The sequence below is a fragment of the Streptomyces sp. NPDC058308 genome (assembly GCF_042880275.1).
Classification (GTDB): Bacteria; Actinomycetota; Actinomycetes; order Streptomycetales; family Streptomycetaceae; genus Streptomyces.
Map to the genome: position 1 here is coordinate 1 of NZ_JBHVZA010000037.1, position 56549 is coordinate 56549.

The following is a 56549-nucleotide window of genomic DNA, read 5'->3' on the forward strand; positions in this document are numbered from 1 at the left end:
TTTTGTCCGGCCCGGGCCGGTTGGTGGTCGGCCCCCCCCCCCCCCCCCCCACGCCCCCGCCCCCCACCACCGCCTAAGCCCCCGCATGGGCCGGCACCGAAACCCGTCCCCCCGGATGCCGATGGCGCCACACCCAGAACACCGTGCTCGACAGCAGCGCCCACCCCGCAAGGACCAGAAACGGAAACGCGTGCTGGTGGCCGCCGAAGTACACCGCCGTGTGCTGCGCGTTGACAGACGCCCCCGGCGGCAGCCACTGCCCGATGTGACCGAGCACGGACGGCAGCAGCGGCCACGACACCGCTCCCCCGGACGACGGATTGCCGAGGAGCACCATCAGCCCCCACGTCGGGATCATCGCCCACCGCCCGAACAGCGTGTTGAACATCGTGAAGACCATCCCCGACGTGAACATCGTGAGCGCCAGGATCAGCCAGGACTCCACGAAGGGCAGGTCGAGCGCCCCGAGCCACCAGTCCACGACCGCCGCGATGACGAACGCGCCGAGCAGCGCGTACAGCACGGTGAACCCGATCCGTTCCGCCGGATTCAGCCCGCGCGCGTGCACGCTCAGCTGGATCGCCCCGACGAAGCCGATGATCACGGCCGCCAGCGAGATGTAGAAGATGGCGAGCCCGCGCGGGTCCCCTTCCTGCAGCGGCTTGACGTCCTTCACCGTCACCGGCACCCCGACCGCCTTGCCCACCTTCGGCGCGGTCTCCGCGAGCACCTGCGCGACGGAGGCCCCGGATGCCCCGGAGAGGTCGAGCGTCACTTTGCCCTCACCCCCGCCGGACGGCGTCACGTCGAGGATCGCGAAGACCTTCTGTTCCTCCATGTCCTGCCGGGCCGCCGCCCGGCTGTCGTACCGGTGGACCTCCAGCGAGGCGTTCAGCGCTTTCTCCATGCCGTCGAGGAAGGCCTTGCCGCGTGCCGTGTCCGGGGCGTCGACGACCGCGGTGGGGATGCGGTGCGGGGTGGGCTTCGCCATGGAGTACGTGTACGAACCCGCGAAGAGCCCGGCGGCCGCCGCCAGGATGAACACGAGCACGAGCGCGGGCAGGAAAGGCGACTGCTTGAACGCGCCCCACCGCTCGCTCCGGGTAGGCACACGCCCGTGCGCACCATGCGCACCATGGGCATCCGCACCACCCGCAGCATGCGCCCCACCCTCCCCCAGCTGGTGCTGCTCCACTCGCGACTCCGGCTCCGGTCCCGGTTCCTGATCAGGCATACGAATACGCTAAACCACGTAAAAGTATCCGACCCACTCAGATCACTCCGCAGTCGACGAAACGGACTTACTCCGCCGCCGCCACCCCCGCCGCCACCCCCGCACAGCCAGCACCGCCCCCACCAGCACCACGACACCGATCAACAGCACGGCATCCGGCACGGCACGGCCCAAGCCGCCCGCCCACTGCTCCACCGCGAACGAGTCGTCCACGTCCAGGAGGCCGGGCAGCGCCGTCGTCCCGTCGTAGACGAGGAACAGCGCCCCGAGGGCGATGAAGAAGAGACCCGACAGCAGCGACGTCGTGTGCAGCTCGACCCGCCCGAGCCGGAACGTCCGCCCCCGCAGCCACCCGCGCCGCCCCAGCTCGAACCGCTCCCAGAGCAGCGCGAGCAGGAAGAGCGGCACGGCCATCCCCAGGGCGTAGACGGCGAGCAGCAGACCTCCGTAGACGGGGCTGCCGCTGACCGCGGCCACCGTCAGGACGCTGCCGAGGATCGGCCCCGCACAGAACCCGGCGAGTCCGTACACCGCCCCCAGCGCGTACACGGAGAACGCCGTGGTCGGCCGGATCCGCCCCGACAGCTCCGCCATCTTCCGCGAGGCGAACCCCATGCCGAGGATCTGCAGCACCCCGAGCCCGACGATCAGCCACCCGGCGACGAGGACCAGCTGGTCGCGGTGGCCGAAGAAGAACCGTCCCGCGTAGGACCCGGCGGCGCCGAGCGGCACGAGCGTGGTCGCGAGCCCGGCGTAGAAGATCCCGGTCCGCGCGACGAGGCGGGAGGCCGAGTCGATGGAGTAGGCGAAGAAGGCCGGCAGCAGCAGTGCGCTACACGGGCTGACGAGGGCGAGCAGACCGCCGAGGAACGCGGCGAAGTACCCGACGTCGGCGGTCACTCGGAACCACCCTCGTCGCGGCCCGCCTTCGGCCCCGCGGACTTCCCCGCCGCGCCGGACTGCCCCGCCGCGCCGGGCTTCCCCGCCGTGCCGGGCTTCGCGTTCGCGGCCGCCGCTTCGATCGCCTGGTGGAAGACCTCGTCCGGCTGGGCGCCGGAGACGGGCCGCCCGTTGATCAGGAAGGACGGCGTCGACGCGGCCCCGAGGCCGTACGCCTCCTCCTGGTCCTTGCGCACGGCGGACCCCGCGGCGTCGCTGTCCGCGTCCTTCATGAACCGGTCGACGTCCTTGACCCCGGCCTTGCGTGCGATCTCCTTCAGCCGGTCGTCGCCGAAGCCCTTCTCCTTGGACCCCTCGGCGTACGCGGCCTCGTGGAACTGCCAGAAGCGGTCCTGGCGCCCGGCCGCCCACGCGCCGCGCGCGGCCCGCTCGGAGTCCTTGCCGAAGATCGGGAAGTTGCGCCATTCGATGCGCAGGGTGCCCTCGTCGACGTACTTCTTCACGAGGCCCGGCTCGGTGTCGCGGGCGAACTTCCCGCAGAAGCCGCACTTGAAGTCGGCGTACTCGACCATCACGACGGGCGCGTCGGCGCGGCCCTGTGCGAGCGGGTCCCCGGCGTCGCGCCGCGCGAGCTTCTCCAACTCGGGGTAGACGCCGTTCTGCGCGTCGGCGGAGGGCGCGGCGCCCGCGGCCGCCTCCTTCACGGTGCTGCCGGAGTCCTCGGGCTTGGTCGCCGTGTACGAGGCGACGCCGAGCAGCAGCGCGGCGACGGCGACGCCCGCGCCGATGGCGATGTTGCGGCTCTTCTTGCTGTCGGTCTTGCCGTTCTTGGGCATCAGAGCGATCTCTCTTGTCCTGTTGTACGTCGATGAAGGGGCCCCTGGGACAGGGGCCTCCTACACGCGCAGGATGGAGAGATCGACCGGGGACGGCGGCACCAGCTCCGGCGGGCCGCGCACGGGGGTCAGGTCGAGGAACGCCTGGTCGGCGCCCCAGGAGCCGACGCCGCCGTGCGCCTCGTACAGCGCGGGCAGCAGCTCGTACGCGGAGCTGGAGCGCGGCGGCGACGCGGGGTGTTCCCCGCCGTCCTGGCGTGTGCCCTTGCCGCAGCCGGGCCGGTCGTGGCCCACGCCCGAATGCGCGACGGGAGCCACCGCGGAAGGTGCGGCGACCACCGCGGGCGCGGAAGGCACGGCGACCACCGCGGGCGCGGACCGCCCGGCCACCGCCGGCGCGCAGAACATCCCGAGCACCACGAGCAGCACGAGCAGCACCCCCACCAGGGGGCACCACGGCATGCGGGCACGGGACAACATGCCCGGAATCGTACGTGCCGGGCCCCGCCCCGCGGGAAATCGGTTCGCCACTGCCGAGTCGCGGGTGAGATCCTGGAACTCGTATGTCTACGCAGCCCGCCCTCGCCCTCGACACCCTCGCCCCCCGCCTCTCCGAGCTCTCGCTGCGCGACGAGCACCGGATAGGCCGGCGGCTGGAGGGTGCCCGCCGGATCCGTAAGCCCGAGGCCCGCGCCGCCGTCCTCGCCGAGATCGCGGCGGACGTGGAGAAGGCCGAGGCGCGGATGGCCGAGCGCGGCTCCCGGCTGCCCGTGATCACGTATCCGGAGCAACTGCCGGTCAGCCAGAAGAAGGACGAGATCGCCGAGGCGATCCGCGACCACCAGGTCGTGATCGTCGCGGGCGAGACGGGCTCGGGCAAGACCACGCAGATCCCCAAGATCTGCATGGAGCTCGGCCGGGGCCTGCGCGGCATGATCGGACACACGCAGCCCCGCCGCATCGCGGCCCGCACGGTGGCCGAGCGCGTCGCCGAGGAGCTGGACACGCCGCTCGGCGAGGCCGTCGGCTGGAAGGTCCGCTTCACCGACCAGGTCGGCGCCGACACGTACGTGAAGCTGATGACGGACGGCATCCTGCTCGCCGAGATCCAGACGGACCGCGAGCTGCGCGCGTACGACACGATCATCATCGACGAGGCCCACGAGCGCTCGCTCAACATCGACTTCCTGCTCGGCTACCTCGCCCAGCTGCTGCCCAGGCGCCCGGACCTGAAGGTCGTGATCACATCCGCGACCATCGACCCCGAGCGTTTCTCGCGGCACTTCGGGGACGCGCCGATCGTCGAGGTCAGCGGCCGTACGTTCCCCGTCGAGGTCCGCTACCGCCCGCTCCTCGAAGACGACTCGGAGGACTCCGACCGCGACCAGATCACCGCGATCACGGACGCCGTCGAGGAGCTCCAGGCCGAGGGCGCCGGCGGCGACATCCTCGTATTCCTCTCCGGAGAGCGCGAGATCCGGGACACGGCGGACGCGCTGAACAAGAAGAACTACCGGTCCACCGAGGTCCTCCCCCTCTACGCCCGGCTCTCGCACGCCGAGCAGCACCGCGTCTTCCAGCAGCACACGGGCAGACGCATCGTCCTCGCGACGAACGTCGCCGAGACCTCGCTGACCGTCCCCGGCATCAAGTACGTGATCGACCCGGGCACGGCCCGCATCTCCCGCTACAGCCACCGCACGAAGGTGCAGCGGCTGCCCATCGAGGCGATCAGCCAGGCCAGCGCCAACCAGCGCAAGGGCCGCTGCGGCCGTACGTCGGACGGCATCTGCATCCGGCTGTACAGCGAGGAGGACTTCGTCTCGCGTCCCGAGTTCACGGACGCGGAGATCCTCCGTACGAACCTCGCCTCGGTCATCCTGCAGATGACCGCGGCCGGCCTCGGCGACATCGAGAAGTTCCCCTTCATCGACCCGCCGGACCACCGCAACATCCGCGACGGCGTCCAGCTCCTCCAGGAACTGGGCGCGCTGGACCCGGGCCAGAAGGACCCCAAGAAGCGGCTCACCGAGCAGGGGCGCAAGCTCAGCCAGCTCCCCGTCGACCCGCGGCTGGCCCGCATGGTCCTGGAGGCCGACAAGAACGGCTGCGTGCGCGAGGTCATGGTGATCGCCGCGGCGCTCTCCATCCAGGACCCGCGCGAGCGCCCGGCCGAGAAGCAGGCGCAGGCCGACCAGCAGCACGCGCGCTTCAAGGACGAGACGAGCGACTTCCTCGCGTACCTGAACCTCTGGCGGTACGTCCGGGAGCAGCAGAAGGAGCGCGGCTCGTCCTCCTTCCGCCGCATGTGCAAGGCGGAGTACCTGAACTTCCTGCGGATCCGCGAGTGGCAGGACATCTACTCGCAGCTGCGCACGGTCGCCAAGCAGATGGGCATCCATCTCAACGAAGACGATGCCCCCGAGCAGCACATCCACATCTCCCTCCTCGCCGGCCTGCTGTCCCACATCGGGATGAAGGACGTGAAGGAGTCGAAGGAGAGCAAGGAGAAGGACCCCAAGCAGCGCGGCGGCGGGCGGAACGAGTACATCGGCGCCCGCAACGCGAAGTTCGCGGTCTTCCCCGGCTCCGCGCTCTTCAAGAAGCCCCCGCGCTTCATCATGTCGGCCGAGCTCGTCGAGACCTCCCGCCTCTGGGCCCGGGTCAACGCGCGCATCGAGCCCGAGTGGGTCGAGCCGCTCGCCCAGCACCTCCTCAAGCGCACGTACAGCGAGCCGCACTGGGAGAAGGACCAGGCGGCGGTGGTGGCGATAGAGAAGGTGACGCTGTACGGCGTCCCGATCGTGACCGACCGCAAGGTGAACTACGGCCGCATCGACCCCGAGGTCTCCCGCGACCTGTTCATCCGCAACGCGCTCGTCGAGGGTGACTGGCGCACGCACCACAAGTTCTTCGCCGCCAACCGCAGACTCCTCACCGAGGTCGAGGAGCTGGAGCACCGCGCGCGGCGCCGCGACATCCTCGTCGACGACGAGACGCTCTTCGACTTCTACGACCAGCGGGTGCCCGCGGACGTCGTGTCGGGCGCGCACTTCGACTCCTGGTGGAAGAAGAAGCAGCGCGAGGAGCCCGAACTGCTCGACTTCGAGCGGTCGATGCTGATCAACGAGAAGGCGCAGGGCGTCTCCAAGGACGACTATCCCGACTCGTGGCGCCAGGGGCAGCTCACGTTCCGGGTGACGTACCAGTTCGAGCCGGGCGCGGACGCGGACGGCGTGACGGTGCACATCCCGCTGCAGGTCCTGAACCAGGTCACGGACGAGGGCTTCGACTGGCAGATCCCCGGCCTGCGCGAGGAGGTCGTGGTCGAACTGATCCGCTCCCTGCCGAAGCCGATCCGCCGCAACTACGTCCCCGCGCCCAACTTCGCGAAGGCGTTCCTGGAGCGTGCGGTGCCGCTGCAGGAGCCGCTGCACGTCACGCTGGCGCGCGAGCTGCAGCGGATGGTGGGCGTGCCCGTCTCACCGGACGACTTCGACCTCACTCGCGTACCGGATCACCTGAAGATCACCTTCCGGATCACCGACGAGCGGCGCAAGAAGCTCGCCGAGGACAAGGACCTGGAGACGCTGAAGGTCAGGCTGAAGCCGAAGGCCCGCAAGGCGCTCTCGCAGGCGGCCGCGGCGACGGCGGAGCGGACGGGCTCCTCGGCGGTCGAGCGGACCGGGCTGACGGACTGGACGCTCGGCACGCTCTCGCGCGTCTTCGAGACCCGCAGGGCCGGCCAGCCCGTGAAGGCGTATCCGGCGCTCGTGGACGACGGCGACACCGTCTCCGTACGCCTCTTCGACACCGAGGCGGAGCAGCAGCAGGCGATGTGGCGCGGCACCCGGCGCCTCATCCTGCGCAACATCCCGGTGAATCCCGCCAAGTTCGCCTCCGACCGGCTCAGCAACCAGCAGAAGCTCGCCCTGTCGGCCAACCCGCACGGCTCCATGCAGGCGCTCTTCGACGACTGCGCGATGGCCGCGGCGGACCGGCTGATCGCGGACTTCGGCGGGCCGGTCTGGGACGAGGAGTCGTACCGCAAGCTCTTCGACAAGGTGCGCGCCGAGATCGTCGACACGACGGTGCGCGCGGTCGGCCAGGTGCAGCAGGTCCTCGCCGCCTGGCACGCCTGCGAGCGCCGCCTGAAGTCGACGAAGAGTGCGGTGCTCCTCGCGAACCTCTCGGACGTGCGGGAGCAGCTGAACTCCCTCATCAAGCCGGGCTTCGTGACGGAGACGGGGCTGCGGCGGCTGCCGGACCTCATGCGGTACATGGTGGCGGCGGACCGGCGCCTGCAGCAGATGCCGACCAGCGTCCAGCGGGACACCAGCCGCATGGAGAAGGTCCACGAGATGCGCGACGAGTATCTGTGGCTGCTCGAACAGATGCCGCAGGGCAGGCCCGTCCCGCAGGAGGTCCTCGACATCCGCTGGATGATCGAGGAGCTCCGCGTCAGCTACTTCGCGCACGCGCTGGGCACGGCGTACCCCGTCTCGGACAAGCGCATCGTGAAGGCGATCGACGCGGCCGTGCCGTGACGGGCCGGGTGCGCAGAGTGAGTTCGACCGCCGGGCCTGCACTGCTGTAGAGTCCTGTCTCGCAGCGCAACGCACCAACAAGCGCCGCGAACAAGGTCCTGTGGAGCAGTTTGGAGTGCTCGCCACCCTGTCAAGGTGGAGGCCGCGGGTTCAAATCCCGTCAGGACCGCAGCAAAGAGAACGGGCCGCATCCCTCGTGGATGCGGCCCGTTCTTGCGTTCCGGCTCGGGCGCCCGGCGCCCACAACGGTGCAAATCCCCCGCGTACGCGGCCCGTTGTCGTGCCCGCATCTTGACGGGGTCACATTCCACCGGTACCCCGGACAGCAGGGAGCCGGCGGGAGGCCCCTCAGGAGGTGACGCATGTCCGCTTCTTCTCCGCCCGCGCGACACGAGACGCGCGCCCTGCTGCGCGCGCATCTCGCGGCGGCCACCAGCTATCGCCATCTGACCCGGCACTGCCCGATCTGCCACCGGCTCCTGAGGCTCGCCCTGGAGCCCTCTCAGCCCGCCCAGGACGAACGCCGGGCGCCCGAGGCCGTCTTCTGCGCGGAGGACGCCGCAGAGGGCGAATCCGGGGCCGCACCCGGGGCCGCATCCGGGGACGAGGGCAGCGAGGACGAAAGTCCCCCCGGCGCATGACCAATGCTGCCTCGCGAGCCGCCCCGCCAGTGGGAGGCTGAGAGTCGAAGGCCTTCGGATACCGCCGCGCCCCCTCTAGCGCAGGGGTGTCGCGCGCAACAAGCTTCACGACGTGTGACGGGTGTCACCGAACAAGTTTCAAGAACCCCGGAACTTACACCCTCCCTACAACAGGCCAATTTAATATGTGCAATTGCACTACCTCCCGGACTGCGCCCCGGCTCATCCGCCGGGGCTCCCCCGAGACTCCCCAGCACCCCTCGGGCGACTCCCCAGAGATCAACAAGGGCCCTCACGGACCCGCCCACCAGCACGTCCTCGGCGCACAAAAAAGATCGCGCTGGACCCGGCGGAGTCCAGCGCGATCGAAACGACGCACCCAGGTGTCTCAGGCGTGGCTCCCGTTGGGGCGGGAGCCTTGTCGCGTGTAGCCATATGTCGGACGTACGGCCAGGTTGGGGGACCCGGCAGCAGTGGTGCTCTTCGCCCGAGTTGTGCGAGTTACTGCTGGTAAAGCGGTGCTTCAGGCCTCGCTGCGCTGCTGCGGAATACCCGCGAGCAGTGCGCGGACCTCAGCCTCGCGGTAACGGCGGTGTCCGCCGAGCGTGCGAATCGACGTGAGCTTGCCAGCCTTCGCCCAGCGCGTGACCGTCTTGGGGTCGACGCGGAACATCGTGGCGACCTCAGCCGGGGTCAGCAGCGGCTCGGCATCAGGGGTGCGAGCGGTCATGAGCGGCCTCCTCGGGAGAACCGAACCTTCTCGGTTCATTCCTCTAAATTCTGCACCTTGACCCGCGTTGCCCGAAATGGCGGACGCGAGTCGAGTCGGTTATAGGACGAACGGCTTGTCCTCGGCACTACAACTACACCATCCGTCCAGCCGCGTCGGCCAAACCGATGGAATTGCCCTCCCAGGTGTTCATCACCGACGGAAGCCGATGGACCATGCCATAGCGGACAGTCACGCCACAGTGACGATCAGTCACAGAGCGATCAGGAGTCAACAGACCCCCCATAGAGTGCAATGCTGAGCATTCCGCCCGTACTTGGGCGGAAGGAGCCCTCCCCGGACTCCTTGTCCTATTTTGGCATGAGGAGGGGTGATGGGCGCAAGGGCCCATTAAGTGCGGTCCATCACGCTTGAGTCAAAGGCCCGGATCGGGACCTACGTCCCGGCGCACGGCACTCACGGCACCCACGGACCTCAGTTCGCGAACTGGAGGTCCCGGACGGCCCGCCAGCGCCCCACGAGCCTTGCATACGCCTCGCCGGCCGCCTCCCCGTCGCCGTTGCCCAGCGCCTCGATGCCCTCCGCCACGTCCGCCGCCGAGTGGTCCTCGTCGAGCTCGTCCGCGGCGACCACGTGCACGAGCCCGCCGTAGTCGAGCTCGACCAGGGAACGGGGGTGGAATTCCTCCAGCCACCGGCCGACGTCCACGAGCCCGTCGATGAGCGGCCCCTCGTCCAGCGTGTCCCGCAGCGTCTTGAGGCCGCGGGCGACCCGGCGCCGGGCCTGCACCATCGGAGTGCGGTAGCGAAGGCCGGGCGCACTCCCGCCGTCCTTCTCGCCCTGTCCGTCCTTCTCGCCCTGTCCGTCCTTCTCGCCCTGTCCGTCCTTCTCGCCCTGTCCGTCCTTCTCGCCCTTCTCGCCCTGTTCGTAGCTCCGCTCCTCGTCGGAGACGAGCACGAACCAGTGCAGCGGCACCTGCCAGGTGGACGTACGGATCCAGGGGCGCGCGTCGGGGTTGCGGGCCAGCCACTGTTCGTAGTCCGCGGCCGTCTGGCGACGCAGCACCGGCGGGAGCACCGCGTCCAGGACCGGCCCGGGCAGCTGTCCGGTCAGCTCCCCCATGGCCTGCCAGCCGCGCAGCCGGGTCCGCCAGGGGCAGACGCAGAGCACCCCGTCGACCTCGGCCACGAACGCGTCGTCGCTCTCGTGCACCGGCACGGGCACCGGTGGCGTGGGCAGCAGGTCGGCGAGGGAGCGGCGGAGTTCGTCCTGGCAGGAGGGGAGGTCCGGGCGGCGGGCGTAGCGGGCCCAGTGGCCGCGCTCCGGTTCGGGGAAGGCGGCCAGTGGCTCGTACACACGCAGGTAGGCCGCATACGGGACCGACACCGATGACACCTTGGGCACGGCTGCTCTCTCCCCCACGTACCGGCTGGAAAACTCCGCACAGCCTGCCATGGCCGAACTCCGCCGCGCCCTCGCCCGCCCCGGCGCTACTCCGGGAGGGGGTGATCCTCGACACCGGGAGGTCAAGCACGGTGGACAGCCTTTAGTCTCATGCCCAACGGGCCCCGCCACCCGTACGGAAGCCCGCCCAACCGCCGCCACTTGACCGGGAGTCACCACAGTGACCGAAGCAGACAACGGCGTCCTGCACACCCTGTTCCACTCGGAGCAGGGGGGCCACGAGCAAGTAGTGCTCTGCCAGGACCGTGCCAGCGGCCTCAAGGCCGTCATCGCCATCCACAGCACCGCCCTGGGTCCCGCCCTCGGCGGCACCCGCTTCTACCCGTACGCGACCGAGGAAGAGGCAGTCGCCGACGTCCTGAACCTGTCGCGCGGGATGTCGTACAAGAACGCCATGGCCGGCCTCGACCACGGCGGCGGCAAGGCCGTGATCATCGGGGACCCCGAGCGGATCAAGAGCGAGGAGCTGCTGCTCGCCTTCGGCCGGTGCGTCGCCTCGCTCGGCGGCCGCTACGTGACGGCCTGCGACGTCGGCACGTACGTCGCGGACATGGACGTGGTGGCCCGCGAGTGCCGCTGGACCACCGGGCGCTCCCCCGAGAACGGCGGCGCGGGGGACTCCTCCGTGCTCACCGCCTTCGGCGTCTTCCAGGGCATGCGCGCCAGCGCCCAGCACCTGTGGGGCGACCCGACGCTGCGCGGCCGCAAGGTCGGCGTCGCGGGCGTGGGCAAGGTCGGCCACCACCTCGTGGAGCACCTGCTGCGGGACGGCGCCGAGGTCGTGATCACGGACGTCCGCGAGGAGTCGGTGGACCGGATCGTCCACAAGCACCCCTCGGTGACGGCGGTGGCGGACACCGAGGCGCTGATCCGGACCGAGGGCCTGGACATCTACGCGCCCTGCGCGCTCGGCGGCGCGCTCGACGACGACTCCGTGCGCGTGCTCACCGCGAAGGTGGTGTGCGGCGCCGCCAACAACCAGCTGGCGCACCCGGGCGTGGAGAAGGACCTGGCCGACCGGTCGATCCTGTACGCGCCGGACTACGTGGTGAACGCCGGCGGCGTGATCCAGGTCGCCGACGAGCTGCACGGCTTCGACTTCGACCGGTGCAAGGCGAAGGCGTCGAAGATCTTCGACACCACGCTCGCCATATTCGCTCGCGCAAAGGAGGACGGCATTCCGCCGGCTGCGGCGGCCGACAGGATCGCCGAGCAGCGGATGGCCGACGCGCGCTGAAACCGTCCGGAACCTGACATTCCAGTCGGTCGCGACGCTGTGGCAGGGCCCCGTCGACGTACGCGAGAGACAAGACTCACCCCCGTCGGCGGGTCGCCCGGCAAGAAGAGGTTAAAATCGCAGTTGACCAGCGAGGACGGGGCTCCTCGCGGGTTCTGCGCCGAGGCGCGTCCTGCGGGCGACGTACCGTATGGCCGCAGGAGCAGGTACCGTGGATGCCCTACGGACCGGTCTCTCCACGGAGAGTCCGTTCCAGATCATGAACGCGTGTCAAGACTCTGGGGCCGTCGAGCCCCGTATCCGAGGGGGTCGAGCCATGGGGCGCGGCCGGGCAAAGGCCAAGCAGACGAAGGTCGCCCGCCAGCTGAAGTACAGCAGCGGCGGGACTGATCTGTCGCGTCTGGCCAATGAGCTGGGCGCTTCGACTTCGCAACAGCCGCCGAATGGCGAGCCGTTCGAGGACGACGACGAGGAAGACGACCCGTACGCCCAGTACGCGGATCTGTATAACGACGACGAGGACGAGGACGACGAGTCCGGTCCGACGTCGCAGCGCCGCGGCGCTTGACCTCGTTGCATACGCAGCATTTGTTGATTCTGTTGCCTACGCAGTAGCAGTATTCGCAGTTCTCATAGCAACTGCACTTCACCCGGTCCGGGGTGGTCACCACACCGGACCGGGTTTTGTGCTGCCTGCTTGCCTACTTGGCGGCGCATTTAATGTGAATACGAACCGATCAGGGCCGCGCCCGTCGCGTGGTCGCCGCGGTCGGTGATCTCGCCCGCGACCCAGGCGTCGACGCCGCGGTCCGCGAGGGTGGTGAGTGCCGCGTCCGCCGACTCCTCGGGGACGATCGCGATCATGCCGACGCCCATGTTCAGCGTCTTCTCCAGCTCCAGGCGCTCCACCTGACCCGCCTTGCCGACCACGTCGAAGATCGCGCCCGGCGTCCAGGTCTCGCGGTCGACGATCGCGTGCAGGTCGTCCGGGATGACCCGGGCGAGGTTCGCCGCGAGGCCGCCGCCGGTGATGTGGCTGAAGGCGTGGACGTCCGTGGTGCGGGTGAGCGCCAGGCAGTCCAGGGAGTAGATCTTGGTGGGCTCCAGGAGCTCCTCGCCGAGCGTGCGGCCGAACTCCTCGACCTGCCGGTCCAGGGCCCAGCCCGCGCGGTCGAAGACCACATGACGGACGAGCGAGTACCCGTTCGAGTGAAGACCCGAGGACGCCATGGCGATCACCGCGTCACCCTTACGGATGCGATCGGGGCCGAGAAGCCGGTCCGCCTCGACCGCGCCCGTGCCGGCGCCCGCGACGTCGAAGTCGTCCGGGCCGAGCAGGCCCGGGTGCTCCGCGGTCTCGCCGCCGACGAGGGAGCAGCCGGCGAGGACGCAGCCCTCGGCGATGCCCTTCACGATGGCGGCGACGCGCTCCGGGTGGACCTTGCCGACGCAGATGTAGTCGGTCATGAAGAGCGGCTCGGCGCCGCAGACGACGATGTCGTCCATGACCATCGCGACGAGGTCGTGGCCGATGGTGTCGTAGACGCCCATCTGACGGGCGACGTCGACCTTCGTGCCGACGCCGTCGGTCGCGGAGGCGAGCAGGGGGCGCTCGAAACGCTTGAGGGCGGAGGCGTCGAAGAGCCCGGCGAAGCCGCCGAGGCCGCCGAGGCCCGCGACCTCGGGACGCTGGGTCTTCTTGACCCACTCCTTCATCAGCTCGACGGCGCGGTCGCCCGCCTCGATGTCGACGCCCGCGCTTGCGTAGCTGGCACCAGTGGTCTCAGACATGACGGTGAGAACTTTCGTGTCGTACTGCGTGGGGTCTTACGGGCGACGGATCGCGTCGGCCGCTGCCGTGGACGCCGGTCCTGCGGCCAGCTCCGTCTCCAGGAGCTGCTTGCCGAGCAGTTCGGGGTCGGGCAGATCCATCGGGTACACGCCGTCGAAGCAGGCGCGGCAGAGGTTCGGCTTGTCGATGGTCGTGGCCTCGATCATGCCGTCGATGGAGATGTACGAGAGGGAGTCGGCGCCCATGGAGGTGGCGATCTCGTCGATCGTCATTCCGTTGGCGATGAGCTCCGCGCGGGTCGCGAAGTCGATGCCGAAGAAGCAGGGCCACTTCACGGGCGGGGACGAGATCCGGATGTGGATCTCGGCCGCGCCGGCCTCGCGGAGCATCTTGACCAGGGCGCGCTGGGTGTTGCCGCGGACGATCGAGTCGTCGACGACCACCAGGCGCTTGCCCTTGATGACTTCCTTGAGGGGGTTCAGCTTGAGGCGGATGCCGAGCTGGCGGATCGTCTGCGAGGGCTGGATGAAGGTCCGGCCGACATAGGCGTTCTTGACCAGGCCCGCGCCGAAGGGGATGCCGGAGGCTTCCGCGTACCCGATCGCGGCGGGGGTGCCGGATTCGGGCGTCGCTATGACGAGGTCGGCCTCGACGGGAGCTTCCGCGGCGAGCTTGCGGCCCATCTCGACGCGCGAGAGGTAGACGTTCCGACCCGCGATGTCCGTGTCGGGGCGCGCCAGGTACACGTACTCGAAGACACAGCCCTTGGGCTTCGCTTCCGCGAATCGGGACGTTCGCAGTCCGTTCTCGTCGATCGCGATGAACTCGCCGGGCTCGACCTCGCGGACGAAGCTCGCACCGCAGATGTCGAGCGCCGCGGACTCCGACGCCACGACCCAGCCGCGCTCCAGGCGCCCGAGGACCAGCGGGCGGATGCCCTGCGGGTCACGGGCCGCGTACAGCGTGTGCTCGTTCATGAAGACGAGGGAGAAGGCGCCCTGCACGTCCGGGAGGACCTTGGTGGCGGCTTCCTCGATGGTCAGCGGCTTGCCGTCGCCGTCCACCTGGCCCGCGAGGAGAGCCGTCACCAGGTCGGTGTCGTTGGTCGCCGCGACCTGGGTCGCGCGGCCGTTCTCCTTGGGCAGTTCGGCGACCAGCTCGGCGAGCTGGGCCGTGTTGACGAGGTTGCCGTTGTGCCCGAGCGCGATGGAGCCGTGCGCGGTGGCACGGAACGTCGGCTGGGCGTTCTCCCAGACGGAGGCCCCGGTGGTCGAGTAGCGGGCGTGACCGACCGCGATATGACCCTGGAGCGAGCTGAGAGAGGTTTCGTCGAAGACCTGGGAAACGAGGCCCATGTCCTTGAAGACGAGGATCTGGGAGCCGTTGCTGACCGCGATTCCCGCGGATTCCTGGCCCCGATGCTGGAGGGCGTAGAGCCCGAAGTACGTGAGCTTTGCGACCTCTTCGCCCGGAGCCCAGACACCGAAGACGCCACAAGCGTCCTGGGGGCCTTTCTCGCCGGGGAGCAGATCGTGATTGAGTCGACCGTCACCACGTGGCACGTCATCGAGTGTAGGCGAGATCGACCACTGGTCCGAATTGGGGATACGGGGCCTGTACGGAGGGTGAGCGGAGGCTGAGCGGAGCCGGTTCGCCTCGGCCGTGCGACAGGCTGACGACACGCCTGTGAACTGCGACGACGACCTTGTGAACAGGGGCGGCAACGCATTGACGCCCCTTCCTGCGCCCCGTGAGGCTCCTGATCCATGCAGCCTCATCGATGGTCACGGTCCTCTCGGTTGTCCCGGCGCTCCGTCGTCGGCGGGGTGGCGGGCGCCGCCACCGCCCTCGGCGTGGGTGCCGGGAGCGCCGGGGCGAGCGTCGGCGCTCCCGGCACCGCCGCCACGGACGCCGCCGAGCGCCCCTTCCGTGCCGCCGCGCGCCGGAGCGCCAGGCGGCCCAACATCCTCTTCATCCTCGGCGACGACCTCGGCTGGGCGGATCTCTCCTCCTACGGGTCACCGCACATCAGGACCCCCAACCTGGACCGCCTCGCGCGCCAGGGCGTGCGGTTCACCGACGCCTACTCCGGCTCGGCGACCTGCTCGCCGACCCGCTTCAGCCTCTACACGGGGCGCTTCCCGGGGCGTACGGAGGGCGGGCTCGCGGAGCCCATCGCGGACAGGTCCGCGGGCCTCGAACCAACGCATCCGACGCTGGCCTCGCTGCTGCGGGACGCGGGGTACGCGACCGCGCTCATCGGCAAGTGGCACTGCGGCTACCTGCCGGAGTACTCGCCCACGAAGTCGGGCTGGGACGAGTTCTTCGGGAACTTCGGCGGCGCCCTGGAGTACTACTCGAAGCTGGGGCTCGGCGGGGAGTACGACCTCTACGAAGGCGCGGTCCGCGAGGGCGACGCCGAGTACAAGGACCTGCGCTACTACACGCGCGTCCTGACCGAGCGGGCCAGCGAGTACGTCCGCCGGGACCACGGGGGCAAGCCGTGGCTGCTCAATCTGAACTTCACCACCCCGCACTGGCCGTGGATAGCCGACGGTGACAAGGAGGAGAGCGCCGAGATCGTACGGAGGATCAAGGCGGGCGAGAAGGGGGCGCTCTTTCACCGGGACGGCGGCTCCGTGGAGAAGTACACGGCGATGGTCGAGGACTTGGACCGGTCCGTCGGGGAGGTCCTCAAAGCGCTGAAGAAGTCCGGTCAGGAGCGGGACACCCTCGTGTTCTTCGCGTCCGACAACGGCGGCGAGCGCTTCTCGTACAACTGGCCCCTGTCGGGCAACAAGGCCTCGCTCCAGGAGGGCGGAATCCGGGTGCCGACCATCGTGCGCTGGCCCGCGCGGCTGGACGGCGGGCAGGTCAGCCACGAGCCCGTCTACACGCCGGACTGGACGGCGACCCTGCTGGAGATCGGCGGGGCCCGGCCGGACCGCGCGTATCCGCTGGACGGGACCAGCCTCGCGCCCTATCTCCTGAAGGGCGAGGAGCTCGCGGAGCGTGAGCTGTTCTGGCGGGTGCGCGGGGAGCGGGCGCTGCGGCGCGGGGAGTGGAAGTACTACCGGGGCAAGAGCGGCAGGGACCAGCTCTTCCACCTCGCGGTGGATCAGCGGGAGCAGGCCGACCGGGCGTCCGGCGAGCCGGAGTTGCTCGCCGAGCTGAAGGCGGCGTGGGAGCGGACGGAGAAGGGGCTGCTGCCGTATCCGGGGTAAGGAGCTGCTGCCGTATCCGGGGCAGGGCGGGGGCTTGAGACGGGGGTCCTGGGCCGGGCGGTGCTCCCGCTGAGGTCCCGGCGGCGGGCGGATGCGGCTACTTCTTCTCCGCGCCCTTCCCGCTCTCGTTCTCGTCGTTCTTCCCGCTCCCGTCGCCCTTCCGGTCGGCCCTCGCGCTGATCACGGTGGAGTCGGCGGCGGTGAGCTTCAGCGTGTCCTTCGAGATCGCGTAACGCGCCTTGCCGTCGAAGAGCTTGAGCAGTTTGCGCTCGGTCGTCATCGCGTCGCCCGGGCACATCTTGCGGGTGGTCGCGGGCGCCCCGAAGGTGATCCAGCCGTCCGCGGCCTCGGCCCTGGCCGTGACGTCGTTGCAGCCGAGGTTGCCGCGGACCTTGCCGTCCGCGCCGAAGGTGAGATGGACCTTGCCGTCCAGGGCCTTCGGCAGCGGCGCGGCGGCGGCCCGTCCGTCGCCGATGTCGTGCACCGTCCACTTGGTGCCGGTGAGCGGGGCGGCGGGCTCCGCGGGCTGCGAGGTGAAGTCCACGCGGTCTCCCTCGGCCGTGGTGAGGGTCATGCGGTCACCGTCGACCTTCGCGGTGAACTCGCCCTCGCCGAGGGCGCGTACGAGCTGCTTCTCGAAGTCCATGCGGCTCTCGTCCGTGCAGGCCCGCTTCGTCATCACCGGCTCGCCGAACTCCAGGGTGTCGCCCTTGACCGACACGTCGGAGCCCACGTGGTTGCAGCCGTAGCTGCCGTCGGCCCGCCCGTCCTTGCCGATCTTGAGGTAGGCGCCCTCCGGAGCGGTGTGTTTCCGGCCGCTCGCGGTGAGGCTCTCGACGTGCCACCGGACGCCGGTGACACGCGGTCCGTTCTCCGCGGAACCGCCGGAGCCGCCGCCGGAACCGCCTTCGGAGCCGGCCCCGGACTCGGTGCCGCATGCGGTGAGCAGCAGCCCGGCAGAGGCCAGCGCGGTCAGGGTGAGGGTCAGACGCTGCGTGTGCATGACGATGTGACGGGACACGTGGGGGTCCCGGTTCCCTCCCCGTCCGGCGCGGCCGCCTACCCCATGACCGGCAGCAGCCCCGACAGGTCCGCCCGCTCCCCGCTCGCGCTGACCCGCGCCGCGTCGAGCGCCGTCGCCCAGTCCTGCCGCCCGGTCGCGAGGCGGATCCAGGTGAGCGGGTCGGTCTCGACGACGTTGGGCGGGGTGCCGCGGGTGTGCCGGGGCCCCTCCACGCACTGCACGACCGCGTACGGCGGGACGCGCACCTCGGTCGACGCGCCCGGCGCCTTGATCGCGAGGGCGTCCGCGAGCAGCCGGGTGCAGGCGGCCAGCGCCTGGCGGTCGCAGGGGACGTCGAGGCCCGGCACCGCGTCGTTCAGGTCGTCGGTGTGGACGATGAGTTCGACGGTGCGGGTGACCAGGAAGTCGCCGAGGGTCATGGCGCCGAAGCGGGACGGCACGAGGCGCTCGTCCGGCGCGGCGGCCAGGGACTCCTCGATGCCGGTGAGCGTGCGCGTGAACAGCTCGTCGAGGTCCGCGCCCGCCGCCTCCGCGACGGCCCGGGTGTCCTCGTCGACCTGCGCGGCCGCCGTGACCGTCGCGAACGGCCATTCCATGAGCGGCACTTCGTGCTTGGCCGGTTCCGGCAGGCCGAGGTAGCGGTGGACGGTGCCGAGGACCATCGCGAGGTGGGCCGCCAGTTCGTGGACGGTCCAGTCGCCGAGCCGGGTCGGGCGGGCGAGCTGCTCGGGGGTGAGGGTGCGCACCGCGTCGCGCACGTTGCCGAACTGGGTGAGCACGGCGGTACGGATCTTGGCGGAGTCGTACGAGCGCGAGCGCTTCATGGCCGTTGGCATGGTGCCGAGCCTAAGCGCTTCCGGGGTATCCCTGAAGTCCCTTTTCGACCAGGTCGAAGGCGCGCTCGGCGAGTGCCGCGCAGTCTCCCGCGATGTCCTCGGCCCGGTCGCCCGCGAGCAGCCTGCGGTGGTTCTCCAGGATCACCGCGTCCCGCGCGGCGACGAGCTGGTGGGCGGCGACGCCCGCGAGCAGCCGGTCACCCGTCTCCTCGGTGAGGACTTCGGTGAGCAGCTCGATGCCGCGCATCTGGAAGAGCACGGTGCGGCGCGTCAACGCGGGCGTATCGCTGATGAGTTGGCGCATCCGCAGCAGGCGCGGGTCGTCGGAGAGGCCGATCGAGGGGTCGCGTTCGTCGACCTTGGCGAGGAACTGGCGGCGCAGTGCGGCCACCGCGGACTCCCCGGGCGCCCGTCCGCGCACCGCGTCGGCGGCGTCGGAGGCGTGGTCCTCCATCGGGCCGAGGAGTACGTCCTCCTTGGTGCCGAAGTAGTTGAAGACCGTCATCTTCGAGACGTCGGCGGCGGCGGCGATCTCGGCGACGGAGACCTTGTCGTAGCCGCGCTCCAGGAAGAGGTCGAGCGCGCTCCGCCAGATCCGCGTCGCGGTCTGCCGCTTCTTGCGCTCACGCAGCCCCAGAGATTGCTCACCCATGCCCGCACTGTACCAGGATGAATTTTTGTCTCGGCTGAAATATTGACTAAGTATATGTCTATGAGTATGGCGGAGCTACGTGGACGCCACGGACACACCAGCCTCACCGGCCGTGAAGACCTCGCCGCTCGCGGGCACCCCGACCCCGCGCCAGACGAAGGGCACGCCCCGCGCCGTGCTCAGGTCGGGGCCGTCCATCAGCTGGAAGTGCACGTGCGGCTCGGTGGAGTTGCCGGAGTTCCCGCAGCCGCCGAGCTCCTGACCCACGACGACCTTGTCACCGGCGCGGACAGTGAGGGAGCCCTGCCGGACGTGGGCGTACACGGCGTACGTCCCCTCGCCGAGGTCGAGCACGATGTGGTTGCCGACGATCCGGCGCGGCCCGCCGACGGTCCGGCCGACGCCCTCGAGCAGCCAGAAGTACAGCACTCCGACGAGGGAGCTGCGGCTGAGGTGATCGCGCTGCCCGTCCTCGGCGTGCACGACCGTGGCATCGGCCACCGCCAGCAGCGGCGCCCCGAAGGCGGGGTACGCCTCGCCGCGCCGGGCGACGGGCCAGAACCAGACGGGCTTGGGACGCGCGGGCCCCTCCGCCGGCTCGGCCGTGATGTCGATGGCGTAGGTCTGCCCGAGGTTGTGCGTGCCGTGGCTCGGCACCTTGTCGGCGGGGCTGTTGAGGGCGGACCAGCGGCCGGTGACGGGGGCCTCGACCGTGACCGGGGCCGGCGGCCGCGTCTCGATCCGCCGCCGCACGGAGCGGGACAGCCCGACGCCGATGGCGATCGCGCCGAGCACGGGCAGCCAGCTCAGCCAGTAGTTGTACGGCAGGTCCACGAAGAACCTGGCGACGGCCTGGACAAAGAAGATCACCCACAGCGCGTGCTGGGCCGTCGCGGCGAGCTTGCGTCGTCCTTCGGACATGACTTCCCCCTGGTACGGAACGATCGGGTCGGGACAGGAGCGCTCAGGTCACGGGGCGCGCGGCGGTGAGCACCACGAGCAGCGGCACCACCCGCCCGGCAGGAACCTCGTACCGTCCGCGCTCCGTGGTGTGCAGCCAGCCCGCGCCGGTCAGCTGGCGCAGGTGGTGGTAGATCTGGCCGGTCGTGCCGACGTCGTCGAGCGCGGCCAGTTCGGCGGCGGTGCGCAGACCGCCGAGGATCTCCCGCAGCAGCCGCAGCCGTACGGGGTTGCCGAGCGCGGCGAACGACTCGGCCGCGTCGGACCAGTCGTCCTCGAAGACCGTCTCGGTCAGCAGGCCGTACTGCCAGTCGTAGCGATGCCCCGTCGGCACCCGCACCGATCCGGTGAACAGGACCGCGCCGTCGGCTTCCTCCGTCACCGGGTGCCGCGCCTTCAGCGCGTCGAGGGCCCAGAAGTCGCCCTCTCCTACGGCGGGCGCGGCCGGGCCCGCGCTCTCCAGCTCCGCCATGCGCCGTTCGAGCTCGGCGACGCGCTCTTCCAGATCCATGAGTGCGAGATTACGTAATTACGTAATATCGTGCAAGCCTCCCGTCCAAGACCCCCGTGCAATCCCTGTCGCCCTGCCCGGGAACGACGGAGCCCCCGTCCGGACCAGGTCCGGACGGGGGCTCCAGGGAGACAGGGGCTCCAGGGAAAAACTGGGACGTCTCAGGCGAAGAGGCCCGGGATCGTCTCCTCGTGCGCCGTGCGCAGCTCGCTCAGCGGCAGCGTGAACTCGCCCTGCACCTCGACCGCGTCGCCGTCGACCACACCGACGCGCGTGACGGGCAGGCCCCGCGCCCCGCACATGTCGGTGAACCGCAGCTCCTCGCTGCGCGGCACGGACACGACCGCGCGCCCCGCCGACTCCGAGAAGAGGAACGTGAACGCGTCCAGGCCGTCCGGCACGACGAGCCGGGCGCCCTTCCCGCCCCGCAGGCAGGACTCGGTGACGGCCTGCACGAGACCGCCGTCGGACAGGTCGTGCGCGGCGTCGATCATGCCGTCGCGCGAGGCGGAGATGAGGATGTCGGCGAGCAGCTTCTCGCGCGCCAGGTCGACCTTGGGCGGCAGGCCGCCGAGGTGCCCGTGGACGACCTGCGACCAGGCCGAACCGCCGAACTCCTCGTGCGTCTCGCCGAGCAGGTAGAGGAGCTGGCCCTCTTCCTTGAAGGCGATCGGCGTACGCCGTGCCACGTCGTCGATCACACCGAGGACGGCGACGACCGGCGTCGGGTGGATCGCCGCCTCGCCCGTCTGGTTGTAGAGCGAGACGTTGCCGCCGGTGACCGGGGTGCCCAGCTCCAGGCAGCCGTCCGCGAGGCCGCGAACGGCCTCGGCGAACTGCCACATGACGTCCGGGTCCTCGGGCGAACCGAAGTTCAGGCAGTCCGAGATGGCCAGGGGCTTGGCGCCGCAGGCGGCGACGTTGCGGTAGGACTCGGCGAGCGCGAGCTGCGCGCCCGTGTACGGGTCGAGCTTCGCGAACCGGCCGTTGCCGTCGGTGGCGATGGCGACGCCGAGGCCCGTCTCCTCGTTGATCCGGATCATCCCGGCGTCCTCGGGCTGCGCGAGCACGGTGTTGCCCTGCACGAAGCGGTCGTACTGGTCGGTGACCCAGGACTTCGCGGCCTGGTTCGGGGCGGCGACCAGCTTCAGGACCTGCTCGCGCAGATCGGCCGCGTTCGCGGGCCGGGCGAGCCTGCCCGCGTCGTCGGCCTGCAGCGCGTCCTGCCACTTCGGGCGGGCGTACGGACGCTCGTAGACCGGGCCGTCGTGCGCGACCGTGCGCGGGTCGACGTCGACGATCTTCTCGCCGTGCCAGAAGATCTCCAGACGGTCGCCGTCCGTCACCTCGCCGACGACGGTGGCGATGACGTCCCACTTCTCGCAGATCGCGAGGAACCGCTCGACCTTCTCGGGCTCGACCACGGCGCACATGCGCTCCTGCGACTCACTCATGAGGATCTCCTCAGGGGTGAGCGTGGAGTCGCGCAGCGGCACGTCGTCAAGATCGACGCGCATGCCGCCGGAGCCGTTGGACGCCAACTCGCTGGTGGCGCAGGAGAGTCCGGCCGCGCCCAGGTCCTGGATGCCGACGACGAGCTTCTCGGCGAAGGCCTCCAGGGTGCACTCGATGAGCAGCTTCTCCTGGAAGGGGTCGCCGACCTGGACGGCGGGGCGCTTGCTCGGCTTCGTGTCGTCGAAGGTCTCGGAGGCCAGGATCGAGGCGCCGCCGATGCCGTCGCCGCCCGTGCGGGCGCCGTACAGGATGACCTTGTTGCCGGGCCCGGAAGCCTTCGCCAGGTGGATGTCCTCGTGCCGCATGACGCCGATGGCACCGGCGTTGACCAGGGGGTTCCCCTGGTAGCAGGCGTCGAAGACGAGCTCGCCGCCGATGTTGGGCAGGCCCAGGCAGTTGCCGTAGCCGCCGATGCCCGCGACGACTCCGGGGAGCACGCGCTTGGTGTCGGGGTGGTGGGCGTCGCCCATCCGCAGCGGGTCCACGACCGCGACCGGGCGGGCGCCCATCGCGATGATGTCGCGGACGATGCCGCCGACGCCGGTGGCCGCGCCCTGGTAGGGCTCGACGTAGGACGGGTGGTTGTGCGACTCGACCTTGAAGGTGACCGCGTAGCCCTGGCCGACGTCGACGACGCCGGCGTTCTCACCGATGCCGACGAGCATCGCGTCGTTCTCGGGGACCTTCTCGCCGAACTGCCGCAGGTGGCTCTTGCTGCTCTTGTACGAGCAGTGCTCGGACCACATGACGGAGTACATGGCGAGCTCGGCGCCGGTCGGGCGGCGGCCCAGGATCTCGCGGACGCGGTCGTACTCGTCTTCCTTCAGGCCCAGTTCGGCCCAGGGCAGCTTGACGTCGGGCGTCTCGGCCGCGTGCTTGACGGTGTCCAGAGTCATGCGTTGACCAGCTTCTTCAGGATCGAGGTGAAGAATCCGAGGCCGTCCGTGCGGCCGGTCCCGACCAGCGGCTCGACCGCGTGCTCGGGGTGCGGCATGAGGCCGACGACGTTGCCCGCCTCGTTGGTGATGCCGGCGATGTCACGGAGCGAGCCGTTGGGGTTCATGTCGAGGTAGCGGAAGGCGACGCGGCCCTCGGCCTCCAGCATGTCCAGGGTCCGCTCGTCCGCGGTGTACTGCCCGTCGATGTTCTTCAGCGGGACGGAGATCTCCTGCCCCGCCGTGTAGTCGGCGGTCCAGGCGGTCTCCGCGTTCTCGACGCGCAGCTTCTGGTCGCGGCAGATGAAGTGCAGGTGGTTGTTGCGCAGCATCGCGCCGGGCAGGAGGTGCGTCTCGGTGAGCACCTGGAAGCCGTTGCAGATACCGAGCACCGGCATTCCGGCCTTCGCCTGCCCGATGACGGACTCCATCACCGGGGAGAAACGCGAGATGGCGCCGGCCCGCAGATAGTCGCCGTAACTGAACCCGCCGGGCAGCACCACGGCGTCGACCTGCTTGAGGTCCTTGTCCTTGTGCCACAGCGGCACGGCTTCGGCGCCGGCGACGCGGACGGCGCGCTGGGTGTCGCGGTCGTCGAGGGTTCCGGGGAAAGTGACGACTCCAATTCGAGCGGTCACTTCGCGGCCTCCTCGGCCTTCTCAGCCTCTTCGACCTTTACGACGAAGTCCTCGATCACGGTGTTGGCGAGGAAGGTTTCCGCCAACTCGTTGATACGGGCGAGGGCGGCGTCATCGACGGGCCCGTCCACCTCGAGTTCGAAGCGCTTTCCCTGACGTACGTCGGAGATGCCCTGAAAACCGAGGCGCGGCAGTGCACGCTGCACCGCCTGGCCCTGGGGGTCGAGGATCTCCGGCTTGAGCATGACGTCGACTACGACGCGTGCCACTGGCACTCCCGGTGTGTGGTGCTGGCGTGTGCTGCTTGCGAGGTGCTGAGCAGGTTCCTTCAGACTACCGGCACAAAATTTCTACTCGCGTAGATTCGTAGCAACCTACGAGATGACGGTCACGTTCCGGTACCCAAACAGGTTTCGAACCGGGAATCTTCACGATGAATCCATGAAAGATCACGCATCGTCATTGAAGCCTGACACGCGGAGGCATTAGGACAGGCTTCACAATGCATTGCCGGGCACTGTACAAAGGAAATGGCAATAGTCGATACTTTGCCCAAAACATCCGTGCAGTCGGCATCACCGCATGTCAACGCGGTAGAGCCGCGCGAAGGGACCGATATTCGTGGCGCAACGTGTCGTGGTCACTCTCTTTGACGACATCGACGGCGGGGAAGCGGCGGAAACGGTCGCGTTCGGTCTTGACGGCACCTCGTACGAGATCGACCTCAGCCAAACCAATGCCAAGAAACTGCGCACGGCGCTGGCTCCGTACCTGGAGGCGGCCCGCAAACACTCCAGGTCCGGCGTGGCCTTCCGGCACACCGCGGTCTCCCCCGACCCGTCGGCGGTCCGCGCCTGGGCGCGCTCGCACCAGATGAACGTGCCGCCCCGCGGCCGCATCCCCAAGAAGGTCTACGAGGCCTTCGAGGCGGCCAACTGACCTCGCGGAACACCCGGCCCCGGACCCCTCGCGGCAACCGACTTGCGCTGCACCCCTCCCGGTCGGCTAAAGTCTGGAGCACGCCGAGGGGCGAGGCCGAAAGGCCGGGCCTCACGGAGTCTTGCGGGTGTAGTTCAGTAGTAGAACATCCCCCTTCCAGGGGGAAGGCGCAGTGTGCAATTCCTGTCACCCGCTCTGCATCGCTCACGGACCGGTCCTCCGGTTCCGGTAAGCTGATGCACGCGCCGATCAGTGAGAGCTGGTCGGAGGCAATGCGAACGTAGCTCAGTTGGTAGAGCGCAACCTTGCCAAGGTTGAGGTCGCGAGTTCGAACCTCGTCGTTCGCTCCACAGAGAAGGCCCCGGTCGATGCGACCGGGGCCTTCTTCGTGCATCCAGGCCAATCGCTGGTGTGAGCGTGGCCACAACTCCGCGCGACGAACTCCCGCACCGCCGGACCATGAGCGTGGCGAGCCGCGGCAGACCGGGACATCTGAAAAGGGCCCTCGCGGTGGGGGTGCGCGGCTTCGCGCCGAAGACCGTGAAAGACCGTGAGCGCCCAGCGGCTCGCCGGGATCATCCGGACCGGGCACGCCGGAAACCGTTACGTGGAACCGGAGTTGGCCGCCGACGCGATCTCCGCCGGGGACTCGCCGCCGACCGCGCGGGAGGCCGAGGTGCTCGAACCGGCCGCCGACGGCGCACCCGTCCCGGAGATCGCCGAGCGCGCCGCGCTGTCCCCGGGGACCGCCCGCAACCACCTCTCCTCGGCGGTCACCAAGACCGGGGCGGGGAACCGTCACGCGGCGGTGCGTCTCGCACGGGAGCGAGGTTGGGTATAGTTGTCCTCGCGCTTCGGCGCAACGCGGACGTAGCTCAGTTGGTAGAGCGCAACCTTGCCAAGGTTGAGGTCGCCAGTTCGAACCTGGTCGTCCGCTCCACAGAGAAGGCCCCGGTCGATGCGACCGGGGCCTTCTTCGTGCGTCGCCCGCACGCCGACCTACCAGGGCGTGCCCGTCAGCCGCTCGTACGCCTCGATGTACTTGGCGCGGGTGGCGTCCACCACGTCCTGCGGCAGGGCCGGCGGCGGCTGCTCGCTTCCGCGGTCCCAGCCCGAGGCGGGCGAGGTCAGCCAGTTCCGCACGAACTGCTTGTCGTACGAGGGCTGGGCGTGGCCGGGCTCCCACTGGTCCGCGGGCCAGAAGCGGGAGGAGTCCGGGGTGAGCACCTCGTCGGCGAGGATCAGACGCTCGCCCTCGAAGCCGAACTCGAACTTCGTGTCCGCGAGGATCAGGCCGCGCTCGCGCGCGATGTCCAGCGCCCTGCCGTAGACGGCGAGGGTCGCCTGGCGCAGCTGGGCGGCGGTCTCGGCACCGACCTGGCGGGCGACCTCCTCGTACGACACGTTCTCGTCGTGCTCGCCGACGGCGGCCTTCGCGGCGGGCGTGAAGATCGGCGCGGGCATCTTGGAGCCGTCGACCAGGCCCTCGGGCAGGGCGAGGCCGCAGACGGTGCGGGAGTCGTTGTACTCCAGGAGGCCGGAGCCCGTCAGATAGCCGCGGGCGACGCACTCGACCGGGACCATCTCCAGGGACTTGCACACCAGGGTGCGGCCCGCCCAGTCGGCGGGGGCGCCCGCGGGCAGGTCCGTGGAGATCACGTGGTTCGGGACGAGGTCCGCGAGCTGGTCGAACCACCACAGGGAGAGCTGGGTGAGGACGCGGCCCTTGTCGGGGATCTCCGAGGGCAGCACCCAGTCATAGGCGGACAGGCGGTCGCTGGCGACCATGACGAGCTCGCCCGCCTCGTTCTGGTACAGCTCGCGCACCTTGCCGGTGTGGAGGTGGACCAGGCCCGGGACCTCTGGGGGCTCGGGCTTTTCTACGAATCCGGACACGGTTCCCTCCCGTGGTTCTGGCCAAGTGGGGTCGATTCTCCCGCATGGGACGTGTGGTTTTGGCCAGGGGCTGAGCGGGGCGGTGCGGTGGTGGAGTGGGGCGGTGCGGTGCGGGGTGGTGCAGTGCGGTGCGGCGGAGCGGTACGGCCGGGTCAGTCGCGCTTGCAGATGCGGTCCAGGAGGTTGGCCGTGGCGCGCTGGACGCGGGGGTCCACGTGGCCGGGCCTATCGAGCGCCGGTGACCAGGCGAACGTGCCGGACGCGAAGACCAGGGCGCCGGACGGGGCGCGGTAGAGCGAGGACTCCTGGTGGCGGGTGACGCCCTCGGCGTCCTCGTACGGGGAGTGGGCGAGCAGGATGCGGCCCTGGTGCTCGGGGAGCGCCGTCCGCGGGAAGTACCGGTCGGCCTCGCCCGCGACCAGGCCCTCGATCTCGTCGCCGTCGTGCGCCCCGGTGGCCTCCCACAGCCAGTGGTCGGCGTTGCGGACGACGAGGGGGCGCGGCTCGGGGACGCGGCCCGCGTACTGGATGCCGAGCAGCTGCTGCTCGGCCGCCTTGCCGCCGTCCCGCTCGCGCCAGAGGGCGGGACGGCCGGGGCCCCGGCGCTTGCGGCAGGTGAGGAGGCGGTCCTCGACGCCGGAGGGGGACGGGCCCAACTCCACTTGCCAGTACATGGTGTTGGCGGAGAGGAAGACCAGCGAGGTGCCGTGCTCGCGGGCGCGCTCGGTGGTGCGGCGCATGCTCATCGACCAGTACTCGTCGTGGCCGGGGAAGACCAGGCCGCGGTACCGGGTGGGGTCGATGCGGCCCGCGTGCAGGTCGCGGGCGTCCGCGTACGCCAGGTCGTAGCCGTACCGCTCGGCCCAGCGGATGAAGTCGTAGGCGTGGCCGACATGCAGGGGGAGGCCCGCGCCCGCGTACGGACGGTCGAAGGAGACCGTGACCGCGGCCTCGCTCTCCCCGAGGAGAGCGCCGTGCTCGTCCCACGCGTGGTAGAGGCTGGCGCCGGTGCGGCCGTCCTCGGGATAGAGGTTGTACGCCTGCCAGGTGACGTCGGGCAGGAGCAGCAGGAGGTCGGCGGGGTGGTCGTCGCGGACCGTGAAGGGGACGTGCGAGCGGTACCCGTCGGCGGTGGTGAGGACCGCCACGTACGCCCCGATGCTCCAGTAGCTGGGGATCTGCAGGCGCCAGGAGAGCCACCAGTGATGGCAGGAGACCGTGCGGTCGGCGGTGAGCGGGGCGGGCTGGACGATGCCGGAGAGGCGGGGGCTGGTGGTGATCTTCGATGCCCCGTCGCCTCCGTAGTGCCCGATGCGGTAGATGTCGACGCCGAATTGCTGGGGCGGGTCGACCGTGACGTGGAAGTCGATGGCCTCGCCCGGGGCGGCGGCGCCGGTCGAGGTGAACCCCTTGATCTGGCGGCGCACGTCGTCGGCGGTGAGGGGGCCGCCGGTGCGGGGCGCGGGGATGTTCGCGCCGGGGGCCGGGGCGTGGTCGACGTACCAGGGCACGACGTGGCCCGTGTCGTCGAAGTAGTGCTCGGCACCGCGCAGCCAGGGCAGCGGGCCCTGGCCGAAAGGGTCCGACACGGCGTGCGCGAGTGCACCTGATTCCCAGCGGCGAATCGGCTCCGACTTCATCCCTGCCCCTCCCTAGCTCCCCCGAGCCTGCGGCGCCTGATGGTGCGTTCGGTCCGGCGGCCTCTCCCAGCACATCACATTACGCAGGCGCGCCGTCACCGTTCGTCGCGAATTGAATGGAATGGAATGCGACATTCCGGGCGTCCTGGCGGATGGGGTGGCGGCGGGGTGGCGTGAGGGGTAGCGGGCGGACGGTCCCGGCCAGCGGGTTCGGTGCGGACCGGGGCGTGGTGCGGTGCGGAGGGGCGCATCGTGGTGCGTGGGGGACGGCCGGCCGTCAGACCAGCCGGACCGGCTTTTCCGGCCGGATGCCCAGGCGGGTGAGCCAGTCCCGCAACGGGGACGGGTCGCCGTCCTCGACGAGGCGCAGGACGCGCGGCCTGAGATCCGCCGCGCGCTCGCCCCCGACCAGCAGGGCGGGGCCGTCGAGCCAGTCGAGTCCGGGGGCGGCCCCCGCGGTGTCCACGGCGGCGCAGCACACCATCGCCGTGACGTGGTCGGCGAGCAGCTCACGGCCCGTACGGGGCGGCTGCAGCGGGAAGAGCGGCAGTGCGCCGTCGTCCCAGAGGGCCTCGTCCGGCCCCTGCCCGGTGGGCGCGGGGCGGGGCGGCGCTGCGGCCTCCTCGCGGGCGAGCTCGGCGGTGAGGCCCGCGGCGAGCATCCCGCCCCGGCTCCCGTCGTCGGCGTCGTCGGCGCCCTCGTCCACCGCGGGGAAGAGGGTGGCGGCGGGGTCGGCGGCAGGGTTGGCGGCGGGGTCGGCGGTGGCTTCGGCGGCGGGGTCGGACGTCATCGGGTGGACGCCGTCCGAGGGGTCGCGCCCGGGTCCGCCGTGCTGTGGCCCCGCGCCCTCCGTACCGTCCGAGGCGTCCCGCCCGGGGTCGCCATGCTCCGGCGCCGCACCCCCCGTACCGTCCGACGCACCCCGCCCGGGGTCGCCATGCTCCGGCGCCGCACTCCCCGTACCGTCTGACGCGACCGTCGTGAGGTGGTCCAGGACGCGGCCGAGAGTCGGTCCTTCCGGGCCGGGGGCCGTCGGGTCGGGGGAGCGGCTGACGCCCAGGGAGTCCAGGACGCGGTGCAGCCGGGCGGCGTCCATGCGCCATTTCCGGTCGACGACCTCGTCCGGATACTCCTGCCAGGCCACCGGCGCCCAGTCGGGTCCCGCCTCCGCGGGCCCGCCGTGAAAGAGGCGGGCGGCGAGGAGCGACGCCGCCTCGTCCACCGAGCCCGGCTCCTCCAGCAGGTCACAGGCGGGGCGCTCGCCCAGACGCGAGGCGAAGCCCTCCGCGAGGCGGTCCCTGCGGGACAGCTCGGTGAGCGCCGAGACCACGCCCGCGTCGAGCCGCGAGGGCCAGCGGCCCATGCGCCAGGCGGGCAGGGCGACGCGGGTGAGGAGGCGGTCCCAGCCCGCGTACGCGAGGCCGACCTGTTCCTGAGCGACGATCCGCACGCCGTAGTCCACGGTCTGGGCGCGCTCGGCGGCGGCCGCGGCGACGCCGCGCTCCATCTCGGCGGCGTGCACCCGGCAGTGGCGCAGCAGGAGCCGGGCGACCCGGCCGACCCCGCCGAGCACCACGCGCGGGAGGGCGCCGCGGCCCGGGGCCGAGGCGACCGCGACGGCGGCATCGAGCCCGCGGACGAAGCGGCGGGCCGCCGCTATGTCGGGGTGCGCGGAGGGACCCGTCCCCGCGACGACCGGGGCGAGCACGGCGCGCAGCTCACCGACCCGCATCCACCACAGGAACGGGGAGCCGATGACGAGCACGGGTGCGACGGAGGCCGGGCTCTGCGCGGTCCGCCCGCCGCGCGCGCCGTCGGCCGCCGCGCCGCCCTTCGCCGCCTCGCCGCCCTTCGCCGCGGAGGCGCCCGCCTGACCGCGCCGGGCCCCGCGGCCCCGTACGGGCGGGCCGTGCGCGGGGTGGGTGCGGTCCTCAAGCCAGCTGTCGCAGTCCGGCGTGAGCGCTATGGCCGAGGGCGCGGGCACGTCCAGGCGGTCGGCGAGGTCCCGCACGAGGCGGTACAGATCGGGGGCGGACGCCTCGGCGATCGGGACGGTGGGACTCAGGGCCGGCCTGGCTCTCGCGACGACCAGGGCGACACCGGCCGCGCCGAGCAGGACGAGCAGAGCCACGGCGGACACCACCCAGCGGACGACGTCCCAACTCCCGCCGCCCGCATGGCCCGTGGCCCCCGCCGCGATCAGCACGACGGCGACGGCCGCGGGCAGCAGGGCGACGGCCAGCGCCCTGCTGCGCAGGCGCAGCACAGCGAGGGCCCGGGAGCGCGCGGCCTGCGCGCCCACCTCCACACCCGTACCTGACACGACCGATGGCACCCCCTGCTGCCTACTGCTCGGCCGCCGGCCCGGGCCGGCGGCGCACATCAACGGCTTTGGTGTTGCTCACTCCCCCACTGTGGCACCCGCCACCGACATCGCAATGCCGGTGGTCTGTTTGGCTCTGGGCGCCTTGAACGCTTTCGTCGCACCCTAGTTGGGGTGTCCCGCCCCGTCAGCCGGATGGCCCACCGGTCACTCGATGGAATGGCTTTGGCTAAAGGTGGATGCTGAGAAGGCCCCGGATCCAGTGTCGGATCCGGGGCCTGCGGTCGGCGGAAAGCCGGAGAGCGGAACGCCGGGAAGCGGAACGTCGGGAGGCCGGGCGGGAGCGCGCCCGGGAGGGAGCGCTGGGTCGGGCGGGAGCGCGGGGTCAGGAGGGAGCGCAGGGACGGGCGGGAGCGCGGCCGGGCGGCCGGTGGCTCACGCCTCCGCGGCCGCCTTCGCCGCGATGTCCGTGCGGTGCTGGGAGCCGTCGAGGCGGATGCGGGACAGCGCGGCGTACGCGCGCTCGCGGGCCTCGGTGAGACCGGCGCCGGTCGCCGTCACGGAGAGCACCCGCCCGCCCGCGCTGACGACGGCGTCGCCGTCCCGTGCCGTCCCGGCGTGCAGGACGTACGCATCCGGGGCATCCTGCGCGGCCACCTCGTCGAGCCCCTCGATGGGGTCGCCGGTGCGCGGCGTGCCGGGGTAGTTGTGCGAGGCGACGACCACGGTCACCGCGGCCTCGTCGCTCCAGCGCAGCGGGGGCAGGTCGGCGAGGTTGCCGGTCGCCGCGGCCATCAGGAGCCCGGCGAGCGGGGTCCGCAGGCGGGCGAGGACGACCTGGGTCTCGGGATCGCCGAAACGGGCGTTGAACTCGATGACGCGCACGCCGCGGCTCGTGATCGCCAGGCCCGCGTACAGCAGCCCCGCGAACGGGGTGCCGCGGCGGCGCAGCTCGTCCACGGTCGGCTGGAGCACGGATCCCATGACCTCGTCGACCAGCTTGGGGTCGGCCCACGGGAGCGGCGAGTAGGCACCCATGCCGCCCGTGTTCGGGCCCTCGTCGCCGTCGAGCGCGCGCTTGAAGTCCTGGGCGGGCTGCAACGGGACGACGGTCTCGCCGTCGGTGATCGCGAAGAGGGAGACCTCTGGGCCGTCCAGGAACTCCTCGATGACGACGCGGCCGCAGGCCAGGGCGTGTGCGCGGGCCACCTCGACGTCGTCGGTGACGACGACGCCCTTGCCCGCCGCGAGGCCGTCGTCCTTGACGACGTACGGCGCCCCGAAGGCGTCGAGGGCCACGTCGATCTCGGCCGGGGTGGTGCAGACGTACGACCGGGCGGTCGGCACGCTCGCGCCGGCCATCACGTCCTTGGCGAACGCCTTGCTGCCCTCAAGTCGGGCGGCCTCCTCGGAGGGGCCGAAGCAGGGGATGCCCGCCGCGCGCACGACGTCGGCGACGCCCGCGACGAGGGGGGCCTCCGGGCCCACGACGACGAGAGAGGCGCCCAGCTCCTTGGCGAGGCCGGTCACGGCGGCGCCGTCGAGGGCGTCGACCCGGTGCAGCTCGGCCACCTCTGCGATGCCGGCGTTGCCGGGGGCGCAGTGCAGCTCGGAGACGTCGGGGTCGAGGGACAGAGAGCGGCACAGGGCGTGTTCGCGGGCACCACTGCCGATGACGAGGACCTTCACGGTGGTCAGCCTAGCCCGCGGTGCGGCATGTCTTCGTACGGGCTGCCAGATCTGGCTTTTCCAGCCTCTTGTACGTTCCTCCAGCTCGGGAGTACCCCTCCGGGGCCCGGCCGGTTTTCTGCCCGCGGCTCCCCGTGCCTTCGGACCCGGAAAACCCACACCACCGCTCCGCGGCGGATACCTCCCGCCCACCCACCCGTTTGCCCCGCGACGTCAGGCCCGGGTAGGGACGGCTGGTCCTACTCGCTCTACTCGCTCTACTCGTTCGGGTACTCGTCGACCACCGTCGCGCCCAGCTCCCGCATGATCAGGTCGTGACCGGAGAGGGCCGACTCCACCAGGTCCGGGTCGTCGTCCTCGGGGATGTCGTCCTCGGGGGACACGTGCTCCGGGGCGGGGGCCGACCGGGGGGCCGGGGCGGGGTCCGGGGCCGGCGGGGGCGGGGCCTGGGGTGACGGGGCCGATGAGGCCGCCGGGGGTGGCGTCGGCTGGCGCGGGGGCGCGGCCGGGCGGGGGGCCGCCGGGGCGCCGCCGCCGAAGTTTCCGGCGGCCGGCGGGGGCGCGGAGCCGCCGGACGGGTCGACGATCGCCTCGACCTTCCACTCCACGCCGAACTGCTCGGACAGCGCGGCCCGCAGCACGTCCTCGCTGCCGCTGCTGGCGAAGTTGTCCCGCGCGCCCGCGTTGACGAAGCCGATCTGGAGGGTCGTCCCGTCGAACCCGGCCACCTGGGCGTTCTGGCTCAGCAGGATCCAGGTGAAGCGGCGGCGGTTCTTCACCGCCTCGAGGATGTTCGGCCACAGGGTGCGGGGGTCGGGGCCGCCCGCGGGGGCCTGGGCGGCCATCGGGGCGGGGGCCTGCGGGGCCTGGGCCTGCGCCGGGGCGGGCTGCGGGGCGGCCGGAGTGCTGCTTCCCGCGGTCGCGGCGGTGGGCCAGCCGCCCGGACGGGGGGCCGACTCCGGGGCGGCGGGGGACGCGGCCGCGGGTGCGGAGGGGGAGGGGGAGGCCGCCGGGCCGCTGCCCGGGGCAGAGGCCGTGGGCCAGCCGCCGGGCCGCCGCTCACCGGCCGCAGCGGGAGGAGGGGCAGGGGCGGCAGGGACGGCAGGGGCCGCGGGAACTTCCGCCGGGGCCGCCTGACGCGCGGGAGGGGCTTCAGAAGCCTGCGGAGCGGCCTGCGGCGCCGGACCACTCACGTCCGAACCCGAGCCCGGGCTCTGCCCCTGCGGACCGCCGGACCCCCGCACCGCCGCACGCGCGGCGGCAGGACCGCCCCCGGGCGCCACCGGCTGCCCCATATCGGCGGGACCGCCCGACGGGCCTCCCGAGGGACCACCCGCGGGAGCACCCGCAGGCATCCCGCCCCCGGACTGCTGCACGCCCGCGTGGGCCTCGGGCCCGGGGACGTACCCCATCGCGGGGCCGGGGCGCTGGCCGCCAGGGACGAAGTTGCCGCCGCGCTCCAGGCGGTCGAGGCGGGCCATGACGGACCGCTCGTCGTCATAGGCGGCGGGGAGCAGCACGCGCGCGCAGATCAGCTCCAGCTGGAGCCGCGGCGAGGTGGCGCCGCGCATTTCGGTGAGGCCCTCGTTCACGATGTCGGCCGCGCGGCTCAGTTCGGCGCCTCCGAAGACACCGGCCTGGGCCTGCATCCGCTCGACGACGTCGGCGGGGGCGTCGATGAGCCCCTTCTCGGCGGCGTCCGGCACGGCCGCGAGGATCACCAGGTCCCGCATCCGCTCCAGCAGGTCGGCGACGAAGCGCCGCGGGTCGTTGCCGCCCTCGATGACGCGATCCACGACTTCGAAGGCGGCGGCGCCGTCCCCGGAGGCGAAGGCCTCGATCACGGAGTCGAGCAGCGAGCCGTCCGTGTACCCGAGGAGGGACGTCGCCATGGCATACGTCACGCCGTCCTCGGCCGCGCCGGCGAGGAGCTGGTCCATGACGGACATGGAGTCCCGCACGGAACCGGCACCGGCCCGCACGACCAGGGGATAGACCCCGTCCTCGACGGTCATGGACTCGTGCCCGCAGACCTCGGCGAGGTAGTCCCTGAGGGTGCCGGGGGGCACCAGGCGGAACGGGTAGTGGTGCGTGCGCGAACGGATCGTGCCGATGACCTTCTCGGGCTCGGTCGTCGCGAAGATGAACTTGAGGTGCTCCGGAGGCTCCTCGACCACCTTCAGGAGGGCGTTGAAGCCCGCCGAGGTGACCATGTGGGCCTCGTCGATGATGTAGATCTTGTACCGGCTGGACGCGGGGCCGAAGAAGGCCTTCTCGCGCAGGTCACGCGCGTCGTCGACACCACCGTGCGACGCGGCGTCGATCTCGATGACGTCGATGGAACCCGGCCCGTTCCGCGCCAGGTCGCGGCAGGACTGGCACTCACCGCAGGGCGTGGGAGTGGGTCCTTGCTCACAGTTGAGACAGCGGGCCAGAATGCGCGCGCTCGTCGTCTTGCCGCAGCCGCGCGGGCCACTGAACAGGTAGGCATGGTTGACCCGGTTGTTCCGCAGCGCCTGCTGCAGCGGGTCGGTCACATGCTCCTGCCCGATGACCTCGGCGAACGACTCCGGGCGATAGCGGCGGTACAAGGCGAGAGACGACACGCCTACGAGGTTATAGGCGACCACCGACAACCCGGACCGCCCGAACGCAAAGCGCCCCCCACGCACCCGCCAGAGCCGACCTACCCTTGCTGCCTTCCGGCCCTGGGGGAGTTCAGTCAGATAGCGCCACGTGAGGGGCTGGCCCCCACAGTAGCGGATCCCCGGCCCCGGAAGCGACGCCGCCCCCGGCCCGGACCGTCCCCGGGACCGACCCGAGGACGACATGACGACGATCACGTCGACGACCTCGGGATCGTGTTCGCGAGCACTCCCCAACGTCTTGTATTGTTTGCGGCGGAGGATTCGCCTAGTGGCCTAGGGCGCACGCTTGGAAAGCGTGTTGGGGGCAACCCCTCACGAGTTCGAATCTCGTATCCTCCGCACTCGCCCGTCAGGGCAAACGAAGGGTCCGACCGCTCAGCGGTCGGACCCTTCGTCGTTACGTGGTCTCAGTTGCGCAGAAGGGGCAGCCGTGGACTTCCACGGACTCCACGGACAGGGCTTCGGCCGCTCGCTGCCGACGATCAGGCCGCTGGGTGACGAGCCCGAACACGGTGCAGCAGAAGCCGGGTCGGTGGCAGTGGTGCCGGGCCAGTCCGCGCCGCGGAGCCGGCCCTGGGCGCGGAGCGCGGTCAGGGCCCTCTTCGGGCCCTCGAAGCCGACGTCGGGTGCCTCACGGGCGTCGATCGCGACAAGGAGATCGGCGAGCACCTCGTGCGGGACACCGCCGGTGAAGCACGCGTTCCGTTCGGTCATGGCGGAGCCGGCATGTGGGCAGGCGCTCAGCTGCCGGGCGACAGGCGACCCGCCCAGCTCGAACGGGTAGCTGGCGAGGATCCACTCGGCACCGCGCAGCTCGTCCCGACTCACCTACAGCAGAGTGTTGCGGGAAGGCGGCCACATGCGCCAGCCGAGGCCGGCCAGGACGTCACCCATCCGCTCGGCGAGATCGCCGTCGTCACCGGCCAGGTGGCGCGGGATGACCCAGTTCACCGAGACCTGTGCGCGAAGCAGGGCTCGATGGGGTGGTGCGGATGCAGGGGCGCCTCTGCGGGGTCAGGGGTGCTTCTCCTGCAAGGCGTTGTACGTTGACATGCCCTGCGGCCACGTACCAGCCCCTCCCGGGGTCTTTCCTGTCTGCCCTCCGGCGAACTGGTGTGAAGCCAGACAGATTTGACCAGGTACACGCCCTGGCCCGAGGCGACGGCTACCGAGGCGAGCGCCCCTCCTTGGATGGTCTCGGTTCCTGCGCGGCATGGGCGGCATTCAGCCCCGTCTCACCCGCCTCCCGCTGCAATCCGTGTACGCCGCACCCGTATTGTCCGATCCGCCCCACCGAGCTCCGGCCATCGTCTCCCCCCGCCTCAGTGTCACCACGTCGTCACAGATAGCGTTGGTTTGCTTGGCTTAGTTCCTACTTCCCGGAGATCTCTGTGAATCGCTCGATCCGGCTCGCGACGTCCGCGCTCACAGCATGTGCGGCCCTGCTGCTGACCGCCTGCGGTGGCTCGGGCGATGACAAGGACAACGGCAAGATCGCCGGGGCGGACACCGGCAGAAAGAAGTCGGCGTCGCCGTCGCCATCTGCGGCGACGGACGGGATCGACCGGCCGGAGATCAAGCTGCCAGCCGACATGAAGAACGTCTTCGAGGGCGGGGAGACCAGGGACGCGGTCAAAGACGCGATCCTCGCGGACAACGAGCGGCGCATCAACGCAGTGGACGCGGCTCTCGCATCCGGCGATCTGAAGCACTCGGCCATTGCTTTCTACACGACGGACCGCGCGCTCATGGGGCTCTCCGAGTACGCCAAGCGTGCCATCGGCAAGAACATCAGCTGGACGGGCACCACCCGCTACTTCGACCGTCAGGTGACGGTCTTCAGTAAGACCTCGGCGGCAGTGACGTACTGCGCGGACGAAAGCCGGTCGAACTCCAAGGACCGTAAGACGAACAAGGTCACGAAGGTCAAGACCTCGCCGGACAGCTACGTCTACTACAACACCGCGATGACGAAGAACAAGGACGGCGTCTGGCAGACGCGTGATCTCAGCGAGGACAGGGGGGCGCAGAGGTGCCAACCGTGAGGCGTAAGGGGACGGCAGTGGCCCTCGCGGTTGTCCTGTGCGTCGTGGGGACGCATGAAGCTCTGGCCGGGGGCCACGGTGCCGTCGGATCCCAGGCCCCGGAGACGTCCGGTGAGGCCTCTGGCCAAGACCTCTTCTCCAAGGTCGTCTTCAAGTCGGAAGGCGGATCATCCCGGGACGGACATTCCGGGCCTCTCACGCCGACGTCGATGGACTGGAAGGCACCTGCCTGCTGGTACGAGCCGTACTGGAAGGCCAAGGACTTCAAGACCTTCACGGAAGCCAAGTGGTCCATGTACTCGTCGGTCGGCGGCGACCCCAAAGGCATCGCGGGCGACAAAGCGCTCTACAAGGGCGGTAAGCCCTACAAGAACTTCAACACCGCCAAGAACGACAAGGGCATGTGGTGGGTGGGCGTCAAGAACAAGGACATGGAAAAGGACCCGGCCGCAGGCGCCTGCAACCGCAAGCCCTTCTGGGTGGACAACGGCAAGGACCCAGGCATCCTCGAGGCCATCGACACCAAGACGCTTGCTGACCTCGCCTACCAGCGGACCAAAGTTCCGGACACCGAGGTCGAGTTGAAGCCGGAGAACCGGTCCACGGTGAACCTGCCTACCTGGGTGTGGCTGGACAAGGCCAAGTTCAAGCAGGTCAAGGTCCGTGCCGAACTGCCCGGCACCGACCTGTGGGCGGAGACCATCGCCAAGCCCGTCGGGCTCCACCTGAATCCCGGCACGGACGACGCGGAGACGTATCCCGCCTCCGGCGAGTGCGCCATCAACGACGACAACATTGGGATGCCCTACGCCAAGGGTGACTCCGACAAGACACCCCCGTGTGGCGTCAGGTACCTGCGCGCCACCGCCGGGGAGCCGTACCAGCTGAAGGCGTCAGTGACATGGGAGGTCACCTGGCGAGGCGCCGGGAAAACAGGGGACGACCTGCCGAACGGCACCTTCGAAACCACCCAGGACATGGACGTCCAAGAGATCCAGTCCATCAACCGCTGACAGAGCCTGCAGGCCGGACCGGTCTGCACGCGTCGGCGCATCACGCGTAGAACCATCTCGACCCACGGGGGCGGACAGGTATGTCGGACCTGAAGAAGGATGCGGAGTCCCTGCACAAGGCGGCCTCCGCGCTGGGCAAGATCGATCACCACACCCGAAAGCCGCTGCACGACTTCAAGGCCGCTTCGCACGACCTGTCCGCGTTCGGCGTGCTGGGCTCGCTGATGAGCGCCAAGGACGACATCCAGGACGGCATGGACACCATCGCCAAGCTCACGGCGAGCCTGCACAAGGAGTGGGAGGCCGAGGCGAAGTTCCTGGGCGACGTCTCCGACGCCTTCGACCTGCTGGACATCCTGCTGAGCGCCGCGGCTCGCGCCAAGAAGGGCTGAGCCATCCATGGGCTTCGACATCCCCGGCATCGACGTCGACGACCTCAATCCGCTGCACTGGATCAACAAGGCCAACCACGCCTTCGGTGACAGCCTCGCCAGCAATCTGGAGTTCCTCGGCATCACCGACCCCGCAGTCGACCCCGACGGCATCCGGGAGATAACCAAGCAGTGGCGGGCCCTGGCCAAGGGCCTCGACGCCGCCGCCCACGACGCCGAGACGGCACTCAAGGACCTGGAGTGGGAGGGCGAGGCCGCCAAGGCCCTCCACAAGCGGGCCAAGACCGCCCGCACGCAGGCCACCAACATGGCTGACTCGCTACGCGACGGCGCCAAGGCGCTGGACGACTTCGCCGACGAGGCGCACGAGTTGCTGACCGAGATTGGTGTGATCCTCGCCGAAATCGCCGAGTTCGAGATCGCGAGCCTGGCCCTGTCGGTGCTGACGGGTGGCCTTTCCGTGATAGCCGGTAACCTGGCGGCCGGCGCCCGGGCCGCGAAGGTCGTGGCACTGATCGCCCGGATCGAGAAGTCCGGCACTCGCATGGCTTCGGTCATCCGCACCGTGATGGAGGCGATCCGAGGCCTGGAGCGGACGCTGAAGGCCCTCGGGGAGATCAAGACCATCGCCAAGGCCGGCAAACTCGCGGGCGATGGAATGAAGTTCGCCGCCTTCGACGCGCTACTGAAGGACCCCGGCACCTTCAAGGACCCGGGCAAGCTGGCGGAGGCCCTGGCAGCCGGGGCTGCTTTCGGAGTGGGTCTGGGAGGTCTGGGCAAACTTCTGGGCAAGGGCCTGGGCAAGCTCAAGCCCAGCGAACTGGCGAAACTCGGCAGGACGTTGGGGCTCGACGGTTCGGGCCTGTCCCGGCTCAAGCTGCGCCCCGCGGAGTGGGAGAAGCTGCCCGCTTCCATCAAGGCAATCCTCAAGAAGCTCGACCGTGACCCGATCGACGTGGCCACCGGCGACGTGCTGCTGCCACAGACCGACGTCGAACTGCCGGGCACCCTGCCCTTGCTCTTGGAACGCACCCACCTGTCGTCGTACCGATGGGGAGGCTGGTTCGGGCCTTCCTGGGCCTCCACCCTCGACCAGCGCCTCCAGGCCGACGACGAGGGCGTCATCTACACCACCTCCGACGGCATACGGCTGGTCTATCCCCACCCGGCCGCTGGGGCAGAGGAACCCGTCTACCCGGAGGTCGGTCCGCGCCTGCCCCTGACCTGGGACGTGAGCACCGACGGCGGCATGCGCGTCACGGATCCCATAACCGGGCAGACCTGCATCTTCCACAGCCCGCAGCCCACCGACGAGGGTGACGCGGTGGACCTTCCACTGCAGGAGATCGTGGATCGCAACGGGCAGCGGATCACCATCCACTACAGGGATGACGGCACTCCTGCGGAAGTCCGCCACAGCGGCGGATACCGCGTCGCCATCGACTGCCATCCCGACCTGCCCCGCATCGCCGCCCTGCGTCTCCTCGACTCGCACCGCCCCGAGGCCAAGGGCATACCACTGGTCTCGTACGGCTACAACGACAGCGGGCACCTCACCGAAGTCACCAACTCCAGCGGCCTGTCCATGCGGTTTACCTACGACGAGGCGGGCCGGATCACCTCTTGGACCGACCGCAACGGCACCAGTTACACCTATGCCTACGACGACCGGGGCCGGGTGGTGCGCACCGAGGGAAGCGGCGGCTTCCTGTCCGGCGCTCTGGCCTACGACGATGCGACGCATACGACGCATACGACGCATACGACAACGGTCACCGACTCCAGAGGCAACGTCACCCGGTACGAACACAACGAGGCATTCCGCCTCGTCCGACTGACCGATCCTCTCGGCAACATCACGTGCCAAGAGTGGGACGACGAGCACCGGTTGACCGCCGTCACCGATCCTCTGGGACACACCACTCGCTACCGCTACACCGAGCAAGGGCGCCCGGTGTCCATCACCAGGCCCGATGGCCGTGAGCTCGCCTCCGAGTACAACGAGCTCGGTCTGGTCACACAGGTCATCGGGCCGGACGGCTCCATCTGGCGTGAGGAGTACGACGAGCGCGGTAATCGCACCGCCAGCACGGACCCGACGGGGGCGACCACTCAATACGCCCACGACACCCACGGGCACATCAAGCAGATCACCGACGCTCTCGGTCACACGACCCGGCTCCGGTGCAACGCTGCAGGATTGCCAGTAGAGTTCACCGACCCGCTGGGGGCCACCACTCATCTCGGACGTGACATCTTCGGGCGTACGGTCACCATGACCGACGCGCTCGGCCACACGACCCGGATGGAATGGACGGCCGATGGCCAGCTCGCCTCTCGTACTACCTCCGACGGCACCAGCGAGTCCTGGACGTACGACGGCGAGGGAAACTGCACCAGCCACACCAACGGACTCGGTGCCATCACTCGCTTCGAGTACACCCACTTCGACCTGATGTCAGCGCGTACCGGCCCGGACGGTGCACGCCATACCTTCACGCACGACACCGAGCTCCGCTTGACGGAAGTCACCAACTCTCAGGGGATGAGCTGGTGTTACGAGTACGACGCGGCCGGACGTCTCTCCCGCGAGACTGACTTCAACGGGCGCTCCCTCACGTACACCCATGATCCAGCGGGCCGCCCCACCTCACGCTCCAACGCTCTGGGCGAGACGCTCCACTTCGCGTACGACGAGCTCGGCCGGCTCGTCCGCAAGGACGCCCACGGCGCCGACACCGCCTTCACATACGGCCCCGCTGGACAGCTGACGCAAGCGGTCGGTCCGGACGCCACCGTCCTCTTCGAGCGCGACGCCGCCGGGCGCCTCCTGGCGGAGACGGTGAACGGCCGCACCACCACCTACAGCTACGACCTCCTGGGCCGCCGCACCCACCGCACCACCCCGACCGGCGCGCTCAACCACCGCGCCTACGACGCGGTCGGCAGCCTCACCCGTTCGGTCACCGCCGACCGCGCGATCGATTTCGACCGCGATGCGGAAGGGCGAGAGACAACTCGCCGCATCGACTCCGTGCTCACCCTGGCCAGTTCCTTCGACGGCCTCGGCCGCATGGTGGCTCAGTCCGTCACTGGACCGGAAGCGAGGGTGGTCCAGCACCGGGCCTTCTCCTACCGTCCGGACGACAACCTGATCCGCATCGACGACCACCTCAGCGGCACGCGACACTTCGAACTGGACACCACGGGACGCGTCACCGCCGTACGCGCGGCCGACTGGACGGAGTCGTACACGTACGACGGTGCAGGCAACCAGACCAACGCCTCATGGCCCCAGGACCATCCCGGCCAGGAAGCCGCGGGCCCCCGCTCGTACACCGGAACCCGCATCACCCGTGCCGGCGGTGTCCGCTACGAGCACGACGCGGTAGGCCGGATCGTCCTCCGGCAGAAGACCCGCCTGTCCCGCAAGCCGGACACCTGGCGCTACAGCTGGGACACCGAGAATCGCCTCACCGAAGTGGTCACGCCGGACGGCACCACCTGGCGCTACCAGTACGACCCTCTGGGCCGTCGCATCGCCAAGCAGCGCCTCGATTCAGACGGCAGCACAGCGGTCGAAGAGACCGCCTTCACGTGGGACGGCACCACGCTTTGCGAGCAAACGACCACGGGGTCCGAGCTACCGAATGCGGTGACCCTCACCTGGGACCACGAGGACCTACGGCCTCTCTGCCAGCTCGAACGCGTCACGGCTGCCGACGCCCCGCAGGACGAGATCGACACGCGCTTCTTCTCGATCGTCACCGACCTGGTCGGCACCCCCACCGAACTCCTCGACGAGTCCGGCGGCATCGCATGGCGCTCCCGCACCACACTGTGGGGCATCACGGCGTGGACGGCACAGAGCACCGCGTACACGCCTCTGCGCTTCCCCGGCCAGTACTTCGACCCAGAAACCGCCCTCCACTACAACTACTTCCGCCACTACGACCCCGAAACGGCCCGCTACCTCACCCAGGACCCGCTCGGCCTCGACCCGGCGCCCAACCCGGACACCTACGTCAACAACCCCCACACCTGGACCGATCCGCTCGGCCTCGCCCCGTACAACATCCACGCGTCCGTCGCGTATCAGGACTGGGGAACCAAGGGCGCGCATATCCACATCAAGAACATGGAAGTGCGCATCTTCCCGAACGACAAGGGCGGGATCGGCGCCGAGGGAATCAGGATGAAGCACGGCACCGCCAGCAACGCGCAAGTGCAGAAGGTTCTCGATGAGATCCACTCGAATCCGGCCCTCCGGAACGACATCATCGATAAGGCCACGTCCGCACGGAACTCCATGAACAAGGGTGAATTCGGGATGAACAAGAACCGTGCCGCGGAACTGCACTTCATCATCAAGAACCTAGAGAAGCTGAACAAGCCGAAAGCCGACTGATGCCAGACATTGACTTCTACGTGACCGCAACCTTGCGGAACGAGGTACTGGAAATCCCTCTCGGCACCCCTCCGGAAGCCTGGGAGGAGGGCCTCGGAGACGACTTCCTGGACGACGCCCAGAAGTCTCACATGCGGCGCGACTACGGGCTCATCGAAGTCGCCTTCACCAAACGCGACGGCCTCTGGGAATCCGTATCCGCCTCGCTGCAGATCCATCGTCTGGCCCACGGCCTCGAGGGTATGGTCCCACTACCGCTCGCACGGTCCTACGGGGAGTTCTCGGAGCGCATGGGATTCGACCAGTTCCGGACAGCGCTACAGACTCTAGGTGGAGCCCTTGAAGAAGTCGCTGACCCCTCAATGGGCGGGTTCAGCCACTTCCGAGAGGCCACAGCCCGCTCCTCGGTGTACGTCGTCGAGGAGCCGCCTCATGACGGACTGGAGCCCGGCACCCTCTGGTCGATCGTCTTGTTCCGGAGTGGCCAGTCATGAGCGCACCCCGCCAAGCGGGCTCCCGCAACCCCGGGAGAGCAGCGAAGCCCGGTGCTCACACGTACCGACGGACCTGCAGCAGGTGATCACGCAGCGGCCATCGAGATCGGTTACGCGACGGCGACCTCGACGGAGACATCCGGGAGTGGCGGCCTGGCCTGTTCGAGGAGTAAACGCAGGATGGGGGCCAGAACGAGAACCTCTTGGTGGTCTCAGTTCTGGCCTCACCCATTTGCGACATAAGGGGCATTATTGGCTGTGCCGCTGAGGAACGAGCCGCAGGACTTGCTTTCGCTCAGAAGCGGACCCGAGCGGCCCTCACGATGCGCCATGCTGGAGTGGTACAGGCCCGTTCCGGTCCTGAGTCCCCCGGTCTCGTCGATGTGAGGTGCCCCGATCGGCAAGCACAGCGGCAGCGGATCCGCGCTGGCCGAGTGGCTGAGCGGTCTGGAGAACCACCGGCTCGAGAGGGTTCTGGCAGCTCGCTCTGATGCCGTATTGCCGCCGGAGCCACGGTCGTTCGGTGAGTTGGCGGATCGTCTTCAGCGTCCGGGATCGGTGGCTCCGGCGCTGGCCGGGCTCTCGCGGCCGCAGCTGCAGACGACCGAGGCCCTGGCCGCGCTGGGTCCCGTGCCCCGTGCCGCTCTGGCCGATCTGCTGGGCGTGACCGGAGCTGAGCCGAATCGCGGCCTTGACGCGGCGCTGGAGACGTTGGCCGATCGCGCGTTGGTGTGGCCGGACGGCAACGGACTGCTGCGCATGGCGGCGCCATTGCGGCAGGCGTGGGAGCAGCCGCTGGGTCTTGACGCGCCGCTCGCCCTGATCCTGTCGGACACGACCTCGGAGGAGCTGCGCCGCATGCTGGTGACTCTGGGTGTCCCTTCGCCCGGTACCAGTACTAAGAAGCAACGGCTCGCTGCCCTGCTGGCGCACCACAGTGATGCGGAGCGGGTTACCGCCGTGGTCGCCTCGGCGCCGCCGGCCGCACGGAAACTGCTGCGGCAGCGCTCCCAACACCGGCCTGAACAGCCGCGAGCCGTAACAGAGTTCGTCACCCTCGAAGGCTCTGGTACCGATTCCGCGGCGGGTGAGCGCTGGGCCTTGGAGCGGGGGCTGCTGGTCCGGAGCCGGTACGGGTACGGACCTTCCCGCATGCCGGCCGAGGTGGCGCTCGCGCTGCGCGGGCCCGACTGGCACGCCTCTTTCGATCCGGCCCCGCCCGCCGTGCGGACGGTCTCCGTCACCCCGATGGAGGTGGACCGGGAGGCAGCGGCTTCGGCGACGGCGTTCGCCGCCCATGCCGCTTCGGTCCTGGCGGTGTGCTCCGAGTCTCCGCCCGCCCTGTTGAAGTCCGGCGGGGTCGGAGCGCGTGAGCTGTCCCGGGTCGGCAAGGCCGCGCAGTGCGAGGACATCGTCGTACGTCTTGTCCTGGAGACCGCGTACGCCGCCGGGCTGCTGGCCAGGGACGGCGACCAGATCGCGGCAACGAGCGAGTACGACGCCTGGGCGGAGCGAGAGCCCTCGGAGCAGCTCATCGTGCTGCTCACGGCATGGCGAACACTGCCTCTCACCCCGGCCCAGGCCCGCGACGCGGAGGGCAAAGCGCTTCCCGCGCTTGCCGGAACACCGCCCTGCCAAGGCTGTGTGCAAGCCCGGGAAGGGCTCGTCACCGGGGCGGCACTGCTCCCGGCGGGGCAGGGGGCGAAGAATCCCGTGGAACTGGGGGTACTGGTCGGCTGGCACCGGCCGTTCGCCGAGGAACTCGCCCAGGACACCGCACCGTTCGCCACCGCGATCCACGAGGCGGAACTGCTCGGCGTCATCGCCCGCGGTGCCCTGTCCCCCATCGGCGCTGCCCTGCGGACCGAGGACACCGGTGAGGCCGTCGATGCCGAAGCCCTGGCCGCAGCCTGTGCGCGGCTGCTGCCCACGGCCACCCGGACAGCCCGCTTCGGCGCCGATCTCACCGCCGTCGTCACCGGCATACCGAGCGCCCGGCTCGCCGCGCTCCTCGACACCGTCGCGGACCGGGAGGCCGGCGGCACGGCATCGGTGTGGCGGTTCGGCCCGGGCACCGTCCGCCGTGCCTTGGACGCGGGCCGCACGGCCGATGCCATCGAGGCCGACCTGGCCGCCGTCGCTGTCGGCGCCCTCCCGCAGCCACTGTCGTACCTGATCCACGACACCGCGCGCGGCCACGGCCGGGTGCGCGTCACTTCCGCTGCCTGCGTGATCCACGGCGAGGATCCCGCCCTCCTCACGGAGCTCGCCGCGCATCGAAAGCTCGCCGTTCTCGGCCTGCGGCTGCTGGCGCCGACCGTGCTCGTCAGCCGGTCCCCGCTCGAGAAGACCATCACCGCGCTGCGGGCAGCGGGCTACGCTCCCGTTGCCGAGGGCGCCGACGGAACCGTACGCGTCGACAAGGCCCGGCGCCGTCGGACCGTGGCCCCGGTACCGAACCCGCGCAAGACCGACGGCGCACCGCTCCGTCGGCGCGCCGGTGTCCCCGTGGCCCAGCCCCCGGCCGCCGTTGACCTGGCCGCCCTCGCCATCCGGCTGAGGGCAGCCCCGGCGAATCCGCCGGAACCCGATCCGGGGAGCGGCATCCCGTTCGGCACCGACACCGAGGAGATCGTCGCCGGGCACGCGCGTTCGCTCTCCCTCACCGACGTCCGCCAACTGGCGCACGCCATCGACGAGGGCCGGGCCCTCACCATCGAGTACGTCGCCGCCTCGGGCAACCGCACCGTACGCACCCTCAGCCGGCTCGAACTCGACCCGCCCTACCTGTACGCCTGGTGTCACCTGCGCGACGACGAAAGGGTCTTCAGCCTCTCCCGCATCCACGGCGTCATGCCCACGTAGTGCTTGCCATGGGCCTGAGTCCCGGCGGGATGCCTGCGACGTACCCCTACGAGCGCCGCTCATGGACTGGGTGGATCGCACCGCGAAACTGAGGCAGTGGGCAGAAGCGGAGCGCGCGCACCGCACAAGCCACTGCTGTCCTGTACGCGCTCGGCAGATTCCCACACACCGTCGTTCACCAGGTGGTGGAACGGGTAGGCGGACGTCGTCCGGTTGCCTGGACGGTACTCGGCGAACAGCCGCCGCAGGTCCTCCTCCACCGTGCTGTACCGCAGCTCGCCGACCGCATCCTGCTGGAGCGGGGTCAGGGAGTTGCGGGCGTCCACCCCGTTGCCGTCGCCCATCGCGCCTGGCACACCGGGCGGGTCTTCCACGGCAGTCCGCGCCCGCCACTGCGACCTGATCACCGGGGCGGCCGCCATACGACCTGCTGGTAAGGGGCGCGATACCAAGAGTATGGTCCCTTATATGGCGACGAAGAAGGTGACCGTAACCATTCCCGAGGATCTCCTCGACGAGATCCGCACGGAGGCCGCGGAGCGGGGTCTGTCGGCGTACGTCGCGGAGGCACTGCGTTTCAAGCGAGACCGGGACCGCCTGGGGGAACTGGTCGACTGGCTGCAGGAAGAGCACGGCCCCGTCACCGAAGACGAGCGCGCCGCCGCCTTCACAGAGCTGGAGAATCTCGACGCCGAGCACGAGCGCCGCCGCGCCACCGGAAAGCACGGCGACGGAAAGCACGGCGACGGAGAGGCTGCGTGAAGAAGCGAGCCGCTGAGCACCGGCAGCGGCCGCTGCGCGTCTTCGTGCTCGACTGCGAAGCCCTGTCCCTGGCCGTACGAGGCGACCGGAAGATGATCGCCTGGCTCGACCTGGCGGCGCGGGGCGAAGCCGAGGTGGTGACGTCTCCGATGGCGCTGGTCGAGGCGTACGACGGCCGAACCACCGAGCAACGTTGGGACTGGGTCCTCTCCCGCCTCAAAGTCGCCGACATCGGAAAGGACGAGGCCCGCCAGGCCCGTCGGCTCCTGGCTGATGCCAAGTTGCACGGCCACAAGTACGCGATCGACGCGGTGCTCGCTGTCATCGCGCGTCAGCAGAAGGGGCAGGTCACCGTCTTCACATCGGATGTGGACGATCTGGAGAAGCTGGTCCCGGAGTCGATCGTCGTCAAGAAGGTGTGACCCGGCGCTCCAGTCTCAGCTGTGGTCTCATTCGGCCCCGTTCAGCGCCGCCCGGGCCCTCCGCCGCCACCCGCTCCACCGCAGGTGCGGGGCCAGTCCGCGTCGAGGAGCCGGCCCTGGGCGCGGAGCGCGGTCAGGGCCCTCTTCGCGCCCTCGAAGCCGACGTCGGGGTGCCTCACAGGCGTCGATCGCGACAAGGAGATCGGCGAGCACCTCGTGCGGGACACCACCGGTGAAGCACGCGTTCCATTCGGTCATGGCAGAGCCGGCATGTGGGCAGGCGCTCAGCTGCCAGGTGACAGGCGACCCGCCCAGCTCGAACGGGTAGCTGGCGAGGATCCACTCGGCACCGCGCAGCTCGTCCGGGCTCACCTACAGCAGGGTGTTGCGGGAAGTCGGCCACATGCGCCAGCCGAGGCCGGCCAGGACGTCTCACGAAGGCCGTCGAGTTGGGCTACGCCACGGCTCTGCAAGACGTACGCGACGGTGACTCCGACGCGGTCAGAGCCCGATCATCCGGACCTTGCTGCCACACAGCCGGGTCATGTCATCGGCATCCGACGTGAGGATGGCGACCGGGCCGGGCCGGCGCAGGGCCGCTTCCGCGACCGTCGCGTCGATCGCGTACTTATGACCGTGCAGACCGGTGGCCTTGAGTAGCTGTGCCGCCGCCCTGGCCGCCGCCTCCGTGACCGGCTCCACCTTGACCCGGGACAGCGCCCATTGCAGCCGGGGCAGATTCACCCTGGAGTGGCTCACCTCCACGATGGTGTTGGCGCCGACGACGAGGTCTGCGCCCATATCGTGGAACACCTGGAACATCGCCAGAGTCTTCCGGTCCTGGGCGATCCACGCCGACAGTCCCTCGCTGTCGAGGACAACGGTCTCGATGTACCCGCTCACGCGGCGCTCGCGCCGCCCACGGCCTGAGCCGTACCGAAGATCCGCGCCCGCGCCTCGGCCAGTTCCTCGTCGCTGAAGGCTCCGTGCTCGTCCGTGTGGGCGCGCAGGTCGGCCCCGAGGAGCTGGTGCCGGATCTGGCGGGCGACCGCTTCGGCCACGTAGCCGGAGATGTTGTCCGTGAGCTTCCTCAGCTCCGCCACCTGCTCGGCGGGGAGCGTCACCGTGATGCGAGTGGTGTCAGCCATAGCCGCAAGCATACTGCGGTATGCGCACCGCGCTCTCTCCGTTTCCCGCAGTCGGATCGGTCGGCGTCGGCCGAGGCCGCTGTCGACTCGCGCACGGGCCGGTGCTGGACACGCGATCGACTCGCGCTTCTTCGCCGTCGTGACCGACCACGTCGGGACTCCCACCGAGCTCCTGGACGAGACCGGCTCCATCGCACTCGCCCGAGTGGGCAGACGAAGGCCCCGGCCGGTTCGCCGGTCGGGGCCTTCGTCGTTCCCGGGGGCCGCTGCCTGCCCCCCCTACTTTCCGCCCGCCTGCCAGAGCGTGACCGCCAGGGCCGTGCAGGACGTGATCGCTGCCAGGGAGGGCAGGGGCCAGCGGCTGCGTTCCAGGGTGTCGAGGCGGTCCTCGTGTTCCGAGAGGGTTTTGTCGGTCTGGTCGGCGCGTTGCAGCAGGAGCGCCAGGTCGCCCCGAGTGGTGGCGAAACCGACGTCTACGGAGCGGCGCAGTCGCTCCAACTCCAGGGGGACGCTCCCGGTCTCAGCTGCCGCCATCGTCCACCCCCTTCCTCCGCAGCCACGAGGGCAGCAGCGCCTCGACGGCCGGCACCGCCATCAGGCGGCTCAGTGCCGTGGCGAAGGCCACGAGGCCCGCGAGCGCCGGGATGTCGGAGAGCCGGGGGTCGGACGCGAGGAGCGGCAGCGCGGCGATGAGGGTGAAGAGTGCTTGTACGGCGGTGCGCAGGCCTCTGCGCGTGGCATCGTTCATGATCGTCCTCCCCAGGACTCGGTGTCAGGACGGTGGTCGGGACAGGGGACAGGGGACAGGGGGCGGGGGGCGGGGCAGGGCCAGCGGCCGGGGCAGGGGGCCGGGCACGGAACAGGGCAGGGGTCAGGGGCGCGGTACGCGCAGGCGGTCCCAGCTGGGTCGTCCCGGGATCCCGTCCGCGTCCGCGCCCCGGTAGCCGAGCTTGTGCTGCCAGGCGGCGTACGAGGCGCGGTCGGCCTCGCTCCAGACCGGGCCGGGGCCGACCGCGTACCGGCCGCAGCCCTCCTTGACCAGGCGGTGGCCGACGGCCGTGCACAGGTCGTCGCGCCGCCCGATCGCGAAGAACGCCGCTCCGGGGAACGGTGCGTATTTGGGGGTTTCGCCGCCTGGCTCCTTCGTGCCGAGGCGCGTCGACACGCGGCCGCGCATCACCGGCATCGAGAACGTCGGGTCGATCTTGCGGCGGGTCCACTCCCGGTGCCCGATGACGCTCGCTCCCGACCAGCCGTGGGCCCGGCACAGGGCCGCCGACAGGCGCTCCACCGTGTCGAGTTGGGCGGCCGGGAAGGGGTCGCGGCCGTTGCCGAGGTTCTCGATCTCGAAGCCGTAGAAGCGGGCGTTGCCGTCCACGGCGTCGGGGCCGGGACGGGACGGCAGCGGCTTCGACGTGCGGACCGCGTCGAGCACCGCGGCCGAACCGTTGCCCGCGTGGTTGGTGCGGCCGTATCCGACGAGGTGGAGCGTGCCGTCCTTGGTGATCAGGCCGATGCAGAGCGGGCCGGGCAGGGCGGGCATGCCCCGGCGGCAGAGCGCGAGGCTGTCGGTGCCCGCGGTGTGGTGCAGCATGACGCCGTGCACCGGGCCCCAGGAGCCCTTGTGATTGCGGTTGTGCGTCCTCCAGTTGCCGTGTTCTCTCATGCGGACGCCCTCGCCGCGCAGGGCGCGGACGAGGGCGTCGGGGGTCAGAGGTGTAGCCACGGGGGCCTCCTCGGTGCGTCAGATCATGGGCGTGATGGTGAGGTAGCGGTTGGTGAAGGTGGCGGTGCCCGCGGTGGTGCGGAAGGCGCCGGTCACGGTGTAGGCGGCGCCCGCGGTGAGGCCGGTGAGCGGGAACTGGATGCTCGCCGTGACCTGGTTCGTGCCGCCGACGACGGCCGCGCGGGAGTCGGCCGCGGCGGTGACGACCCTGGTGCCCTGCTTCACGGAGGCCGAGAAGTACGCGAGACCGGCCGCGCTGTTGTTGAAGCGGGCGCCGATCGTGAGGACCGCGGCGCCGTACGGCGGGGCGATGAACGTGAGGGCGAAGGGGTCGGTGGCGCCGGTGAGCGTCTCGACGTACGCCGTCGACGTCGTCGTACCGCTCAGGGTGCTGGACCAGTGCGCCGGGCCGAGGGAGAGCGGGGCCCACTGCTTGGCGGCGGTGAAGTAGTAGTGGCGGCCGGGGTTGTTGAGCCAGGCGACCATGCCCGGGATCGGGTCGGTCACCTTCGCGTCGCGGGCCGCGGCGTCGGCGAACCGCAGCACGGTGCGGCCGTCGACGGCCTCGGCGAGGGACTGCAGGTGGACGGGGATGTCGGCGTTGTCGGCGGGCTGCGGGTAGGGCAGGTTGCCGAGCGGGGTGAGAGCGACCATGGGATCGGTTCCTCCAGATACGCGGGGGTGTTCGGGTCAGCCTTCGAGGGGCAGCGGCAGCAGCTGGCTCGGGTCCGGCCCTTCGTCGCCCGCCTCCACGAGGGGGTCGTCGATCTGGGTGGGTCCCGGTGGCGGCTCGTAGCCCTCGACCGGTGTCTCCTCTTCGTTCATGCCGTGCCTCCCGGTGTGTCCAGCAGCGTCCGGTAGCTGATCGTCTGCTTGGTGAGGGCGTCGAGCGTCGCGTACTGCGCGCTGAGGCGCTGGTACTTCCGCTGCTGGCCGTACGCGGGGTCGACCGGGGCGTCGGGGGCGAGCCCGGCGTCGGCCGGTACGCCGTTGAAGGCGGTGCCGCGCAGGGTGAGGGTCTGCTGCGGCGCTCCCCCGGCGGTGTGCGTGGTGCTGATGCCCACCACCCAGGCCAGCGTGTCGAGTTCGGCGCCCGCCGTGTCGACCACCCTGACCACGTCGCCGAGTTGGATGCGGGGATCGTGCAGGACCTCGACGTCGCCGAGGAGCGGCACGGGGTAGCGGCCCGCGCTGATCATGGCCTTCGAGAGGTCGGCGGCGGTCTCCGCGGTCTGCACCCAGTCGGCGGAGGGCGCCGTGTACTGCTGCTTCCCGTAGTACTTCTGACTGGTCGAGTTCGTCCACGCGTACGAGCGCAGCTTCGGGTCGGCCGAGCGTTTGAGCGGCTGGAGCCGCACGGAGGGCTTGCCGTCCTTCGTCACCGTCCACACGCTGGACGCACTGTGGTTGGCGAACCGCACGGAGTACGTCGGGCCGTCCCGCCAGCAGCTCACCGTGACATCGCCCTTGACCGACGTCCCACCGGTCTTCGCGGTGCCGAAGCGCACCTGGTGCCCCTCGCCGGAGACGGAGTCGTCCAGGACGCCGGGCGGGCCGACTTCGGTGTCGTCCTCGGCCATGGCGTACTGCACGACGACCGCCGAGTTCGGCTTGATCTCCCGTACCACCGTGTCCTGGATCGGCTCGCCGACCACTGCCTTGATTCCGTTCCAGTCCTGGTAGGGCTGCTCGCAGTGGTTGCGGCAGGCGTCGATCTCCTCGGTGACGGTGAGCGAGGAGATGTCCCGGCGCGTGGTGACGGTGAGGTCGGGCACGGCCGGCACCTTGGTGAACCGCGAGGAGCCGCGCCAGCGGAAGACGCCCTGCTCGTCGAATTCGGCGGTGGACATGCTGGCGCGGGCGATCTCGGTGATCACGTCCCACTGGGAGCCGGACACCTTCGGTATGTCGAAGAGCGGCAGCTCGGGGGTGTCGAGGACGGCACCCTTGGTCCACTGCCCCCGCTGCTCCCACTCCTCCGGCGGATAGGTCGCGGTGTCCGTCCAGACCCGGTCGGTGACCTGGACGCACTCGACCGCCATGTCGGTCTTCAGGTTGACCTGGTGCAGCTCGGAGACCGGCTGCCAGGCGATCTCCTTGTCGAAGGTGGTCTTCGCACCCACCCGGTATCTGCCGTCGGGCTGAGTGAGGCGCGGCTGCACGGTCGGGGCGACGACGGAGCCGGTCGACGACGTGTCCACCATGAAGCCGAGGTGCCACACGCCCCGCAGAGAGGCCAGCGTGTCGATGGGCCAGGGCGGCAGCACCTGCTCGCCGACACCGTTGGTGCCCGACGAGATGTGCACCAGGCCGGTGGCGATGTCGAAGGTCGCCTTGAGGTACCCGGTGCGCGTTCCGTTCTGATCGAACACCGCCGACATCTCGATCATGTTGCCCCGTGCGAGCGCCGTGTTGACCCAGCACTCCACCTGGAAGACCTTGCCCGGCAGGGCGAACCGCGAGCGCGGCATCCACGACACGTCCAGCCCGGCCGCCTTGGGCATCAGGGCCATCTCGAAGGGCGCGCCCTCGCGGATCCAGTCGTACGTCGACGGGCTCGGCACGTACTCGGGCTGGCCGTGCGTCGCGTTGAAGCCGCCGTGCAGGGAGGCGTAGAGCGCGGTGAACGGCTTCGTGTCGGCCGGGTCGACGGCCGGGGCGCGCGGCGGCGGGCAGCTGTGGATGCCGCCCTGGCGCAGGAGTTCGTCGACGCACCAGGTCGCGGTGGCGACGGGGCGGCCCCACATATAGCCGTGGTAGGGCCGTGGCAGCGACGCCGGCCCCCGCAGCCGCTCCGCGCCGTCCAGGGCCTGCACGGTGACGGTGTCGCTGCCGGACGCGGCGGTACGGGAGCGCACGGTGCCGCGGAAGGCGGGCACGGTGCGGCCGCCCGCGCCCGCCGTGTGGACGACGGACTGGCCGGGGCGTACGAGGTCGCCCGTGAGGCGGTCCGCCCACGCCGAGTAGAGCCGGGGCGCGGGAACGCCCTCCGCGCCGCCGAGCAACAGCTCCAGCTGGGCGGACGCGCTGCCGGACACGGCGCGCATCGCCTCGGGGAGGTCCGTCGCGTACGCCCGCTCGACCTTCCACGACTGGACCTGCGGGCCGACCTCCTTGCCGCCGAGGCGGGTCGAGTGGGTCGGCACGCGCTCGGGCCCGGAGAGGGCCCGGTCGAGGACCTCGTCAGAGCGCTGCATCGCTGACCTCCACGAGATCGATGCTGACGTTGCGGTACGGCAGCCGGGCCGCGGGGACGTCCGTGTACGCCGTGACCGCCATGGCCGGGCAGCCGTCGCCCAGGGCGTGCGCGACCGGCTCCTCGTCGAGGGTGAGGCAGCCGCCCGCGAGCCCGAACAGGCCGACGGCGCCGGGCCGGGCGGCGGGCGTGACGAAGGCGGCGCCCGCGGGGGCGGTGGCGGTGACGGAGGTGCCCGCGGTGTGGCTGGAGCTGAGGTACTTCCCGTCCGCCGCCTTCCAGTCCAGTTGGGCGGTGGCTGTGGCCGGGTCCCAGCCGGCCGGCAGCAGCCAGGACACGCGCATGCCCGGCTCCACCGGCCAGCCGGTCCAGACTCCGTGCACCCACCCGACGGCGGCGTCCGCCTCCCGGCAGTCGACGGTGGTGATGCCCTCGGCATTACGGGCCAGCGCGATGTCCCCGTTCACGGCGAACCAGTGGTCCCCGCCGCCGGGGACGTCCGACTGCCCTGCCGCCTGGTACGGGTCGAGCAGGTTGACGGAGGCGGGGTCGAGGACGACGAGGGGGCCGCGGCCGGTGCCGACGCGGCGGGCGAGCCGGGCGAGATGCTGGGCGTCCTCGGGCTCCAGCCACTCGAAGGAGAGCTTGAGGCGGCCGGTGGTGCGGGTGGGCGCGAAGGTGGTGACGCGGCCTTCGAGCGCCTTGAACTCGGTGACGTTGAGCTCGGCGGTGCGGTCCCAGCTCTTCGCCGCCTGACGGATTTCGCGGAGCCGGCCTGGGGCTCCGATCCACAGGTTCCTGGCCATGAACTCCTCCTGTTCTGTCGTGACTTGAGTGCCGACTGGGGCGGGGCCTGTCGGCCTAGGCCCTGTCGTCAAACTCGCGTCGTTCGCCCGGAGGGCGGTCTCGCGGCGTCTGGTGCGTGCGATCGCAAGGCGGAGGGTCATCCCGGTACTGGGCGTACCGGGATGAGCCCGACAACGCGGCGAGCGTGCGTGCCAGGCGTCGCGAGGCAGACGGGAGTTTGACGACAGGGCCTAGCGGCGGGCCAGGGCGCGCTGCCCGGCGAATACGGCGCGGGCGATCGTCTGCGAGTCGACGTCGACGTGTACGGGGCGGTCGGCGAGGCGCTCCATGGCCTCGGCGAGGCGGCGCAGGGCGGCGGGGTTGCCGCCGTTGTTGAGCATGCGCTCCAGGCGGGAGAGCGGAATGACGGCTTCGGACTCGCCCGCCTCGCCGACGAGGGCGAGGGTGCCGCCGTTGCGGGCCTGCACGACGCCGCCCTGGGCGAGGTGCGGGACGGGCACGTGCAGGCGCGGGAACCCGAACGACTTCCCTCCCCACTTCGGCACCCAGCTCGGGATGGAGATCTTGATCCCGGCGAGGACGCCGAACACGCCGTTCAGGGCGGTGGCGAGTCCCTTGATCGGGGTGAGGATGAGGTTGCCGAGCCCCTTGACCAGCGGCTTGATGAAGTCGACGGCCGAGCGGGTGCCGGACTTGATGCCCTTCCACGCGGCGTTCATGCCGCGCTTGAGGGCGGCGGTGACCTTGTCCATCTTCACGAACTGGGTGATCAGCGGGGCCGCGAGCGTCATGATCAGCCCGAACGGGCTGCCCGCCATGGCGAGGTTGAGCCCCTTCTGCGCGGCGCTCGCGCCCTTGAGGCCCTTGCCCAGCTTGCCCATGGACTTGCCGCCGTTGTCGGCGTTCTTGCCGGCCTTGCCGACGGACTTGTCCACGGCGTCGGCCTGGCGCTTCACGTCACGCAGGGCGGTCTTGGCCTTGTCCGCGGAGCCACGGAGCTTGTCGAGGGAACTCTTGAACTTGTCGGACCCCTTGCGGGCCGTGCCAAGGGATCCGTCGGCGGTACGGAGGCCGGAGTGCAGCTTCTTGACCGCGCTGCTGCTGTTGTTGGCGGACGTACGGAGCTTGCCGACCGCGGTGGCGGCGGAGCCGGTGGATTTGCCGAGCTTTCCGGCGGCGGTGGCGGCGGAACTGGACGGCTTCCCCAGCTTGTTCACGGAGTCCGCCGCGGAGCCGGTGGACTTTCCCAGCTTGCCGACCTGGGTGGCGGCCTGGCTCGCGGCGCTGCGCATGCGGCCGAGTTGGGTGGCCGCGGTGCTTATGGACTTGTTCAATGCCATGGGCTTCTACTCCTGACTTCTTCCACTCCTCGATCCCGCGTCAGAAGCGGGAATTGAGCCGGTCGATCTGGTTCTGCAGCTGCTGAACACTGAGGTTGGCCTGGTCGGCCTCACGGCGCAGCGCGGCGACCTGCGTGCTCCGCAGGGCGGAGAGCTGGCTGTTCTGCCGGTTGTTGGCTACGGAGACTGCGGACTTGTCGGCCTTGCGTCGCAGCTTTTGGTTGATGTCGCGCGACAGGGCGTTGATGCGGCGGTTGGCTCCGTTGGCCTTGGTGATCGCCTTGTCGGCGGTTGTCTGAGCCTTGGCGGCCGCGCTTTTCAGCTGCTCCGGGTGCTCGTTGCGGGTACGCGCCTCGGCTGCTTCCTTGGCCTTCTCCCGCTTTTTCATCATGTCGCCTATGGGGTCCAGGAAGGTGTGCTCCAGCTTGATCCCCGTGATCCCACCACCAGCGGCGTTGAAGGCAAAGGCGCCGCCGTTGAACTCACTTTTGAATGCCGTCAGTTCGGCTTTCTTGACGTATTCGCGCTCCGTAATGTCTTTGACCAGTTTGACCGTACGGTCTACCAGGGAACTGTCGTCAGCCATCATCAGCTCCTAAAACAGGTGACGGCCCCACATGCCTTGCAGCAGGCATGAGAGGCCGCGAGTTGGGGTTGGTGTGTTCAGTCGGTGGTGAGACTCCAGTGCTGAGCGTTCAACAGGAGGTAACCAGGCCCCGAGACACTGATCGTCTCGTGCGTGTGGTTCGGCGCGGACAACTCCTTGCCGGCACCGAAGGCAGGGCTGAAGTGCGTCAGGGCCCCCGCGTACTGCCCCTTGTTCCACGTGATGCGCAACCGCTTCTTCGCGCCGTCGGCCATGCGCAGTACCCACGGCCCTTCGCCCGACATCTCACCTTCGACGAGTTCGACTTCCTCATCGGCCAGCCGTCTGACTTTCCACCCGCCAACTCCTGTGAAAGTGGCCTTGCCACCGTGCCGGAAGAGTCGAAGGGAGTTGAAATCCGACGGAAGCACGAACCGCTGGCGGGTCTTGCCCCACAATGTGGAGCCGTACCCCGCTTCCTGCGTGGTCTCCGTGCGTTGTACGACGTATGCGTCGAGTTGCGCGTTGAACACT

50 protein-coding genes, 5 tRNA genes, 1 other RNA gene and 4 pseudogenes (1 of these 60 running past the window's edge) are annotated in these 56549 nt (G+C 70.2%); 21 read left to right on the forward strand and 39 right to left on the reverse strand.

The window, feature by feature from the left end:
- Positions 1-73: 73 nt before the first annotated feature.
- From ACFVYL_RS33535 to ACFVYL_RS33550, 4 genes are all read right to left on the reverse strand, one after another.
- Positions 74-1111, reverse strand: a complete 1038-nt coding sequence (locus tag ACFVYL_RS33535) for an ABC transporter permease (protein ID WP_389722710.1) — start codon at positions 1109-1111, stop codon at positions 74-76.
- Between the two features lie 165 nt (positions 1112-1276).
- The gene (locus ACFVYL_RS33540; RefSeq protein ID WP_389722712.1) at positions 1277-2134 is read right to left on the reverse strand and encodes a cytochrome c biogenesis CcdA family protein; all 858 of its coding nucleotides are present in this window, start codon (positions 2132-2134) and stop codon (positions 1277-1279) included.
- A complete protein-coding gene (locus ACFVYL_RS33545; RefSeq protein ID WP_389722714.1) occupies positions 2131-2970 on the reverse strand; it encodes a DsbA family protein in 840 nt (279 codons plus the stop codon). Before ACFVYL_RS33545 ends, ACFVYL_RS33540 begins: the two co-directional genes overlap by 4 nt.
- 60 nt (positions 2971-3030) lie before the next feature.
- A complete protein-coding gene (locus ACFVYL_RS33550; RefSeq protein ID WP_389722716.1) occupies positions 3031-3450 on the reverse strand; it encodes a hypothetical protein in 420 nt (139 codons plus the stop codon).
- 83 nt (positions 3451-3533) lie between these two features.
- Here ACFVYL_RS33550 and hrpA point away from each other — a divergent pair, with 83 nt between their 5' ends.
- The 3 genes from hrpA (at position 3534) to ACFVYL_RS33565 (ending at position 8158) form a co-directional block, all read left to right on the forward strand.
- Positions 3534-7517, forward strand: a complete 3984-nt coding sequence (gene hrpA, locus ACFVYL_RS33555) for an ATP-dependent RNA helicase HrpA (RefSeq protein WP_389722718.1) — start codon at positions 3534-3536, stop codon at positions 7515-7517.
- 94 nt (positions 7518-7611) lie between these two features.
- Positions 7612-7686: transfer RNA gene (locus tag ACFVYL_RS33560), tRNA-Asp, on the forward strand.
- Positions 7687-7879: 193 nt separating this feature from the next.
- On the forward strand, positions 7880-8158 hold the full coding sequence (locus ACFVYL_RS33565; protein WP_389722720.1) for a DUF6274 family protein: 279 nt from the start codon (positions 7880-7882) through the stop codon (positions 8156-8158).
- Positions 8159-8681: 523 nt separating this feature from the next.
- On the opposite strand, the gene bldC is transcribed toward ACFVYL_RS33565, so the two are convergent.
- Entirely contained in the window at positions 8682-8888 is a 207-nt protein-coding gene (gene bldC / locus ACFVYL_RS33570) for a developmental transcriptional regulator BldC (protein ID WP_003949541.1), read from the reverse strand.
- 474 nt (positions 8889-9362) lie between these two features.
- Positions 9363-10292 (reverse strand): hypothetical protein, encoded by a 930-nt coding sequence (locus tag ACFVYL_RS33575; RefSeq protein WP_389722722.1) that lies wholly within the window; start codon positions 10290-10292, stop codon positions 9363-9365.
- 220 nt (positions 10293-10512) lie between these two features.
- On the opposite strand from ACFVYL_RS33575, the gene ACFVYL_RS33580 reads away from it, so the two are divergent.
- Positions 10513-11589, forward strand: coding sequence for a Leu/Phe/Val dehydrogenase (locus ACFVYL_RS33580; RefSeq protein ID WP_389722724.1), 1077 nt, complete (start codon positions 10513-10515; stop codon positions 11587-11589).
- A 316-nt stretch (positions 11590-11905) separates the two neighbouring features.
- Positions 11906-12157: a DUF3073 domain-containing protein gene (locus ACFVYL_RS33585; RefSeq protein ID WP_055613827.1), complete on the forward strand. Its 252-nt coding sequence runs from the start codon at positions 11906-11908 to the stop codon at positions 12155-12157.
- 149 nt (positions 12158-12306) lie between these two features.
- Here the strand turns inward: ACFVYL_RS33585 and purM are convergent, their stop codons facing one another.
- Positions 12307-13380 (reverse strand): phosphoribosylformylglycinamidine cyclo-ligase, encoded by a 1074-nt coding sequence (purM, locus tag ACFVYL_RS33590; RefSeq protein ID WP_389722726.1) that lies wholly within the window; start codon positions 13378-13380, stop codon positions 12307-12309.
- Between the two features lie 36 nt (positions 13381-13416).
- On the reverse strand, positions 13417-14943 hold the full coding sequence (purF, locus tag ACFVYL_RS33595) for an amidophosphoribosyltransferase (protein WP_389722728.1): 1527 nt from the start codon (positions 14941-14943) through the stop codon (positions 13417-13419).
- 204 nt (positions 14944-15147) lie between these two features.
- Between purF and ACFVYL_RS33600 the strand changes: the two genes are divergently transcribed.
- On the forward strand, positions 15148-16605 hold the full coding sequence (locus ACFVYL_RS33600; protein ID WP_389722730.1) for a sulfatase-like hydrolase/transferase: 1458 nt from the start codon (positions 15148-15150) through the stop codon (positions 16603-16605).
- Between the two features lie 97 nt (positions 16606-16702).
- On the opposite strand, the gene ACFVYL_RS33605 is transcribed toward ACFVYL_RS33600, so the two are convergent.
- The 8 genes from ACFVYL_RS33605 to purS form a co-directional block, all read right to left on the reverse strand.
- Positions 16703-17626, reverse strand: coding sequence for an META domain-containing protein (locus tag ACFVYL_RS33605; protein ID WP_389722732.1), 924 nt, complete (start codon positions 17624-17626; stop codon positions 16703-16705).
- A 38-nt stretch (positions 17627-17664) separates the two neighbouring features.
- Positions 17665-18465 carry a sterol carrier family protein gene (locus ACFVYL_RS33610; protein ID WP_389722734.1) on the reverse strand — a complete coding sequence of 267 codons (801 nt, stop codon included), beginning with the start codon at positions 18463-18465 and terminating at the stop codon, positions 17665-17667.
- Positions 18466-18475: 10 nt separating this feature from the next.
- Positions 18476-19117 carry a TetR/AcrR family transcriptional regulator gene (locus tag ACFVYL_RS33615; RefSeq protein ID WP_389722736.1) on the reverse strand — a complete coding sequence of 214 codons (642 nt, stop codon included), beginning with the start codon at positions 19115-19117 and terminating at the stop codon, positions 18476-18478.
- A 75-nt stretch (positions 19118-19192) separates the two neighbouring features.
- Positions 19193-20038: a peptidoglycan DD-metalloendopeptidase family protein gene (locus tag ACFVYL_RS33620; RefSeq protein WP_389722737.1), complete on the reverse strand. Its 846-nt coding sequence runs from the start codon at positions 20036-20038 to the stop codon at positions 19193-19195.
- A gap of 43 nt (positions 20039-20081) precedes the next feature.
- Entirely contained in the window at positions 20082-20588 is a 507-nt protein-coding gene (locus ACFVYL_RS33625; protein ID WP_389722739.1) for an ArsR/SmtB family transcription factor, read from the reverse strand.
- A 161-nt stretch (positions 20589-20749) separates the two neighbouring features.
- Positions 20750-22999, reverse strand: coding sequence for a phosphoribosylformylglycinamidine synthase subunit PurL (purL, locus tag ACFVYL_RS33630; protein ID WP_389722741.1), 2250 nt, complete (start codon positions 22997-22999; stop codon positions 20750-20752).
- Positions 22996-23676: a phosphoribosylformylglycinamidine synthase subunit PurQ gene (gene purQ, locus ACFVYL_RS33635; RefSeq protein WP_389722743.1), complete on the reverse strand. Its 681-nt coding sequence runs from the start codon at positions 23674-23676 to the stop codon at positions 22996-22998. Before purQ ends, purL begins: the two co-directional genes overlap by 4 nt.
- The gene (gene purS, locus ACFVYL_RS33640) at positions 23673-23945 is read right to left on the reverse strand and encodes a phosphoribosylformylglycinamidine synthase subunit PurS (RefSeq protein ID WP_389722744.1); all 273 of its coding nucleotides are present in this window, start codon (positions 23943-23945) and stop codon (positions 23673-23675) included. The genes purQ and purS overlap by 4 nt, the downstream gene beginning before the upstream one ends.
- Before the next feature lie 352 nt (positions 23946-24297).
- Between purS and ACFVYL_RS33645 the strand changes: the two genes are divergently transcribed.
- The 5 genes and pseudogenes from ACFVYL_RS33645 (at position 24298) to ACFVYL_RS33665 (ending at position 25555) form a co-directional block, all read left to right on the forward strand.
- A complete protein-coding gene (locus tag ACFVYL_RS33645; RefSeq protein ID WP_389722746.1) occupies positions 24298-24615 on the forward strand; it encodes an Lsr2 family protein in 318 nt (105 codons plus the stop codon).
- A gap of 123 nt (positions 24616-24738) precedes the next feature.
- Positions 24739-24810: transfer RNA gene (locus tag ACFVYL_RS33650), tRNA-Gly, on the forward strand.
- Positions 24811-24889: 79 nt separating this feature from the next.
- Positions 24890-24965: transfer RNA gene (locus ACFVYL_RS33655), tRNA-Gly, on the forward strand.
- Between the two features lie 49 nt (positions 24966-25014).
- Positions 25015-25456: pseudogene (locus ACFVYL_RS33660) on the forward strand (DNA-binding response regulator); the annotation flags it as partial.
- Positions 25457-25479: 23 nt separating this feature from the next.
- Positions 25480-25555 (forward strand) — tRNA-Gly (locus ACFVYL_RS33665).
- Positions 25556-25614: 59 nt separating this feature from the next.
- Here ACFVYL_RS33665 and ACFVYL_RS33670 read toward each other — a convergent pair.
- The 6 genes from ACFVYL_RS33670 to ffs all read right to left on the reverse strand — a co-directional run bounded on the left by ACFVYL_RS33670 (position 25615) and on the right by ffs (position 34912).
- On the reverse strand, positions 25615-26511 hold the full coding sequence (locus tag ACFVYL_RS33670; RefSeq protein ID WP_389722748.1) for a phosphoribosylaminoimidazolesuccinocarboxamide synthase: 897 nt from the start codon (positions 26509-26511) through the stop codon (positions 25615-25617).
- A 152-nt stretch (positions 26512-26663) separates the two neighbouring features.
- The gene (locus tag ACFVYL_RS33675) at positions 26664-28151 is read right to left on the reverse strand and encodes a N,N-dimethylformamidase beta subunit family domain-containing protein (RefSeq protein ID WP_389722750.1); all 1488 of its coding nucleotides are present in this window, start codon (positions 28149-28151) and stop codon (positions 26664-26666) included.
- A 277-nt stretch (positions 28152-28428) separates the two neighbouring features.
- The gene (locus tag ACFVYL_RS33680) at positions 28429-30474 is read right to left on the reverse strand and encodes a hypothetical protein (RefSeq protein WP_389722752.1); all 2046 of its coding nucleotides are present in this window, start codon (positions 30472-30474) and stop codon (positions 28429-28431) included.
- Between the two features lie 435 nt (positions 30475-30909).
- A complete protein-coding gene (gene purD, locus ACFVYL_RS33685) occupies positions 30910-32163 on the reverse strand; it encodes a phosphoribosylamine--glycine ligase (RefSeq protein ID WP_389722754.1) in 1254 nt (417 codons plus the stop codon).
- A gap of 257 nt (positions 32164-32420) precedes the next feature.
- The gene (locus tag ACFVYL_RS33690) at positions 32421-34769 is read right to left on the reverse strand and encodes a DNA polymerase III subunit gamma and tau (RefSeq protein WP_389722756.1); all 2349 of its coding nucleotides are present in this window, start codon (positions 34767-34769) and stop codon (positions 32421-32423) included.
- 44 nt (positions 34770-34813) lie between these two features.
- Positions 34814-34912, reverse strand: an RNA gene (gene ffs, locus ACFVYL_RS33695) — signal recognition particle sRNA small type.
- A 153-nt stretch (positions 34913-35065) separates the two neighbouring features.
- Here ffs and ACFVYL_RS33700 point away from each other — a divergent pair.
- Positions 35066-35150: transfer RNA gene (locus ACFVYL_RS33700), tRNA-Ser, on the forward strand.
- A 36-nt stretch (positions 35151-35186) separates the two neighbouring features.
- On the opposite strand, the gene ACFVYL_RS33705 is transcribed toward ACFVYL_RS33700, so the two are convergent.
- Positions 35187-35639 (reverse strand): DUF317 domain-containing protein, encoded by a 453-nt coding sequence (locus tag ACFVYL_RS33705; RefSeq protein WP_389722758.1) that lies wholly within the window; start codon positions 35637-35639, stop codon positions 35187-35189.
- Positions 35640-35762 (reverse strand): hypothetical protein, encoded by a 123-nt coding sequence (locus ACFVYL_RS33710; protein ID WP_389722760.1) that lies wholly within the window; start codon positions 35760-35762, stop codon positions 35640-35642. It lies immediately after the preceding gene.
- 440 nt (positions 35763-36202) lie between these two features.
- Here ACFVYL_RS33710 and ACFVYL_RS33715 point away from each other — a divergent pair, with 440 nt between their 5' ends.
- The 7 genes and pseudogenes from ACFVYL_RS33715 to ACFVYL_RS33745 form a co-directional block, all read left to right on the forward strand.
- Positions 36203-36856: a hypothetical protein gene (locus ACFVYL_RS33715; protein ID WP_389722762.1), complete on the forward strand. Its 654-nt coding sequence runs from the start codon at positions 36203-36205 to the stop codon at positions 36854-36856.
- 209 nt (positions 36857-37065) lie between these two features.
- Positions 37066-37869: a hypothetical protein gene (locus ACFVYL_RS33720; protein WP_389722764.1), complete on the forward strand. Its 804-nt coding sequence runs from the start codon at positions 37066-37068 to the stop codon at positions 37867-37869.
- 80 nt (positions 37870-37949) lie between these two features.
- On the forward strand, positions 37950-38261 hold the full coding sequence (locus ACFVYL_RS33725; RefSeq protein ID WP_389722766.1) for a hypothetical protein: 312 nt from the start codon (positions 37950-37952) through the stop codon (positions 38259-38261).
- Positions 38262-38268: 7 nt separating this feature from the next.
- Positions 38269-42669, forward strand: coding sequence for a DUF6531 domain-containing protein (locus ACFVYL_RS33730; RefSeq protein ID WP_389722768.1), 4401 nt, complete (start codon positions 38269-38271; stop codon positions 42667-42669).
- On the forward strand, positions 42669-43163 hold the full coding sequence (locus ACFVYL_RS33735) for a hypothetical protein (protein ID WP_389722770.1): 495 nt from the start codon (positions 42669-42671) through the stop codon (positions 43161-43163). Before ACFVYL_RS33730 ends, ACFVYL_RS33735 begins: the two co-directional genes overlap by 1 nt.
- 396 nt (positions 43164-43559) lie before the next feature.
- Positions 43560-46028: a helicase C-terminal domain-containing protein gene (locus tag ACFVYL_RS33740; RefSeq protein WP_389722816.1), complete on the forward strand. Its 2469-nt coding sequence runs from the start codon at positions 43560-43562 to the stop codon at positions 46026-46028.
- Between the two features lie 61 nt (positions 46029-46089).
- Positions 46090-46193, forward strand: a pseudogene (locus ACFVYL_RS33745) (restriction endonuclease); the annotation flags it as partial.
- Here ACFVYL_RS33745 and ACFVYL_RS33750 read toward each other — a convergent pair.
- Positions 46187-46386, reverse strand: a pseudogene (locus ACFVYL_RS33750) (restriction endonuclease); the annotation flags it as partial. The pseudogenes ACFVYL_RS33745 and ACFVYL_RS33750 sit on opposite strands and share 7 nt — an antisense overlap.
- 110 nt (positions 46387-46496) lie before the next feature.
- Here ACFVYL_RS33750 and ACFVYL_RS33755 point away from each other — a divergent pair.
- Positions 46497-46790 carry a CopG family transcriptional regulator gene (locus tag ACFVYL_RS33755; RefSeq protein WP_389722772.1) on the forward strand — a complete coding sequence of 98 codons (294 nt, stop codon included), beginning with the start codon at positions 46497-46499 and terminating at the stop codon, positions 46788-46790.
- Positions 46787-47212 (forward strand): hypothetical protein, encoded by a 426-nt coding sequence (locus ACFVYL_RS33760; RefSeq protein ID WP_389722774.1) that lies wholly within the window; start codon positions 46787-46789, stop codon positions 47210-47212. Before ACFVYL_RS33755 ends, ACFVYL_RS33760 begins: the two co-directional genes overlap by 4 nt.
- Before the next feature lie 41 nt (positions 47213-47253).
- On the opposite strand, the gene ACFVYL_RS33765 is transcribed toward ACFVYL_RS33760, so the two are convergent.
- The 14 genes and pseudogenes from ACFVYL_RS33765 to ACFVYL_RS33830 all read right to left on the reverse strand — a co-directional run.
- Positions 47254-47391 carry a hypothetical protein gene (locus ACFVYL_RS33765; RefSeq protein ID WP_389722824.1) on the reverse strand — a complete coding sequence of 46 codons (138 nt, stop codon included), beginning with the start codon at positions 47389-47391 and terminating at the stop codon, positions 47254-47256.
- 49 nt (positions 47392-47440) lie between these two features.
- A pseudogene (locus ACFVYL_RS33770) lies at positions 47441-47584 on the reverse strand (DUF317 domain-containing protein); the annotation flags it as partial.
- 129 nt (positions 47585-47713) lie between these two features.
- Positions 47714-48115 carry a DNA-binding protein gene (locus ACFVYL_RS33775; RefSeq protein ID WP_389722776.1) on the reverse strand — a complete coding sequence of 134 codons (402 nt, stop codon included), beginning with the start codon at positions 48113-48115 and terminating at the stop codon, positions 47714-47716.
- The gene (locus ACFVYL_RS33780; protein WP_389722778.1) at positions 48112-48360 is read right to left on the reverse strand and encodes a hypothetical protein; all 249 of its coding nucleotides are present in this window, start codon (positions 48358-48360) and stop codon (positions 48112-48114) included. Before ACFVYL_RS33780 ends, ACFVYL_RS33775 begins: the two co-directional genes overlap by 4 nt.
- 279 nt (positions 48361-48639) lie before the next feature.
- Positions 48640-48894 carry a hypothetical protein gene (locus ACFVYL_RS33785; protein ID WP_389722780.1) on the reverse strand — a complete coding sequence of 85 codons (255 nt, stop codon included), beginning with the start codon at positions 48892-48894 and terminating at the stop codon, positions 48640-48642.
- Positions 48881-49108, reverse strand: coding sequence for a hypothetical protein (locus ACFVYL_RS33790; protein ID WP_389722782.1), 228 nt, complete (start codon positions 49106-49108; stop codon positions 48881-48883). Before ACFVYL_RS33790 ends, ACFVYL_RS33785 begins: the two co-directional genes overlap by 14 nt.
- Positions 49109-49231: 123 nt before the next feature.
- A complete protein-coding gene (locus tag ACFVYL_RS33795) occupies positions 49232-50086 on the reverse strand; it encodes a peptidoglycan-binding protein (protein ID WP_389722784.1) in 855 nt (284 codons plus the stop codon).
- Positions 50087-50104: 18 nt separating this feature from the next.
- The gene (locus ACFVYL_RS33800; protein ID WP_389722786.1) at positions 50105-50740 is read right to left on the reverse strand and encodes a hypothetical protein; all 636 of its coding nucleotides are present in this window, start codon (positions 50738-50740) and stop codon (positions 50105-50107) included.
- Positions 50741-50776: 36 nt separating this feature from the next.
- Positions 50777-50911: a hypothetical protein gene (locus ACFVYL_RS33805; protein WP_389722788.1), complete on the reverse strand. Its 135-nt coding sequence runs from the start codon at positions 50909-50911 to the stop codon at positions 50777-50779.
- On the reverse strand, positions 50908-53283 hold the full coding sequence (locus ACFVYL_RS33810) for a hypothetical protein (protein WP_389722790.1): 2376 nt from the start codon (positions 53281-53283) through the stop codon (positions 50908-50910). Before ACFVYL_RS33810 ends, ACFVYL_RS33805 begins: the two co-directional genes overlap by 4 nt.
- A complete protein-coding gene (locus ACFVYL_RS33815; RefSeq protein ID WP_389722792.1) occupies positions 53270-54088 on the reverse strand; it encodes a hypothetical protein in 819 nt (272 codons plus the stop codon). Before ACFVYL_RS33815 ends, ACFVYL_RS33810 begins: the two co-directional genes overlap by 14 nt.
- Before the next feature lie 231 nt (positions 54089-54319).
- Positions 54320-55429 carry a hypothetical protein gene (locus ACFVYL_RS33820; protein ID WP_389722793.1) on the reverse strand — a complete coding sequence of 370 codons (1110 nt, stop codon included), beginning with the start codon at positions 55427-55429 and terminating at the stop codon, positions 54320-54322.
- Positions 55430-55469: 40 nt separating this feature from the next.
- Positions 55470-56015 (reverse strand): hypothetical protein, encoded by a 546-nt coding sequence (locus tag ACFVYL_RS33825; RefSeq protein WP_389722795.1) that lies wholly within the window; start codon positions 56013-56015, stop codon positions 55470-55472.
- Between the two features lie 77 nt (positions 56016-56092).
- On the reverse strand, positions 56093-56549 hold the 3' portion of the coding sequence (locus tag ACFVYL_RS33830) for a hypothetical protein (RefSeq protein ID WP_389722797.1). The gene runs 98 nt beyond the window's last position; only the last 457 of its 555 coding nucleotides appear in the window; its start codon lies off the right edge, out of view; the stop codon is at positions 56093-56095.

Bases quoted from the DNA above. Each gene is read 5' to 3' on its own strand.
- ACFVYL_RS33545 (WP_389722714.1), bottom strand. From the start codon at position 2,970: ATGCCCAAGAACGGCAAGACCGACAGCAAGAAGAGCCGCAACATCGCC.
- ACFVYL_RS33550 (WP_389722716.1), bottom strand. From the start codon at position 3,450: ATGTTGTCCCGTGCCCGCATGCCGTGGTGCCCCCTGGTGGGGGTGCTG.
- hrpA (WP_389722718.1), top strand. From the start codon at position 3,534: ATGTCTACGCAGCCCGCCCTCGCCCTCGACACCCTCGCCCCCCGCCTC.
- ACFVYL_RS33565 (WP_389722720.1), top strand. From the start codon at position 7,880: ATGTCCGCTTCTTCTCCGCCCGCGCGACACGAGACGCGCGCCCTGCTG.
- bldC (WP_003949541.1), bottom strand. From the start codon at position 8,888: ATGACCGCTCGCACCCCTGATGCCGAGCCGCTGCTGACCCCGGCTGAG.
- ACFVYL_RS33585 (WP_055613827.1), top strand. From the start codon at position 11,906: ATGGGGCGCGGCCGGGCAAAGGCCAAGCAGACGAAGGTCGCCCGCCAG.
- purM (WP_389722726.1), bottom strand. From the start codon at position 13,380: ATGTCTGAGACCACTGGTGCCAGCTACGCAAGCGCGGGCGTCGACATC.
- ACFVYL_RS33600 (WP_389722730.1), top strand. From the start codon at position 15,148: ATGCAGCCTCATCGATGGTCACGGTCCTCTCGGTTGTCCCGGCGCTCC.
- ACFVYL_RS33610 (WP_389722734.1), bottom strand. From the start codon at position 18,465: ATGCCAACGGCCATGAAGCGCTCGCGCTCGTACGACTCCGCCAAGATC.
- ACFVYL_RS33615 (WP_389722736.1), bottom strand. From the start codon at position 19,117: ATGGGTGAGCAATCTCTGGGGCTGCGTGAGCGCAAGAAGCGGCAGACC.
- ACFVYL_RS33620 (WP_389722737.1), bottom strand. From the start codon at position 20,038: ATGTCCGAAGGACGACGCAAGCTCGCCGCGACGGCCCAGCACGCGCTG.
- ACFVYL_RS33625 (WP_389722739.1), bottom strand. From the start codon at position 20,588: ATGGATCTGGAAGAGCGCGTCGCCGAGCTCGAACGGCGCATGGCGGAG.
- purL (WP_389722741.1), bottom strand. From the start codon at position 22,999: ATGACTCTGGACACCGTCAAGCACGCGGCCGAGACGCCCGACGTCAAG.
- ACFVYL_RS33675 (WP_389722750.1), bottom strand. From the start codon at position 28,151: ATGAAGTCGGAGCCGATTCGCCGCTGGGAATCAGGTGCACTCGCGCAC.
- ACFVYL_RS33720 (WP_389722764.1), top strand. From the start codon at position 37,066: ATGGACTGGAAGGCACCTGCCTGCTGGTACGAGCCGTACTGGAAGGCC.
- ACFVYL_RS33725 (WP_389722766.1), top strand. From the start codon at position 37,950: ATGTCGGACCTGAAGAAGGATGCGGAGTCCCTGCACAAGGCGGCCTCC.
- ACFVYL_RS33730 (WP_389722768.1), top strand. From the start codon at position 38,269: ATGGGCTTCGACATCCCCGGCATCGACGTCGACGACCTCAATCCGCTG.
- ACFVYL_RS33735 (WP_389722770.1), top strand. From the start codon at position 42,669: ATGCCAGACATTGACTTCTACGTGACCGCAACCTTGCGGAACGAGGTA.
- ACFVYL_RS33755 (WP_389722772.1), top strand. From the start codon at position 46,497: ATGGCGACGAAGAAGGTGACCGTAACCATTCCCGAGGATCTCCTCGAC.
- ACFVYL_RS33780 (WP_389722778.1), bottom strand. From the start codon at position 48,360: ATGGCTGACACCACTCGCATCACGGTGACGCTCCCCGCCGAGCAGGTG.
- ACFVYL_RS33785 (WP_389722780.1), bottom strand. From the start codon at position 48,894: ATGGCGGCAGCTGAGACCGGGAGCGTCCCCCTGGAGTTGGAGCGACTG.
- ACFVYL_RS33790 (WP_389722782.1), bottom strand. From the start codon at position 49,108: ATGAACGATGCCACGCGCAGAGGCCTGCGCACCGCCGTACAAGCACTC.
- ACFVYL_RS33800 (WP_389722786.1), bottom strand. From the start codon at position 50,740: ATGGTCGCTCTCACCCCGCTCGGCAACCTGCCCTACCCGCAGCCCGCC.
- ACFVYL_RS33805 (WP_389722788.1), bottom strand. From the start codon at position 50,911: ATGAACGAAGAGGAGACACCGGTCGAGGGCTACGAGCCGCCACCGGGA.
- ACFVYL_RS33810 (WP_389722790.1), bottom strand. From the start codon at position 53,283: ATGCAGCGCTCTGACGAGGTCCTCGACCGGGCCCTCTCCGGGCCCGAG.
- ACFVYL_RS33815 (WP_389722792.1), bottom strand. From the start codon at position 54,088: ATGGCCAGGAACCTGTGGATCGGAGCCCCAGGCCGGCTCCGCGAAATC.
- ACFVYL_RS33820 (WP_389722793.1), bottom strand. From the start codon at position 55,429: ATGGCATTGAACAAGTCCATAAGCACCGCGGCCACCCAACTCGGCCGC.
- ACFVYL_RS33825 (WP_389722795.1), bottom strand. From the start codon at position 56,015: ATGGCTGACGACAGTTCCCTGGTAGACCGTACGGTCAAACTGGTCAAA.